Source organism: Rhodospirillaceae bacterium, from assembly GCA_002728255.1.
GTDB lineage: Bacteria > Pseudomonadota > Alphaproteobacteria > UBA7887 > UBA7887.
Map to the genome: position 1 here is coordinate 1 of PBWV01000024.1, position 57,671 is coordinate 57,671.

General features: G+C 46.7%; 48 protein-coding genes and 2 pseudogenes (1 of these 50 running past the window's edge). 30 read left to right on the forward strand and 20 right to left on the reverse strand.

The window, feature by feature from the left end; translation table 11 throughout:
- The 9 genes and pseudogenes from CMM32_06675 to CMM32_06715 form a co-directional block, all read left to right on the forward strand.
- Positions 1–585, forward strand: a 585-nt coding sequence (locus CMM32_06675; GenBank protein MBT06584.1) for a C4-dicarboxylate ABC transporter, incomplete at its 5' end; no start/stop codon positions are given.
- Positions 573–2,693, forward strand: a complete 2,121-nt coding sequence (locus CMM32_06680) for a C4-dicarboxylate ABC transporter (protein MBT06585.1) — start codon at positions 573–575, stop codon at positions 2,691–2,693. The genes CMM32_06675 and CMM32_06680, both read left to right, overlap by 13 nt.
- Positions 2,694–2,715: 22 nt before the next feature.
- Positions 2,716–4,665, forward strand: coding sequence for a hypothetical protein (locus CMM32_06685; GenBank protein ID MBT06586.1), 1,950 nt, complete (start codon positions 2,716–2,718; stop codon positions 4,663–4,665).
- Positions 4,662–5,369, forward strand: a complete 708-nt coding sequence (locus CMM32_06690; GenBank protein MBT06587.1) for a hypothetical protein — start codon at positions 4,662–4,664, stop codon at positions 5,367–5,369. The genes CMM32_06685 and CMM32_06690 overlap by 4 nt, the downstream gene beginning before the upstream one ends.
- 63 nt (positions 5,370–5,432) lie before the next feature.
- A complete protein-coding gene (locus CMM32_06695; protein MBT06588.1) occupies positions 5,433–6,194 on the forward strand; it encodes a hypothetical protein in 762 nt (253 codons plus the stop codon).
- A 63-nt stretch (positions 6,195–6,257) separates the two neighbouring features.
- Entirely contained in the window at positions 6,258–6,752 is a 495-nt protein-coding gene (locus tag CMM32_06700; GenBank protein MBT06589.1) for a phosphonopyruvate decarboxylase, read from the forward strand.
- The gene (locus CMM32_06705; GenBank protein MBT06590.1) at positions 6,753–7,328 is read left to right on the forward strand and encodes an aldehyde dehydrogenase; all 576 of its coding nucleotides are present in this window, start codon (positions 6,753–6,755) and stop codon (positions 7,326–7,328) included.
- Between the two features lie 83 nt (positions 7,329–7,411).
- Positions 7,412–7,855 (forward strand): annotated as a pseudogene (locus CMM32_06710) (glyoxalase/bleomycin resistance/dioxygenase family protein).
- Between the two features lie 89 nt (positions 7,856–7,944).
- Positions 7,945–8,334: pseudogene (locus CMM32_06715) on the forward strand (hypothetical protein).
- Here CMM32_06715 and CMM32_06720 read toward each other — a convergent pair.
- Entirely contained in the window at positions 8,303–9,499 is a 1,197-nt protein-coding gene (locus CMM32_06720) for a hypothetical protein (protein MBT06591.1), read from the reverse strand. The pseudogene CMM32_06715 and the gene CMM32_06720 overlap by 32 nt on opposite strands.
- A gap of 207 nt (positions 9,500–9,706) precedes the next feature.
- Entirely contained in the window at positions 9,707–11,596 is a 1,890-nt protein-coding gene (locus CMM32_06725) for a glycosyl transferase family 1 (protein ID MBT06592.1), read from the reverse strand.
- Positions 11,597–11,926: 330 nt separating this feature from the next.
- Between CMM32_06725 and CMM32_06730 the strand changes: the two genes are divergently transcribed.
- From CMM32_06730 to CMM32_06745, 4 genes are all read left to right on the forward strand, one after another.
- Positions 11,927–12,973 (forward strand): C4-dicarboxylate ABC transporter substrate-binding protein, encoded by a 1,047-nt coding sequence (locus CMM32_06730; protein MBT06593.1) that lies wholly within the window; start codon positions 11,927–11,929, stop codon positions 12,971–12,973.
- Positions 12,974–13,015: 42 nt separating this feature from the next.
- Complete coding sequence (locus CMM32_06735; GenBank protein MBT06594.1) at positions 13,016–13,942, forward strand: hypothetical protein; 927 nt, start codon at positions 13,016–13,018, stop codon at positions 13,940–13,942.
- 5 nt (positions 13,943–13,947) lie between these two features.
- Positions 13,948–14,583, forward strand: coding sequence for a 2-dehydro-3-deoxy-6-phosphogalactonate aldolase (locus tag CMM32_06740; protein ID MBT06595.1), 636 nt, complete (start codon positions 13,948–13,950; stop codon positions 14,581–14,583).
- A gap of 81 nt (positions 14,584–14,664) precedes the next feature.
- Positions 14,665–15,246, forward strand: coding sequence for a carboxymuconolactone decarboxylase (locus tag CMM32_06745; GenBank protein ID MBT06596.1), 582 nt, complete (start codon positions 14,665–14,667; stop codon positions 15,244–15,246).
- Positions 15,247–15,328: 82 nt separating this feature from the next.
- On the opposite strand, the gene CMM32_06750 is transcribed toward CMM32_06745, so the two are convergent.
- Positions 15,329–17,065: a PQQ-dependent dehydrogenase, methanol/ethanol family gene (locus CMM32_06750; protein ID MBT06597.1), complete on the reverse strand. Its 1,737-nt coding sequence runs from the start codon at positions 17,063–17,065 to the stop codon at positions 15,329–15,331.
- 304 nt (positions 17,066–17,369) lie between these two features.
- Between CMM32_06750 and CMM32_06755 the strand changes: the two genes are divergently transcribed.
- Positions 17,370–17,861, forward strand: coding sequence for a hypothetical protein (locus CMM32_06755; protein ID MBT06598.1), 492 nt, complete (start codon positions 17,370–17,372; stop codon positions 17,859–17,861).
- Positions 17,862–17,914: 53 nt separating this feature from the next.
- On the opposite strand, the gene CMM32_06760 is transcribed toward CMM32_06755, so the two are convergent.
- On the reverse strand, positions 17,915–18,490 hold the full coding sequence (locus CMM32_06760; protein MBT06599.1) for a 2Fe-2S ferredoxin: 576 nt from the start codon (positions 18,488–18,490) through the stop codon (positions 17,915–17,917).
- Between the two features lie 193 nt (positions 18,491–18,683).
- Here CMM32_06760 and CMM32_06765 point away from each other — a divergent pair, with 193 nt between their 5' ends.
- The 4 genes from CMM32_06765 to CMM32_06780 all read left to right on the forward strand — a co-directional run bounded on the left by CMM32_06765 (position 18,684) and on the right by CMM32_06780 (position 23,947).
- The gene (locus CMM32_06765; GenBank protein ID MBT06600.1) at positions 18,684–19,742 is read left to right on the forward strand and encodes a hypothetical protein; all 1,059 of its coding nucleotides are present in this window, start codon (positions 18,684–18,686) and stop codon (positions 19,740–19,742) included.
- 210 nt (positions 19,743–19,952) lie between these two features.
- Positions 19,953–21,032, forward strand: coding sequence for a C4-dicarboxylate ABC transporter (locus CMM32_06770; GenBank protein ID MBT06601.1), 1,080 nt, complete (start codon positions 19,953–19,955; stop codon positions 21,030–21,032).
- Positions 21,033–21,116: 84 nt separating this feature from the next.
- The gene (locus CMM32_06775; protein ID MBT06602.1) at positions 21,117–22,226 is read left to right on the forward strand and encodes a C4-dicarboxylate ABC transporter; all 1,110 of its coding nucleotides are present in this window, start codon (positions 21,117–21,119) and stop codon (positions 22,224–22,226) included.
- A 14-nt stretch (positions 22,227–22,240) separates the two neighbouring features.
- Positions 22,241–23,947, forward strand: coding sequence for a succinate dehydrogenase (locus CMM32_06780; protein ID MBT06603.1), 1,707 nt, complete (start codon positions 22,241–22,243; stop codon positions 23,945–23,947).
- A 76-nt stretch (positions 23,948–24,023) separates the two neighbouring features.
- Here the strand turns inward: CMM32_06780 and CMM32_06785 are convergent, their stop codons facing one another.
- Positions 24,024–25,295: an MFS transporter gene (locus CMM32_06785; protein ID MBT06604.1), complete on the reverse strand. Its 1,272-nt coding sequence runs from the start codon at positions 25,293–25,295 to the stop codon at positions 24,024–24,026.
- Positions 25,296–25,391: 96 nt separating this feature from the next.
- Between CMM32_06785 and CMM32_06790 the strand changes: the two genes are divergently transcribed.
- The 3 genes from CMM32_06790 (at position 25,392) to CMM32_06800 (ending at position 29,639) form a co-directional block, all read left to right on the forward strand.
- Positions 25,392–26,321: a hypothetical protein gene (locus CMM32_06790; GenBank protein ID MBT06605.1), complete on the forward strand. Its 930-nt coding sequence runs from the start codon at positions 25,392–25,394 to the stop codon at positions 26,319–26,321.
- Positions 26,322–26,872: 551 nt separating this feature from the next.
- Positions 26,873–28,189 carry a hypothetical protein gene (locus CMM32_06795; GenBank protein ID MBT06606.1) on the forward strand — a complete coding sequence of 439 codons (1,317 nt, stop codon included), beginning with the start codon at positions 26,873–26,875 and terminating at the stop codon, positions 28,187–28,189.
- Between the two features lie 94 nt (positions 28,190–28,283).
- Positions 28,284–29,639 carry a hypothetical protein gene (locus tag CMM32_06800; protein MBT06607.1) on the forward strand — a complete coding sequence of 452 codons (1,356 nt, stop codon included), beginning with the start codon at positions 28,284–28,286 and terminating at the stop codon, positions 29,637–29,639.
- 102 nt (positions 29,640–29,741) lie between these two features.
- Here the strand turns inward: CMM32_06800 and CMM32_06805 are convergent, their stop codons facing one another.
- A complete protein-coding gene (locus tag CMM32_06805) occupies positions 29,742–30,164 on the reverse strand; it encodes a sulfurtransferase (GenBank protein ID MBT06608.1) in 423 nt (140 codons plus the stop codon).
- Positions 30,165–30,334: 170 nt separating this feature from the next.
- Here CMM32_06805 and CMM32_06810 point away from each other — a divergent pair, with 170 nt between their 5' ends.
- The 3 genes from CMM32_06810 to CMM32_06820 all read left to right on the forward strand — a co-directional run bounded on the left by CMM32_06810 (position 30,335) and on the right by CMM32_06820 (position 34,544).
- Positions 30,335–31,135 (forward strand): short-chain dehydrogenase, encoded by an 801-nt coding sequence (locus tag CMM32_06810; protein MBT06609.1) that lies wholly within the window; start codon positions 30,335–30,337, stop codon positions 31,133–31,135.
- A 102-nt stretch (positions 31,136–31,237) separates the two neighbouring features.
- Positions 31,238–32,911: an acetolactate synthase gene (locus tag CMM32_06815; GenBank protein MBT06610.1), complete on the forward strand. Its 1,674-nt coding sequence runs from the start codon at positions 31,238–31,240 to the stop codon at positions 32,909–32,911.
- 22 nt (positions 32,912–32,933) lie between these two features.
- Positions 32,934–34,544 (forward strand): cyclohexanone monooxygenase, encoded by a 1,611-nt coding sequence (locus CMM32_06820; GenBank protein ID MBT06611.1) that lies wholly within the window; start codon positions 32,934–32,936, stop codon positions 34,542–34,544.
- Positions 34,545–34,625: 81 nt separating this feature from the next.
- On the opposite strand, the gene CMM32_06825 is transcribed toward CMM32_06820, so the two are convergent.
- The 3 genes from CMM32_06825 to CMM32_06835 form a co-directional block, all read right to left on the reverse strand.
- Positions 34,626–36,224: a choline dehydrogenase gene (locus CMM32_06825; GenBank protein ID MBT06612.1), complete on the reverse strand. Its 1,599-nt coding sequence runs from the start codon at positions 36,222–36,224 to the stop codon at positions 34,626–34,628.
- Between the two features lie 61 nt (positions 36,225–36,285).
- On the reverse strand, positions 36,286–37,875 hold the full coding sequence (locus tag CMM32_06830) for a choline dehydrogenase (protein ID MBT06613.1): 1,590 nt from the start codon (positions 37,873–37,875) through the stop codon (positions 36,286–36,288).
- 103 nt (positions 37,876–37,978) lie between these two features.
- A complete protein-coding gene (locus CMM32_06835; protein ID MBT06614.1) occupies positions 37,979–39,331 on the reverse strand; it encodes an ABC transporter substrate-binding protein in 1,353 nt (450 codons plus the stop codon).
- A 408-nt stretch (positions 39,332–39,739) separates the two neighbouring features.
- Between CMM32_06835 and CMM32_06840 the strand changes: the two genes are divergently transcribed.
- From CMM32_06840 to CMM32_06850, 3 genes are all read left to right on the forward strand, one after another.
- Positions 39,740–41,638: a hypothetical protein gene (locus CMM32_06840; GenBank protein ID MBT06615.1), complete on the forward strand. Its 1,899-nt coding sequence runs from the start codon at positions 39,740–39,742 to the stop codon at positions 41,636–41,638.
- A 79-nt stretch (positions 41,639–41,717) separates the two neighbouring features.
- Entirely contained in the window at positions 41,718–42,878 is a 1,161-nt protein-coding gene (locus tag CMM32_06845) for a hypothetical protein (protein ID MBT06616.1), read from the forward strand.
- Between the two features lie 15 nt (positions 42,879–42,893).
- Entirely contained in the window at positions 42,894–44,027 is a 1,134-nt protein-coding gene (locus CMM32_06850; protein ID MBT06617.1) for a UDP-N-acetylglucosamine 2-epimerase (non-hydrolyzing), read from the forward strand.
- Here the strand turns inward: CMM32_06850 and CMM32_06855 are convergent.
- The 8 genes from CMM32_06855 to CMM32_06890 all read right to left on the reverse strand — a co-directional run bounded on the left by CMM32_06855 (position 43,989) and on the right by CMM32_06890 (position 53,403).
- Positions 43,989–45,473: a hypothetical protein gene (locus CMM32_06855; GenBank protein ID MBT06618.1), complete on the reverse strand. Its 1,485-nt coding sequence runs from the start codon at positions 45,471–45,473 to the stop codon at positions 43,989–43,991. The genes CMM32_06850 and CMM32_06855 overlap by 39 nt on opposite strands.
- Complete coding sequence (locus CMM32_06860; GenBank protein ID MBT06619.1) at positions 45,448–46,218, reverse strand: hypothetical protein; 771 nt, start codon at positions 46,216–46,218, stop codon at positions 45,448–45,450. Before CMM32_06860 ends, CMM32_06855 begins: the two co-directional genes overlap by 26 nt.
- Positions 46,215–47,285 carry a hypothetical protein gene (locus CMM32_06865; GenBank protein ID MBT06620.1) on the reverse strand — a complete coding sequence of 357 codons (1,071 nt, stop codon included), beginning with the start codon at positions 47,283–47,285 and terminating at the stop codon, positions 46,215–46,217. The genes CMM32_06860 and CMM32_06865 overlap by 4 nt, the downstream gene beginning before the upstream one ends.
- A complete protein-coding gene (locus CMM32_06870) occupies positions 47,278–48,636 on the reverse strand; it encodes a hypothetical protein (GenBank protein MBT06621.1) in 1,359 nt (452 codons plus the stop codon). The genes CMM32_06865 and CMM32_06870 overlap by 8 nt, the downstream gene beginning before the upstream one ends.
- 7 nt (positions 48,637–48,643) lie before the next feature.
- Positions 48,644–49,849, reverse strand: coding sequence for a hypothetical protein (locus CMM32_06875; GenBank protein ID MBT06622.1), 1,206 nt, complete (start codon positions 49,847–49,849; stop codon positions 48,644–48,646).
- A 7-nt stretch (positions 49,850–49,856) separates the two neighbouring features.
- Positions 49,857–50,744 carry a hypothetical protein gene (locus CMM32_06880; protein ID MBT06623.1) on the reverse strand — a complete coding sequence of 296 codons (888 nt, stop codon included), beginning with the start codon at positions 50,742–50,744 and terminating at the stop codon, positions 49,857–49,859.
- 99 nt (positions 50,745–50,843) lie between these two features.
- Positions 50,844–52,244 (reverse strand): hypothetical protein, encoded by a 1,401-nt coding sequence (locus CMM32_06885; GenBank protein ID MBT06624.1) that lies wholly within the window; start codon positions 52,242–52,244, stop codon positions 50,844–50,846.
- A gap of 85 nt (positions 52,245–52,329) precedes the next feature.
- Positions 52,330–53,403, reverse strand: a complete 1,074-nt coding sequence (locus tag CMM32_06890; protein MBT06625.1) for a hypothetical protein — start codon at positions 53,401–53,403, stop codon at positions 52,330–52,332.
- A gap of 157 nt (positions 53,404–53,560) precedes the next feature.
- On the opposite strand from CMM32_06890, the gene CMM32_06895 reads away from it, so the two are divergent.
- A complete protein-coding gene (locus CMM32_06895) occupies positions 53,561–54,340 on the forward strand; it encodes a hypothetical protein (protein ID MBT06626.1) in 780 nt (259 codons plus the stop codon).
- A gap of 41 nt (positions 54,341–54,381) precedes the next feature.
- Here CMM32_06895 and CMM32_06900 read toward each other — a convergent pair whose 3' ends face one another.
- The 3 genes from CMM32_06900 to CMM32_06910 all read right to left on the reverse strand — a co-directional run bounded on the left by CMM32_06900 (position 54,382) and on the right by CMM32_06910 (position 56,459).
- On the reverse strand, positions 54,382–55,050 hold the full coding sequence (locus CMM32_06900) for a nitroreductase (GenBank protein ID MBT06627.1): 669 nt from the start codon (positions 55,048–55,050) through the stop codon (positions 54,382–54,384).
- Between the two features lie 83 nt (positions 55,051–55,133).
- Positions 55,134–55,793 (reverse strand): carboxymethylenebutenolidase, encoded by a 660-nt coding sequence (locus CMM32_06905; GenBank protein ID MBT06628.1) that lies wholly within the window; start codon positions 55,791–55,793, stop codon positions 55,134–55,136.
- Between the two features lie 114 nt (positions 55,794–55,907).
- Positions 55,908–56,459 (reverse strand): phosphohydrolase, encoded by a 552-nt coding sequence (locus CMM32_06910; protein MBT06629.1) that lies wholly within the window; start codon positions 56,457–56,459, stop codon positions 55,908–55,910.
- 376 nt (positions 56,460–56,835) lie between these two features.
- Here CMM32_06910 and CMM32_06915 point away from each other — a divergent pair, with 376 nt between their 5' ends.
- Together CMM32_06915 and CMM32_06920 are read left to right on the forward strand one after the other, a co-directional pair.
- A complete protein-coding gene (locus tag CMM32_06915; GenBank protein ID MBT06630.1) occupies positions 56,836–57,429 on the forward strand; it encodes a C4-dicarboxylate ABC transporter substrate-binding protein in 594 nt (197 codons plus the stop codon).
- A 5-nt stretch (positions 57,430–57,434) separates the two neighbouring features.
- On the forward strand, positions 57,435–57,671 hold the beginning of the coding sequence (locus CMM32_06920; protein MBT06631.1) for a C4-dicarboxylate ABC transporter permease. Its footprint extends 1,119 nt past the window's final position; 237 of the gene's 1,356 nt are visible here — the first part of the coding sequence; its start codon is at positions 57,435–57,437; its stop codon lies beyond the right edge, outside the window.

Sequence of the window (57,671 nt, forward strand, 5' to 3'; positions counted from 1 at the left end):
ACCATTAATGCCGCCATTGCTAGTACGAATACATCAGCTTTGTATCAGTTGGCTGGCTCCCCTAGAGGGTTGTATTTTATTCCGAAGCCGCACGATTATGTTGCAGGCTGGCATCGCATGAATCTTAAGGCCCCGTGGATAAAGCCCGCAATTGGTACTGCAGGAGTGGATCTTTCGGTTGATAATCCTTTGGAAGGGGGAAGTTACGGTTATCCCATCTTAATTACGTACGCCGATAGAGATGGGCAAATGGCTTACGATCTTGCGAGGCTCATCCATATCAATTATGAGGAGTTCAAGGATGCGCACTCTAGTGGTGTGGGTTTTGCAATGGAGCGTCAGGTGTTTGATTGGATCGTACCGTATCATGATGGTGCGGTTCAATATTTTAGGGAAATAGGTGTCTGGACTGAGGAACATCAAGTCCACAACGATGGGTTAGTAGCGAGGCAGGATGCCTTGTCGCTTGCTTGGAATGAATTCTTGAAGAAGGACATTCCTGAGGAAACTTTCTATGAAGAGTGGATGCAGGCTCGCTTTGTTGCCTTGTCGGAAGCTGGAATGGACACGGTATGGGGGGAATAAAAAAGTCCGCCGAAGGCAATGATTATGAGGACACCAAGTCACCTGCTCGTTTCCGGTCTCTGACGAGATACTCGAGGCTAATATTTCTTTCGTCCGCTATTGCTGGCCTGTTATTTTCAGTGTATCAAATTATGGGTCTTCATACTTTGACAGGCCTGGCAGTTTTAGAAAATAGTTATCTGTACTTGCTGCTTGCGTTGTTCCTTTCCAATGTTTTTTTAGTTTTTCCGGCTACAGCTAATTCTCCACGGTCTCATATTCCCCTTTATGACATTTTCTTATTCCTAATTTGCCTAAGTGTCGGTGGTTATTTTTCGGTAACCGGATTGACTAGCCTGCAGGAGGGTTGGGAATTTATTTCGCCAACGGGGCCTGTCGCCATGGCGTTTGTTTTTTGGTTATTGATCATGGAGGCCGCGCGCCGCACCGGCGGTTGGGGGATCGCCATCATATTCGGAACATTTTCCTTGTATCCTATATTTGCAGATATGCAATTTATGCCAGCAGTTCTGTCGGGGTTATCACAAGATATAGTTGCTACAGCAAGTTACCACATGATGAGTGAGGAATCCGTGTTGGGTATTCCTCTCAGGGTCTTCGGAACGTTAATAGTAGGATTTATTTTGTTTGGAGTTGCCTTGCAAAGTACAGGTGGCGGTCGCTTTTTCATAAATCTAGCCTTTGCAGTATTGGGAGGCGTGAGGGGCGGCCCGGCCAAGGTAGCAATATTTGCCAGTGGTTTATTTGGCTCGTTGAGCGGCAGCGTTGTCACTAATATTCTTACCACTGGATCTATGACAATACCCGCTATGAAAAGGACAGGTTATCCACCCCGTTACGCTGGTGGAATTGAAGCTTGCGCCTCTACGGGCGGGGTATTAATGCCTCCGGTTATGGGGGCGACGGCCTTTGTCATGGCTTCTTTCTTGGATATCCCATACGTGGCCGTGGCTTTGGCGGCTGTTGTTCCGTCTTTCCTTTACTTTTTTGGACTTTTTGTACAAATCGACTCGTATGCCGCGCGAAATGATATTCAAGGTTTGCCCAAATCTGAGTTGCCTTCTGTTAGGAAAACCCTTTCTGAGGGCTGGTATTATATTTTTGGGTTCCTACTATTAGTTTACCTACTAATTTATTTGAAACGTGAAGCCCATGCTCCCTTCTATGCAACGGTGGCGCTTCTAGCTTTAAGCCAATTTGGGAAACTGAAGCGGCAGGACGTTTGGTACTACATACTTGGAGGTGCAATCTTAGCTTTTCTGGCCATTATTATAGCTAGCGTAAAATTTTCCGCTGCATTTGTTACAACGGTGCCTTTAGGTGCTGGAGTGATATTGCTGGCTTTGAGCCAGGCACCCAAAGAGATACGTATTTCCTTGGACAAGGTGTCTGGGTTCTTAGAATCTAGTGGGCGATTGCTCACGGAGTTAGTTGCTATTTTGGCCGCTGTCGGACTTATTATCGGTGGGTTGATGATGACCGGCGTGGCCAGTTCTTTTTCGGGAGAGATTACCAGGTTAGCGGGGGGTGAGTTAATGCCGTTGCTGTTTATGGGGGCGGCAACGGCATTTATACTGGGCGTTGGCATGACCGTAACAGCTGCTTATATATTGCTTGCTATTGTTTTAGCTCCAGCTCTCATTGGCTTAGGATTGGATCCAATAGCCGTACATTTATTCATCCTATATTGGGGAATGATTTCGTTTATTACCCCACCGGTGGCATTGGGAGCTTTTGCTGCAGCTAGCTTGGCTGGCGCGACACCTATGCGGACTGGTTTCGAGGCAATGCGGCTGGGAAGCATTGTATATTTTTTACCCTTCTTTTTTGTGTTAAATCCAGCGTTGGTACTTAATGGGGATGCTTTAACTGTTATTGTTGAGGTATGTACTGCAGTGGTGGGGATAGTAATGATAGCAGCGGGGTTACAGGGACATCTTATATTGGTGGGTTCTTTTTACTCAGATCTTCTGTCATGGATTTATAGGGTGATACTTATCATTGGCGGGTTGGCTCTGGCGTATCCGGAGATGGTAAGCAATGGAGTAGGGATCATCGTGTTGATTTTGGTTTTTGGCATGACGCGTTTAATCCCCTTAAAAACTTAGGAATACGAGGCAGGGTGAGATTGTGGATAAAGAAACAGTAGTGCTTTCTTATGACGTAATTGTGGTTGGCTCAGGCGGTGCGGGGAGTGCGGCGGCGCATGCTGCCTCTCGCGATGGCGCTAGAGTACTTGTAGTTACAAAAGATCCAATCGGTTGTTCGGATAGTAAAATTGCCGAGGGCATAGTCACGGTTCGAGGTGTGGCTGAAGAAAGTGATAGTCATGAAGTGTTATCTGACAATCTTCGGCTTGCTGGTGGAGACCTCCCTGTTCCGGAGATCACTGAGGCTTTTGCTGAGGATTCTGAGGAGGCATATGATTGGCTGCGTCGTCAAGGGGTGCGCCCCAGAATTGATTCTAAAAATGGCGGGCCGGTGGTACTGCCGATTGCCCTTGGGGGACACAGCCACCGTAGGTCGGTTAGTCATGATAATGGCGGCCTGGCGGTAGGTCATGCGGCGTGGAATGCTGTCGTGCAGGGAGATGGCGTTGACTATATAGAAGACGCTTGGTTTTTGGACATTGTGACCGAGGACGGGCCAGAGGGTCCCGTGGTGGTGGGCGGCCTCATTTACGATGCCGGGGAAGGGTGCCTAATTACTGTTCAAGCTCCAGCCGTAGTTATTGCGGCGGGTGGTTTGAGCACCTTATATTTTCCGAATACAGATACCATGCGTGGTAATACGGGGGACTCTTATGCAGTGGCAGCCCGGGCAGGCGCAGAGCTAGTTGATATGGAACAGGTGCAATTTTTGCCGTTTTGCTTGACGTCGCCGCCATCATACGAGGGTTTGTTAGCGGGTGAACCGGTAACCGCCGGATATCTGGGGGTTATCCGTGGGGCCGACGGCAAAGTAATATTAGATAGCGTTATGCTCAGGACTCGCGCTGAATGCGCAGCTGCAATGGTTAGGGCGGTGGAAGCTGGAAACGGCACTGAGAATGGAGGCTGTTACCTAGATTTAACGGCAAATGTTAAAGGTGAAAGATCGGCAAAATATTACGTAAAATTTGTCCATACTGCTGTAAGCGGGGTAATGGTAACGGTCCGGCAAGCCTTGGGCCGTGCGGCGGCTGAGTTCAAGGAAATATGGGAAGTTAGACCCGGTGCACATTATTGCATGGGTGGCGTCCGGGTTGATGCGGAAGGTAGCGCTGAGGCACTGGCCAACCGCCAGCCGGTTCGGGGTTTGTTTGCTGCAGGACAGGCAATGGGCGGTGTTTTTGGTGGCAATCGCCTAGGCTCAACATCCTTATCGGAGGGACCTATTTTTGGCGCTAGGGCTGGGCACAAGGCGGCTGAATTACGGGTCAAGAAAACGCCGGAGGAGAAGAAAAGTCTATCTTCGGAGTTTGAGATTGCGCTGAGGAGTTACCTTGAAGTCTTTGGACAGGAGGGCGATAGGTCAGGTTCCGGAATGATAAGGGAGCTGCAGAAAGCAGCCTGGAATGGAATTGGTCCGGCTCGGAGCCGAGTTGGTTTAGAGAGATTTTTGAGGCAGGTGGCGGATTTTAGGAAACAAGCTTCAAGCATAGCTGTGAGTGATGAGTCCATATGGAACCAGGCCTTCATCGATTATGTCGAGTTCCTGAATATGCTGGACACAGCAGAGGCAGTCGCAGTTTCCGCCTTAAATCGACCAAATAGCTTAGGGGCGCATATTAGGATGGACGGAGGTAATACCTCCGTTTTGTTTACGAAACCTTATTCTGTTGGGGTGTTTCACGCTAAGTCTGGGGCCCTTCAAACCTGTAAGCTGGATAGGCCTTCCACGCCATGGTCAACGTTGTTGGTACATGCCTATCATGGACTGAAACGTAGATTAGAGCTGAAGGTCCTTTGGTTTTTGCCTTTGGTATTGCAGGATAGAATTGTGGAGAAGAAATTTCGAGATGTTATGGGTTCGTTGGAGACAGAAAGACCTGAGGCTGAACGTAAAGTCTCTAATGGGGAGGAGTTAGAGGCGGCGTGAAAGTTGAATTAGCCATAATTCGTGGTGGTGAAAAGAGATTAGTCCCTTTCGAGTACGCGCCGCGTGAAGAAGGCGAAAGGCCAATGGCCTTGGATGTTTTACTTCAGGCGCAGGCAACTGACATTCCCGATTTATCGTTTAGGTATGGTTGCCGAAATCGAACCTGTGGGCTGTGCACGATAGATATCAATGGACGGCCAAGGGTAGGTTGCCGAGCGCGAGTTCGTGAGGGTGATCAGCTTAGCGCTCCCTCCACACTCCCGGTCATTAGAGATATGGTCTCCAAGCGGGATGGAATTGCCAGACAGCTTCGGGGAAGGGTGCCAAGTACATTGCGCGGGAATGATTTAGACGTGGAGGCTCCCGAGGATTATCATGCACTAACAGCCTGCATAGAATGCTACGCGTGCCTAGATAACTGCCCAATGCATGCTAGGAATTTCGACCAAGGTATCGAACAGCGAGATGAAAATAAGGCTTATAAAGCAGGCAACCCATTTTCGCTTCTGAAATTACAGCGGATAAGGTTGGATCCTGTTGCTACGAGAGACGACGCGAATAAGGCGTTGGAGGCCGCTATCGAATTAGGAATAGATGCGTGCTATGAGTGCCCTGGCTGTAAATGCGGAGTTGGAATTGACTTAAAAAGGAAAGTTGTCAAGCCGTTGGTAGATGCTAGCAAGGCCTTGTCATCTGAAGATTAATTCGAAAATTGTGGATAACTGAATTCTGGCTGGTACGTTTCTGGATAGCATTTGGGGGGGGTAATGCTTACGAAACAACAAATATCTGACTTTCAGTCTAATGGGATTTTGGTAATAGAACAGTTAATGGCCGAAGGCGCTATCCAGGAGTTACGCCAGCGGGTTGAGACCATAGCGTCTGGTCGGAGTGCCTTTCCCCGAAGCGATATGGAGTTCGAACCTGGTACAGAGAGCCATGGGCTTAGTATAGATTATCTAAGGAAACTCAATAATTGTGCCAAAAACGATGCTGTGTTCATGGAACATGCCAAAAGACCGATGCTTCTTGATGTTATTGAGTCTCTGCTAGGACCTGATATTAAGCTTTTAACGGATCAGTTATTTATGAAGCCTCCTGGTGGAATGGAGAAAACATATCATCAGGATTCCCCATACTTTCCCATAAGGCCCATGGAGTTAGTGTCGGCTTGGACCGCCTTAGACGATGTTACTCTGGAGAATGGTTGTTTGTGGGTGGTGCCTGGGAGCCATCTTGGAGGAGCCTTGCCTCATTCCGAGGTCTGGATGGTTGGAGATCGGGAGGATATGCATGTTCCTGAGGAAATTATTGATAGAGGGGCTGAGCAACCAATTCTACTAAAAGCGGGGGATGTGTCTTTTCACCATGGATTGCTTTTGCATAGATCGGGCCCAAATCAAACCGGTAACAGGCGGAGGGGTTTGGCAACCCATTACATGAGTGCCCGATCGCGTTGGGTCGGTGAGGCATTGCCTAAACCTTTTTATCCGCTCTTGCGAGGAAAGAGCCACGAAGGTTGTGTTTGAAACTGGTTAAATCGGAATGTGGATTTTATGATGAATAGCGAGAAACTTAATTGGCACGAGGACATGTTCACAGTGTTTAGAAGTCAGAATATTACCCTTGTTGGGCATGTTCCAGATGCAGGCCATACTCCATTAATACAGCTTTGCGAGCGTCAGAACGATATAGATGTGGTTACCTTAACAACAGAGGAAGAAGGCGTTGGCCTTTTGTCTGGTGCATGGGCCGGAGGCCGAAAAGGCGTTTTGCTCATGCAGTCAAGCGGGGTAGGGAACTGCATAAATGCCCTTGCACTTCCCCAAATTTGTAGAATTCCGTTCTTTACTATTGTTTCCATGCGGGGGGAGTGGGGCGAATTTATTCCCTGGCAAGTTCCTATGGGGCAGGCGACCCCTTCAGTGTTGGGCGCTATGGATGTAAAGGTCTTCAGAGCCGATCGGAAGGAAGACGTTGGCGCTACCGTGGATGCAGCCGCCAATTTTTCATTCAACACACGCCAATCTTCAGCCGTTCTTTTATCTCAAAAGATGATTGGGGCTAAGCAGTTCAAGGAGGGATGAGTGATGTTGGAGAGACGTCCTTTGCTAAAATCAATTTTGNGCGACAGACCCAAAGATTTNTTGGCTGTTTCAGGNCTGGGCTCCTCNACTTGGGATTTAAGTGCTATTGGTGATCATCACAAAAATTTTTGTTTTATAGGTGCTATGGGACAGGCAGGGGCTTTTGCTNTGGGCTTGGCCATGGCCCAAAAAGAAAAACGAGTTCTCCTTGTTACGGGNGATGGNGAACTGNTNATGAGCCTAGGAATTCTTGCNACCATNGCTAATCAAGGTCCANAAAACCTTGTTNTACTNGTTATGGATAANGAATCTTATGCTGAAACAGGTGGTCANCCNACGGCGACGGCAGGNCNTACAGATCTGGAGCAAGTAGCCAGAGGATGTGGGATTAAGGAGACNGCAACTTTCCAGAACGAAGAAGANAGTGANGAGATCCGCAAGATGGTCTATGGAAGANCNGGNCCAGTTTTTATGAACATCAAGGTNTTTGCAAAGCCTCCNGANTTGGTNTTCCCTCATTCNTTTGATGGNGTTACCGCTATNGATCGGTTTCGAAAGTCCGTCTTATCGAACTAGCCTTGNAATNATTATTGGTATAAATTNTNAANGATTGGTGTGTTAGGGTTATTTCNGTGAGATTAGTTTAANTAGGGAATGCCATGAAACGCATGCATATTCATCTGGGAGTGGAGGATTTGNCCTCTTCCGTTAGGTTTTACACNAGCCTTTTTGGANTGANNCCCACAGTTCTNGAGGNNGACTACGCCAAATGGGCCNTGGAGGATCCGCGGGTAAANTTTGCTATTTCTAATCGATGTGAGAGCCGGGTNGGAGTGGACCATCTCGGNATTCAGTGCGAGGATAANGCCTCGCTCACCGAACAGGCTACGCGTTTGGCAGATGCGGGACAGCCTGTGGTNCACCAGGAAAGNACGGTCTGTTGTTATGCGACGGGCCAGAAGGTNTGGGTTTCTGANCCNCAAGGTATNCCNTGGGAAACNTTTGTTACNGAGGGAAATTCCACNGAGTTTGGNGAAAATTTTGATCGCGNCNTGTTAAATGANAAGAGAANGNGTGNTGGGAAGCAAGAGAAGTGTTGTTAAAANATTTTNGTGAGATANCTGNGNNCCNNCCCCGNANGCNNGCNTTNTGGGGNTTGTAAAGTCTCCTATACTATTAAGTAGACGTGGNTATGCAAACACCAGATGAATTNGTTGAAGAGTGGCTGGAAACACTCGCTTCACATNATGTNGACGCNGTGGTGGAGCTCTATAAAGATGATGCNGTTCTTTTGGGGACAGTGGANAANGGTGTNCGAAAAGGGACGAAAGATATCCGTGAGTATTTTAAAAATTTTCTTAGGCTGGNNCCGATAGGTAAGATNACATATATAANATGTGAGGANTTAAGNGGGGGNTCCATNGCANTNGCNAACGGGCTNTACGACTTCNAATTACATGAGGATNGCCAAGTATCCAGCGTTCCCGCNAGGTTTACTTTTGTTCTGGAGAATGTTGGCCTCAAATGGAAAATTTTGTCTCACCATTCTTCTAGAATTTCTGCCNCNCCTGAATCTTCCTAAACGATTTNTTNTATAGACGCGTGGCCACTAAGGTTANCGCTANGGCAGGTATTAAATACAAAATATAAATCCAACCGATTTTTGTTATGGTAAATTGGAGATCNAGGAAAATNCCAAGCACGGGAGGGCCCAGAGCGGANGCGAATATTGAGAGTGATGCAACAAAGCTTCGTATACTCGCTATGTATCTTGTGCCATAAATCTCTGAAAGTGCAAATGGAATTAGTGTCATCCGGAGACCAGATACTGCCCCAAAGAGCCCAAGATATATAAATGCCCATACGGGATTGTCGCAGTACATAAGAATAATCAGGCCCATAATCGCTGGAGCGAGGGAGTACTTCAGCAATTCTCTAGAGCCAAAACGATCAAGTATGGGACCTGCCCAAACAGATGACATTAAACTCATGACTGCATAAAACGCGTATCCCGAAAGTACTAAGGTTATGGGCCAATGTTTTAGATCTGCGATGAGCAAAACATGAAACGCCAGTGCTGTATCTAGAAAAGAGGGGACTAAAATTCCGGGTATCAACAGATAGAATAACGGCGTGCTGAGGGCACCTTTGACTGTGCTNCTGGGTTTCTCTCNTGGCTGGTGATTTGAGTCATGGTTTTCATGAGGGGCATTTTTGTTCCCATTTGGTTTTGCTCTGAGTAAGAAAAGGGTCGCGGGTAACATGCAAAGCAATACCAGGATGCCACATAGAATATAGGTGATCTGCCATCCTAAACTTGTAATCAAGAAGATAGCGGCAATTGGAAGAATTCCCCTACCCAGAGGAAACCCTAGTCCTGTAATAGCTACTGCCTTGCCTCTATCTTTGCCAAAGCCCTTTAATGTCGCTGTTACGGCTGTGTGGGTGGCAAGGCCTTGCCCGGCTTGCCGAAGAAGAAATACGGAAAGGACTAGAAGAAAGACATTAGTCGATAATCCGGCACATACGCAGGCGATTGCAAGTAAACACGAGACGAAGATTGCATATAACTTTAGGGGAACGTAATCCAGGACGCTTCCTGTTAGTGGTAAGATCAATGCTGAGAGTATAGTCCCGGCCATAAAAATAGACCCCCATTCACTATGGCTTAGGTCAAAGTGGCTCTCAATACTTGGTGTGAAAACTCCTACAAAGAACGTCTGCCCGAAGCTTGAAAAAAATANCATCAAGAATCCAAAGGAAAGCAAATGCCAATGCGATCTTATAAAATTGGTATAGTTGGATATTTGCTTACGTAGNATAACCACTTTTTAGAAGGTTTCTTTTTGAAAGATATAAATAGATGTATGTCAGAACTCTACACTATTAATGTATAATACTGCATTCGGTATCTTCTCACTCTTGGAGTAACATAGATTTTTCTTCCAAATATATTAGGAAAGAAACTTTTGAGATTCTAATTTTTCGACAGCTTCAACCCAGATGTGTTCCTCAGCCGAGAGTTCTTTGCGGGCTTTGTCGAGGCGTTGGGAGAGAGTAGAAAAGTCTTCAACTTCAGAACGGTAGGTTTCTGGATCTGCGAGTTTTTCCTCCAGTTGAGTGATAATGTTCGCGAGATTTTCAATTTTATGTTCTGATCGGCTAATAGAACTTCTCAGTTGAACTGTGTTTTCACGTTGTTCCGCACGTTTTTTTCTTTGAGCCTTTCGATTAAAAGACGGCTGAGGGCTGGTGACCGAGGGCTCCCGCTGGTGAGGGTAGTGCGATTTCCCTAAAGAGCTTTGATAATTTTCTAGAGAGCCATCATAGGGAGTACATGTTCCATCTGCTACCAGCCATAGNCGTTCAGCCACAAGATTGATGGTATGAATGTCGTGGCTAACAAGTACGACAGCGCCCATATACTCATTTAGAGCGGAGACCAGCGTCTCTCGTCCCATAATATCCAAGTGGTTGGTTGGCTCATCAAGCACCAGAAAATTGGGGCGATCATGGCTTATTAGGGCAAATAATAGCCGGGACTTTTCACCACCAGATAACGCAGATACCTTCGTATCAGCTTTCGAGGCGCTAAACCCAAATGTTCCTAAATGCGAACGGACTTGTTCTTCCCTTACTTCAGGTAGATTAGTTTGAAGAGTTTGGAAGGGGGTCAAATCTCCATCCAGTTCATCAGTTTGGTCTTGGGAGAAATAGCCAGATTTTATTTTTTGGGATTTTTGAATTGCCCCGCTTAACGGTTTCATTCTGCCAGCAAGCAGTTTGACTAATGTAGATTTTCCCANACCATTTGCCCCTAGTATTGCTATGCGGTCGTCAGGATCAATCTGCAGATTAAGATCTTGAAGAACAACGTGCTCTCCATAGCCGACGGATACGTTAGTCGTGGTGACTAATGGAGGTGGTAATAGATGTAGTGGCTGTGGGAAGTGCAGAGGACTACTCTGATCTTGCGAAGATTCAAGTACTGGGTCCATTTTTTCCAGTAATTTTATTCTACTCTGAGCCTGCCGGGCCTTTGTAGCCTTGGCTTTGAACCTATCAATGAAACTTTGGATACGTGCCCTCTCTTTAAGTTGTTTGTGGCGGAGACCTTCTCTTCTTGAGCCGATTTCGGTGGCTTTCTTCCTGAATTGGTCATAGCCACCTTGATAGGTATCCAATTTTCCACTTTCTAAGTGGATTATTTTCTGTACGCTTTGATTTAGCAAATCACGATCATGGCTAATAATGATGAGAGTCCCGGGGAAGCGAGATAAGTAACTTTTTAGCCATGAAACAGACTCAATATCGAGGTGGTTGGTTGGCTCATCTAAAAGTAGAAGGTCCGGCTGTGCATAAAGAGTACAGGCAAGGGCCACTCTCATNCGCCATCCACCTGAGAATTCGTTGCATGGGCGAGCTTGTGCGGCTTCATTGAATCCCAAACCGGCTAAAATCGAGGCGGCACGTGAGACCGCCGTATCTGCTTCTATGTCCCTGAGTTCCTCATGAATCTCAGCGAGNCGATCTGGTGTGGGGTTAGACGCGGCTTCNGCTTCGAGTTTTGTNAACAGAGTGTCAGTTGATAAAACAAAATTAATTAAGCTTAAGTCACTAGTGGGTGCGTCTTGGGTAACAATTCCTATCCGAGTAGAGCCCGTAATTCGAACCAAGCCATCGTCAGGGATCAGGGCCCCTGTAATTAGGCGGAATAAGGTAGTTTTTCCCGAACCATTAATGCCTACTAGCCCACAGNGATGGCCATTGGCAATGTGGAGCGATGCACTGTCAATGATGGTGCGGCCACTTATCCGATAGGTAAGGTCTGTAATTTGAAGCATATGGTGCCAAAAAGGGAGTAGGGTAATACAAATAAGTTAATTTTAGACCAATTTAATGCAGCATGATAGCAGNTACTCTTCGTGAAAGTTCATCCTTTTGACTTTTGTGGAAAAACACGCTCTTATTTATTGCTGTTGGTTTGTGCCGTCAGATATTTCCCGNGTGTCTGGCTATAGAATATATACATAAAGGCCTGCACTTGATAACCGCTGCAAGGTCACTGTGTTAATATCGGTATGTTCTGCCAACTAAAGGTTTAGAAGCCATGCTGCCTCAAACGGAAAGGGAACCGGTTTTGNGGCNTAATTTTGGAGCAGAGANTGCNAGGTATGAAAATGCATCGTATAATTGTAGCTATTTTTGTTGTTTCTCTTTTGAGCATCGGTTCGCGGTCCTCAGCGGACGAGATGTGGAATATGGCGACAGCATGGAGTGGCGGTCCGTTTCTTGAGGAAGATGCAAAGGGATTTGCAGAATTAGTGAAAACACTCACAAATGGTCGAATTCAAATAAATGTTTTCCCGGGAGGGATGCTGGGAAGTGCTTTGAAGGTCTCGGAGACAGTACGGTCTGGGGTTGTGCAAGCTGGTCATAGTTGGATGGGTTATGACTGGGGTATAGACAAAGCCACTCTCGCCTTGAGCGGCGGTCCGGGGCACTTAACCCCCGAAGAGTTTTTGATGTGGCTTTTTGAAGCAGGTGGCGCTGAATTGTGGTTTGAATATCGTAAAGAGGTTTTCGGCATAGCGTCCATTCCCTGTCAGATATCGCCAACCGAGATATTTCTGCACTCTACCAAAAAAGTAGAAACGATAGAAGACATGCAAGGTCTTAAGTTACGAACGGCGGGGTCATGGGCGGAAATCGCTGGAAAATTAGGGGCATCCACCGTGATTTTACCGGGTGCCGAGGTATACCCTGCCTTGGAACGGGGGGTGGTGGATGCGATTGAATGGAGTTCTCCTGCCGTTAATCTTCCCTCTGGATTTCACAAAATTGCAAAATATATAATCATGCCGGGTTTGCATGCGACGGGTGGGGCCCAAGAGTGTGCGTTTAATCTTGATGTTTGGAATGGTCTGTCAGAAGAAGACCAAGAGCTTCTAAAATTGGCTGGTAAAATGATGGCGTTCGATAGTTGGTCCCGTTACGCCTATCGAGATATAGCTGCGTTGAAGACCATGAGAGAATACGGGAATGAATTTGTTATTTTGGATGATGAGTTTATACGAGTGGGAGCTGAAGCTGCTAGGGAGTGGGAAGACGAAGAAGCGGCAGAGAATCCTTGGTTTAAGCGGATATTGGATCACAGGCGTGTGTTTGAAGAGGATATGTCCAATTGGCCCCAATTTCGTTTCCAAATTGGCAAACGTTAAAAAACTTGATCCCGTTTTTAGGGTAGTTGTAAAGGGGCCGAGATGACGGCAGCTCCTAATCCTGCCCCAAGTCTCATCGCCATAGATTGGGGCACTACCAATCGCCGGGGCTACTTATTAAACCGCGAGGGGATTATCTTAGATTCATACTTTGATGGTGATGGCTTAACGAATATTAGGGATGGAGCCTACGAGGCTTCACTAAAGATTTTAGCTGCTCCGTGGGTCGCACAATGGGGTTCGTTACCTATTCTAATGTCGGGCATGATTGGTGCTTCAACCGGTTGGGTAGATGCTGGATACTGCCCGGTGCCCGTCAATAGTGAAGGCTTGTCCAAAGAATTGGTTTGTGTAAGTGAAGAAAAAAATATTTGGATTGTGCCGGGTGTTCGGACATTAGATAATTCGGGAAATCCTGATGTTATTCGGGGTGAAGAGGTCCAATCACTTGCGATTGGGGGGTATTCAGATCAGTTAATGGTTGTTGCTCCTGGCACTCACTCTAAATGGATCCACATCCAAGATAAGAGCATTACGGGATTCACTACGTTTTTAACTGGTGACCTATTCGATGCAGTGTTGAATCATACCATCATTTCTGTTCTTAATGACCAAGCTCGTGTGATGAATGACGATGCCTTCTATAGGGGAGTTCGGGCGGGATTTTCCGAGTATCAGAATCTTCTGCATACCTTGTTTTCGGCTCGGACAAATGTCCTTTTTAAGAATTTACTGCCAACTGAAGTGTCGGATTACCTTTCAGGCTTACTCATTGGAGGAGAGATTGGAAGTGGTCGCTCAGAAGTTGGAATGACGGATGCCGTTTTCGTCTTAATTGGCGCAAGCGATCTAACTGAGAGATATAAACGGGCCTTCGGTGCGTGTGAAATTACGGCAGAGATCATGAATACAAATACGGTCGGGAAAGTTTATTCAGGGATAGCAAGATCAGCGGGGCTCATTGGGTAATCAAAATGGATTTTAGGCATTGGAAAACAAAGGTGAGTGTATTACCGCTTGTGCCTATCTTAAGGGGAATAACTGCCGGTCAAGCCCTCTCGGTTGCGCATATACTGCGCAAAAATGGCTTTAATTCTTTGGAAATTCCAATGAACAGCCCGGACGCAGTTGAGACTATCTCCCTTTGTGTCCGAGAGTTGGGGGACGAGATGGTAGTTGGTGCAGGCACCGTCTCGCGAGTTAGTGAGGTCAAAGTATTACAAGAGGTTGGGTGTCACTTTATCGTCAGTCCCCATTCGGACCCTGCGGTGATAACTGCTACAAAATCTGCGAAAATGGTAAGTGTTCCTGGTGTCAGCACACCGACGGAGGCTTTTGCAGCGCTTCAGGCGGGTGCCGATGCGTTAAAGGTTTTTCCGGCAGAGTTGATAACTCCGAAGGTTTTCAAGGCATGGCGTGCTGTATTGCCCCGAGACGTATGGCTATTACCGGTTGGTGGAATTACACCATCTTTGCTTGGGGCTTATTGGGCAGTGGGGGCAAATGGCTTTGGTCTAGGTTCAGCCTTATATAGCGAGGGGTTCTCTCCGGAGGAAATTAAAAACACAAGTTTGACTTTTGCTCAGCAATACCAACTAGATTGCAAATAAATTCCCCTTCTATGTTGAGGTTGTGAGTCTGGGTTTGGATGTTCAGTAGAGATCTCAAATAATTTGGAACGGAGGTTAGTAATGGGAAAACCACGCCTATCTCCACTCCCTAAGGGCGAGTGGGATGCAGAAATACAGGCTCTTTTCGAAAAAATTGGCTACGAAACCGAGGCCGATCTTTATAACGTTCTTAAGACATTGGCCCGTCATCCCAAGTTATTAAAAAGGTGGCTTCCATTTGCAAGTCATGTGCTCTTGAAGTCCACATTAACTCCTCGTATTCGTGAGATAGTCATTCTCCGGACGGGCTGGTTGTGTTGCTCTGAATACGAATGGACCCAGCACGTCCGTATTGCTAAAGAGGAAGCGGCGATGAATATGAGTGATTTTTCTGCCTTGGAAATCGGTTCAAAAGATCCGCATTGGGGAAATGAAGAGAGAATGGCCCTCAAATTATGTGAAGACCTTTTTGCATTCAAAACTGTAAGAGAGAGCACGTGGAAGGAGTTGATCGGGTACTTTGATGATAAGCAAGTGCTGGATATGGTGGCAGCTGTTGGAAACTACACCATGGTATCCATGATGTTAAATACCTTTCAGGTCCCCTTAGATAGTTGGCTAGAAAAGTATGAGGGTTTTGGTGTAGCGAGCGCTCAGAAGTAAAATGCAGCTATTGCTACTAAAAAAGGGTCGGGACACCTTTCGGGCCCCGACCCATCATTAGGTTAAACGTATTTGCAGTGCTCTATGGCAAAGCGAATACGTGAATGGCGCCACCTTGCGGTACCATCACGTCGTAACCAGGAACGATAGTACGGAGTACGCCCTGTTTGCGTTCCGCATCTACGCCCCAGCCAGAGACGACACCAACATACTGTTTGCCGTCAATTGACCAAGTGCTTGGTACAGCGGTAATGCCTGATGACGTTGGGTATTCCCAAAGTACCGAGCCATTGCTTGCGTCAAATGCACGGAACATATGGTCGTTTGTGCCACCAGCGAAGAGCAGTCCGCCGCCAGTTGAAAGAATTGGTCCCCAGTTGTGATGATCGAAATTATGGGTCCAAACTTCTTTTTTGTCGCTTACATTCCAAGCTTGGATTTCACCGATGTGGTCCCATCCTTCCCGCATGAAGAACTCGTTCAAGAGGATCGGAATGTCCACGCCAAGATATAGCTCACCTTGGATGAATTCCTGATCAATACCCAAAAGGGTAGAACAAATGTTCTCATTCGCAGGTATGTAGATCATGTCAGTGTCTGGATTGTATGCTGCAGAAGGCCAGTCCTTGCCCCCCCACAGAGATGGGCAGAACTCAACTTTTTCGTTGAGTACGGGCCAATGTGCTTTGTCGTATGTGAAGCGACCGGTCTTTGGGTCAATGTCTGTTACAACATTACCGTAGACATATGGCCAAGCATCTACAAAGTTAATTGGACCTTCCGGTGTAGGCTCTAGCACGAAAATGTGGCCATTACGGGCAACATTAACAAGGGCCTTGAAAGTACGTCCGCCGTATGTGATTGGTCGAATGATCGGCGGTGATACCTCATCCCAGTCCCAAGAGTCGTTCCAGTGATACTGATGATGTCCGATAATTTTACCGCTATCGAGGTCTAGAGCGACCACGGAAGTCGTGTAAAGATTATCCATGAAACCACGTGTCTCACCAATCCATGGTGCGGCATTTCCTATGCCCCAATATAGGATATTGGTTTCCGAGTCATAGGTCCCTGTATTCCAGGCAGAGCCACCGCCCGTTTTCCAGGAATCATCATTTGGCCATGTGTCATGCCCAGCTTCGCCGGGAGCAGGAATAGTATAGGTGGTCCAAACTTTTTCGCCGGTTTCGGAATCGAAGGCATCTATGTGTCCACGAATACCATATTCGCCACCCGAGGTGCCAACTACTACTTTACCATCCCTTACAAATGGTTGAAGGGACATGTAGTATCCAGCCTGATAATCATCGACGGCTACTTCCCAGACAACTTCGCCTGTTTTCGCGTCAAGAGCGATCAGAAAACAGTCAGTTGCCGCAAAGTAAACTTTATCACCATAAAGCCCCACACCACGACTGGTTGGATGCAATTGGAAAAGGTCTTCAGGAATTTCCCTCTTATAGCGCCAGAGTTGCTTTCCTGATTTTGCATCTAATGCAATAACCTGGTTTTGAGGGGTTGCAACAAACATCACTCCGTCATTGACCTGCGGAGGAGCTTGATGCCCCTCGTCAACTCCAGTAGCAAAGGACCAAACCGGACGCAGGTTACCTACGTTGCCCGAGTTGATTTCGTTCAGATTGCTGTGGAGCCAGCCTTCATCATTGCCGCGAACCTGCAGCCAATTATTGTGTTCTTGGTTTGCTAGCCTGGAATCCGTCACATTACTGTAGTTATCGATGCCTGCGGCCGTGGCCAACGAAGCTCCGATTCCTACAAGTAACGCCGCCCCGAGGCCTGTTAGCGTTCTTGCAGACATGTAGTCCTCCCTTAGTGAATACCTTCGAGCGACATGACTTCGACCCATCACGGTGTGCCAACCCATGCCATCCGCCCTTGCGGCCTTCCATTACAGCGGCATCGGCCACCTTTGTTAAGGAGCAGGATACCACTTGGGGTAGACTAGCACATGTAGCACGTATAACAACGAAATAACGGGCTTGATGAAGGTGCCGGACCTAGCATATACGGGTAGGTGATTATCACAACGTAATCACAGCATATTGTGTGCAATAGTATAACGTGCCCATTATATTGTGGTGGTGACAGGGAGGTTCGAAATTATGGTAGTTTTCAGGAAGTGGGCCCAGTCTATTTTTTTCCTATTCTCGGGGGGTTTTATTATTTTTCTGACAGCTGCTGCTTGGGCCGATGGAGATTCCGAGGTTGAATCGTTTATGCACCATTATCTGAATACCTTTGATACCGGCCACATTTGGGAAATCACCCCCTTATACAGCGACCCCTTTTATATGTTGGCGCCCTCAGGTGGTATAAAAAGTTTTGAGGGTGCTAGAGATATAAAGAAGAGTATTAAGGACTGGAAATTTTATATGAAGAAGGCTGGAGTGGCCACCAGCCGCTACATACAATTGAACGTTAAGGCTTTATCAGAAGACACGGATCTTGCGAGCGCTGAGGTAGAGCGGGCAGACGAACATGGGAAAGTGCGGGCGAATACAGGGGCAACCTACACCCTTATCCGTGTTGACGGGCAGTGGAAGATATACCTGATCCACCTTCACTCGCGGGAAACTGTATTCAACTTTCAGTGATCTTCTCGTCAAGGGCGACAGCATTTCAAATGGCTGCGCAAGTCCTAGATAGATTATTTTTTCTTTGCTCCTACCCTGCCATTGAATTTTTCCCGAACAACCAAAACTCCATCGTCACTACCTAGAGGTAGGCCAGCCAAACGTCGTACAGCCGGTCCGTTTATGGCTTTTCCCTCATTTCTTGCATCAAACCCTGATCCATGACACATGCACATTATCCGCTGCTGTTCATCATTCCACGTGTTGATCACACATCCTTGGTGAGAGCAAACGGATGAATACGCCACGATCCCATTGATGGCATTCGCCTGGGTTTTCTCAGATAACGACGAGGGCTCTACTCGAAGAAGTAAAACTTGATTGAGGCGTGATTTCTTTCGAATAATCCCGGTTGCCGGATCCATTGGAAATGCCATAACTACAGGCCCCCCCATCGGGACGTGCTCTTCCCGAATAATTTCGCCTTTTTTGTCCCCTTTTTGGAAGGCTAAAAAATCTCCTTCCTGGGGGCGCATTTTCTCCGGGGGTTTTTCCTTGGCTGCCAATGCCACTTGCGGGGCAGAAGCAATAACACCTGCTCCTACAACGCCCTTTAAGAAATCTCGTCGTATAGTTTTATTGTTGCTCAAGGTCCCTCTCCGTTACTAGCTTACTTAAAGCGATCGTATAATCGTTGCTGCTGCCAAACAATTTATTTTTGATATAATATGCGAGAAAAATTTCTCACAAAGGGCAGATATAGGGATATCCATGCTAAAAGAATAACTTCTTCTTGCGGGTGAGTGCGAGGAAGGTTTGGGGTTCGCATTTTTTAATTGGGATATGAATGTAGCTATGGGGACACGTATTTTTGGGGCTTGGACGGCATCTCATACCATTAGTGAGTTAAGGAATGGAATTTATCTTTTAGTGTTCCTGATTGTATCGATTGGATTAAATGTAGGGAAGGCAGTTGGTGCCGACGAGATATGTTCCGGGGAACTAACATCAAAGTGTTTGGCGGATCTAGCCCTGCACGACGCAAGTCATGTGGATGATAATCATTGGCGAGGGCTTGCTCACGCGGCTATTGCCTCTGCAGAACTTGAGTTTGGTGATAGTGCGGGCGCTCTTATCGATTTGGATAGGGCATCAGCTAGTATCCAGTTGGAGAGCAATAAGTTCAATCAGGTTGAGGGGCTTATTAGGATTGCAGTCACCCAAGCGGAACTAGGGGAATTTATAGCGGCGGAGCAAAATATAGCTCGTGCGGCTGCAATCGCAGATGTAATAATCTTGCCTGATTGGCGGTATTGGGCTCTTTCCTTTTTACCCAGGGCTAAGGCAAAAACATGCGCTTTTGTGGAGGCAAAGGAAAGTATCGAAGAGAGTGTGATTTCGGTAAAGCTCATCGGAGATATTGTGGCACGGGCATCTGCCAGCACTCACATAGCAGCTGCTCAAATTGAGATTGGTGATCCGAAAGGTGCTATGCGAACAGCAGAGAGAATTTTACAGGTAGTATCCAAGATTGATGATGAGTTTTGGACAACCGAATTGTTGTCTGAGGTGGCCCTTTTGCAAGGTAGGGCAGGGGATATTGAGGGAGCACGTGCCAGTCTTGCCCAAGCCTTGTCCATAGCGAAAGGTATAGACGCCTCTTGGAGGAACTGGAGATTGGCTAAGTTTGCTTTAGTCGAGGCCCAGCTCTATGAAAGTATTCTTTCCAGGGAGCGAATATCGGATTTGGTTGAGATACTCTACGATGATATTTCGGATGAAAGTTTGGCGGGATGGCGCACCTTTGCCTTTGCCTACCTTTCAAAAGCATTAGCGATAGTTGAAGTCAGAGAATCTGGTCGTGTTCCATCTTCTTTGCTATCTGCGCGCCAATGTGCGTGAAGGGCCCAGTAAGTTTTACCGTAATTTAGCTCGATCCTGAGTTTTCTCATGGACCCTGGTTCGCGTGGGGCGTTGCTGTAACACTTGTGGTATCCAAACAAAAGATGTTGTAATCTTTGTACATTAGTCTGTCGGGCATGACGCCAGTCTATTTTGGCTTACCGGGAAATGCATTTGGGGGTGCTTATTTAGATGAATAAATCTACTGTAATGGGAATTGTGGGAGGATTGGTTGTAGGCCTCCTAATCGGGAGCTTCGCGCTTCAGTCTGGCGGAGACCAACAGGAATCTGGTGGCCAGATTGAGGTGGCGTCGAACCAGGAAGTGGTTAACTGGTCCATGCCTAGCAGTTTCCCGGGTACTATGATTCTCGCTGGGACTGGAGGAAAGGATTTCGAAGAGAATGTCCGAGTTCTTTCCGACGGAACTTTAAACATTCGATTTTTTGATCCGGGCGCGTTGGTGCCCCCCCTAGAAATTTTTGATGCTGTGTCTGCGGGAGCTGCAAATTCGGGATGGACCTCACCCGGGTATTGGGCGGGCAAGGTACCTGCAGTTCAGTTTTTTGCTGCTATCCCATTTGGACCCGATGCGGGAGAATACGTCGCTTGGATGTACCATGGTGGGGGCCTAGAGCTCATGCAAGAAATTTACGCGCGATACAACATACATTCTCAACCTTGCATGTTGCAGCCACCAGAAGGTTCCGGGTGGTTCCGCGCCGAGATAAAGTCCCTTGATGAGCTTAAAGGGCTAAAAATGCGATTCTTTGGCCTCGGTGCCAAGGTAATGGAAAAGATAGGCGTTTCAACCCAACTTATAGCGGGGGGCGATATTTTTCCCGCTCTTGAACTTGGAACAATAGATGCCACAGAGTTCTCGATGCCAGTTATGGATCTAGATCTTGGTTTTCATGAGGTGGCAAAGCATTACTATTTCCCAGGCTGGCATCAACCCACCAGTTTGGGCGAGTTTATGGTTAACCTTGACGATTGGAACAGCCTATCTCAGGTCCACAAGGAGATTATAAACACTGTGTGTAAAGCGAATATGTTGCGAACTTTTGCGTTGGGTGATGCAGTTCAGTTTCCTGCCTTAAAGGAAATTCAAGCCAAGGGTGTAACTCTTCATAGATGGCCGCAGGAGACCCTTGATGTGTTGGAGTCTGCCTGGGATGAGGTTGTGGAGGAGATGGCAAGTGGGAACGAAGACTTTGCTCGGGTATGGGCTTCTCTGAAGAGTTTCCGCGAGGAATATAAAGTTTGGGGAGACCTTGGCTATCTTGATTAGGAAACACAAAAACTAGATATTAAAGTCGCGATCGCGGGTTTAATTTAGAACGGTCTCTCGGTGATTAATCTGGAGGGTTAAAGAATGACTAAATCTCCTGCTATTGTGGGAATTGTTGGCGTCTTGGTTGGTTTGTTGGTTGGATCTTTTATTTTTTCTGGAAAAACCGAAACCGATGGACAGGTGACCACTGTTGCCGATAGCGATGCCACTAATGAAACGATAGAAAAAGTCAGATGGAAGATGGCTAGTAGTTTTTCCGCCCAACTTGTTCTTGCGGGAACAATGGGAAAGACTTTGGAGCAGCAGGTGTATAAGCTTTCTGGAGGCGAGATGGAGCTGAAGTTCTTTGATCCTGGTGCCTTGGTGCCAGCTCTAGAAATTTTTGATGCAGTTTCAGCTGGTGCGGTGAACGCGGGTTGGACCAACCCTGGATTTTGGGCTGGAAAAATTCCCGCTCTGCAATTTTTTGCGGCCGTACCGTTTGGCCCAGGTCCAGGGGAAACTGTGGCCTGGGTGTACCATGGTGGGGGCCTAGAGCTCATGCAGGAAATTTACGCGCGATACAACATATATTCTCAACCTTGTATGTTGATACCGCCCGAAGGAGCGGGGTGGTTTAGACAGGAGATCACATCGATTGACGAGCTCAAGGGCTTAAAAATGCGCTTCTTTGGGCTCGGCGCAAAGGTTATGGAAAAGATTGGTGTTTCAACCCAACTTATAGCCGCGGGTGATATTTTTCCTGCCCTCGAGCTGGGCACTATTGACGCAACTGAGTTTTCGCTTCCGGCGATTGACCTTGAACTCGGTTTCCAGGCAGTCGCTAAGCACTATTATTTTCCAGGTTGGCACCAGCCTACCACAATGGGCGAGTTGATGATTAATTTGTCAGATTGGAATACTCTTTCTGAGCAGCAGAAAATAGTGATTAATGAGGCGTGTCGGTCAAATATGTTAAAAAGTTTGGCAGAGGGAGAGGCTATTCAATTTCCCGCACTGCAGGAGCTTGAGGCTCAGGGAGTTACGCTACATAGGTGGCCCGACGAGACTATTGAGGTTTTCAGGGGGGCATGGGAAGAAGTCGCTGCAGAGGAGGCGGCGAATGATGCCGAGTTTGCAAAGGTCTTAGCTTCTTTAACCGAGTTTCGGGAAAACTATAAGGTTTGGGGTGACCTTGGCTATCTTGACTAGGCAGCACATCAAAAATAGTGGCAGCTTCAAACGAGTTTGATGTCGTAGTATTAGGAGCTGGGGCGGGAGGAATGGCCGCTGCAGTTGTTGCAGCGACGGAAGGCCTGAAAGTATGTCTGTTGGAGAAAACAGAGCACGTTGGGGGTACGACAGCTTGGTCGGGAGGCATGGTGTGGGCTCCCTTATCGAGCCCAGCCAAAAAAAATGCAGGGTTCAAGGACACAAAAGGGGATGTCGCGAGGTACTTGGAGGGGGTCGTTCCAGGGTCCCGAGGGGAGCCGCGGATGGCGGCGTTCCTTAACACGATTCCGAACGCTCTTGATTATTTTGAGCGTCATACCCTCGTTAAGTTCAGGCCTCTGTCCGAATATCCAGATTACTACCAAGAACTGGATGGTTGCAGCGTTTCGGGTCGAGTATTAGAGCCCGAACCCTTTAATTCGACAAATTTAGGGGCTCATCTAAGGGACCTCCGGCTGCCACTTCCCGAATTTGCGTTGTTTTCCGACATGATGGTTGCGCGCGAAGACCTTTCCCATTTTCAGAATGTCTTCCGTTCTATCCGCTCGTTCGGAAAGGTTGGAGCGCTCCTGAGTCGTTACGCCTATCAGAAAATTCGATGGGGAAGGGGAGTTGATTTGGTGTTGGGCAACGCGTTGGCAGGCCGCTTATATGCAGCTGTGCTAGAGGCGGGTATTACAGTCAGGATGGGTGAACAAGTCTCTAATCTTCAACGGGGTGGGCTTGGCCGTGTAGACGGAGTTGAACTGCTTGGAGGTGAAACTATTTCGGCAAGGCAAGGAGTAGTTTTGGCGACGGGAGGTTTTACTGGAAATTTAAGGCTAAGAGAAAAGTACTTAGCACAAGGTATGGGGAATTATAGCGCAACGGCTCCAGGAGCATTAGGTGATGGCCTCCATTTGGCGGTATCGGCTGGTGGAACCTTTTCTCAAGTACGGGATGGGAACGCTTTCTTAGCTCCGGTTTCCCGTTATACGCGTCCGGACGGGAGCTTGGCGGTATTTCCTCATACGGTTTCAGATCGTGCTAAACCCGGACTTATAGCAGTAGATAACAGGGGTGAGCGTTTTGTTAATGAGGCGATATCCTATCATGAGTTCGGCCGCGCCCTCTTGTCTCACCAGAATACAAATGGTCCTGAAAAGGCATTTGCGTGGCTTATCGCCGATTCAAGATTCGTTTGGGAGTATGGTCTGGGGGCTCTAAAGCCTAAAAATTTGAATAAAAAATATCTAGTGGCCATTGGATATTTGTTGGAGGGCTCCAACCTGTCTGACCTAACACAGAAGTTAGAATTGCCACCTGGTAGTTTAGAAGACACCGTTTCTTGCTACAATGGTTCGGCTGCGCAAGGCTTGGACCCCCAATTTGGCCGAGGAGGGAATGCATACGAGCGTTTTTTAGGAGATAGTCAGAACAAGCCTAATCCATGCGTGGCGCCCATCCAGCGAGCCCCATATTTTGCTATCCGGGTTGAGGTGGGTGATCTTGCGGCTGCAGGCGGCGTGAACACAGACGCTAGTTCGCGAGTAATGGACGAAAGCGGTAACTTCATACCGGGGTTATACGCTTGTGGGGCTGATGCAAAATCCATTATGGAAGGGAATTATCCCGGTCCTGGAATTACGCTGGGTCCGGCACTAGCTTTTGGGTTTTCGGCGGCCATGAACATTGCTAGCTCAACAAAAAACGCCTGTTGATATAGGAGGTCGGCAAATGCCGTGCCTTCCTTTCCTATATTATGTCAATTTTACCTCTATGGTAGTAAGCTTAATCTTATCTCAGTGGGCGATGTGCTGTTTCTGGAAACCTTATTATCACTACCGCAGTTATGAAGGATGCCGATAATACATAAAATGCTGGCGAGAGAGGAGAATTGGTAATGTCGATCAACCAGGTGGCTATAAATGGCGCAAAACCACCGAATATTGCAACTGCCAAACTGTAGCCCACAGACATACCAGTGGCCCGTTTGGTTGTATCAAATAGCTCGGCTATGGCCGCTGGCCCCGGACCCGAATAGAGGGCAATAAGGATGCCAAAAAATACCTGAACACAGATAAGGGAAAGCAAAGTGGGGCTGGTTAAAAGATAATTAAAGATTGGATAAACGGCCACAGCGACAACAATACATGATCCAATAAGAAATGGCTTTCTCCCATATTTGTCTGAAAAATACCCAGTTACAGGAGCCAGAATAATTAGGGTCAGCAATCCGGCTGCGTTAGACCATAGTGCATCTGCTCTTTCTAAGTTGAGATGCCGAATGGCAAAGGTGGGCATGTATGCTAGAAAGATATAGTAGACAACAGTCCAGTGGATCGTGAATCCGAAAGCACGTAGGGCCGGTATGAGGATTGTTTCATCGCTTTGCGTGACTGCGCTTGGTTCAGAGGTAGTTTGCGTGAAGACTGGGCTTTCATCAACATTGCGCCGAATGTAAATTCCTACTATCCCGATAAAGGCACCTAATAAAAACGGAATTCGCCATCCCCATTCTACAAAACTCGTTTCATCTAGCGCCGTGCTTAGGATAGCGGCAAAACCGGAGCCCAAAAGTAACCCGGCAGCGACACTGACTTGTTGCAGGCTTCCTGTCAGACCGCGTTTATTTTTTCCGGCCCATTCGACTATAAAGGCGGTGCCTCCACCCCATTCACCCCCAGCGGAAAAACCTTGAAGTAGCCGGGCTAATACTAGAATTATGGGAGCTGCCAAACCGATTTGACTATAGGTTGGAAGGATGCCTATCAATAATGTGGCAACGGCCATCAACTGAATAGTTAATACTAGAGTAAATTTACGACCTTTCCGGTCCGCAAGATGACCGAAGATAATTCCACCTATCGGTCGGGCAGCAAACCCAACGCCAAAGGCAGCAAAAGTTCTTAGAAGCGAAGTTACTTCATCGGTGGAGGGGAAAAAGTGATTCGCCAGAATAGTGGCTAAAAAGCCGTAGACGGCGAAATCATACCACTCAAGGGTGTTGCCAATAACTGCGGCCACGAGCGCCCGGCGCGCCTTTTTTTTATCATCCGATATCATCATTGTGTGGTGACGTTCTCACTTTGTCTTGATTTACACCGGTCATATATACCCTATTATAGGTGAGAGGCTTTGTTTTTTCTTAGAAGGGGTGGATAGGTGGTGAAAATAGCAGAGAGGCAAGAGCGAGCAGCGGCTGAGAGTGGAAGTGGTGAGACCACGTATAGTCAGCGAGCGCGGTATTTTGATGCCGGGGCATTTTTTAAGGCAGGTCTTTCCCCTATTCCGGCAGCTGGCTTTGTTGCGGAACGTGACAAAGCGTTTGATCCGGGAACTGGGACAAAACTCATTTTAGTGGATCAAGGTAAAGCTATGAACATTGATTTTCCGGCAACTACTCCCTTGATATTGGCGGCTTATGCGCGGGTTCAGGCTGGGGATGTTTTGACTTACAACCCGTGCGCTTCAACGATTTTTGGTTTCGTGATTAAAGGAGATGGGCAACTTCTCCAGAATAAAGATAAAATAGGCTGGGCTACAGGTGATATATTTTGTCTCCCCGGGGGTGTGCCCATTTCTTTTGCGAGCGGAGATGAAGACAGCATACTTTGGTTAGTTAGTAATGAGCCACAATTTTCCTTTGAGCGTTGTGGTCCACCTGAAATTAGTTCCTCTCTTGTTAAGGCAACGCACTTTCCGGCCAATGATATAGGTAGCGAGCTCGGGAGACTTGCTGGTCGCGAGTACGATGAGGGAGGGTCAGCTGTTATCCTTTCCTCCGAGGGTCTGGAGCAGGGGAGGGCCCTTTCGCCAACGCTTACCCTTTCCATGAATCAATTGCGGGCAGGCGCAAACCAGCCACCTCACCGACACAATTCAGTAGCTGTATCGCTGATTGTTAATGGTGCCAACTGTTATTCAATGGTGGATGGAGTAAAGATGGATTGGTTGCCATGGTCCACTGTAGTTACTCCCCCAGGAAGCGTGCACTCGCATCACAACGAAGACGGACATGGTGCGCATTGGCTCATTGTGCAGGATGGTGGTTTGTACAATCACTGCCGGACTATGGGGTTCAGTCCAGCGTAATACAAAGGAATTGCATCAATTGCGATGTTGACAAGATGTTCGTTGTCTCTTAACTGATTTTGAAATTTTGGATACGTTCGGGATTGTTCATGAAGCTCTTAAGCTAGGCGGGCTAGTTCTGCAGTCTTGTGACTGGTTCTAATGTATCCTGGTAGACTTCCAGTCATCTATTTTGTTAAAATAATTATTATTGTTGCTTGCCGTTTTTTAACCAGAGGATTTTGAAAGTTCAAATTACTCCTCGCCATTGGGTTATCTGTGAGAAATCAGTTTACTAAGGACCTGCTGTTAAGAAACTGTAATCGTGTGCGCGGGCGTTGTGGTTTCAGAAGTGAGAGAGCCTTGCCAAAATACCGAATTCCACGTTAGTACTGGCAGAGATTTAATCGGTTTTCCGTAGACGAATCAGCATAAGTTTCGGGGGGCTATTATTTCTTATATTTAAGCAAGTTTCGAATTTCTGGTGCGATTTTTTTTGTGTTTATTTTCGTGAAAATAGACTGAAATTTGGCTGATTACCAACCAGCAGGATATAATTAGATGGGTGCTGTGTGAAAGATTTGGAACAAGCTACTTCAGGTCGAGAGAAGAGAAACACCACGATGTTTCTGCTCACCGCCGGGTTACTACTTTCGGCTATTTTTGTAATTTCTGGTCAGCGTCCCGACTATTACAAGGATTATCCTGTAGACTTCTCGGGGATGAGCCCGGATGACTACGTTCTTACTGCGGGCATGGACGATACTGGCATTCCGCGAATTAAGCAGGCGTATTTTGAGAACACTCCTCCGCCTCGTATTGGTGTTTACGGTCATCATATTGTGAAATATATGAGTCTGGGAGCATTTCCTTTTGATACTGATGTTTCGTATTTTTTTAATTACTACGTTCAGCACATTTCTTTGCGGGAGATTGCGGATCTTTTGCAGTACCAAGAGGAAAAGGGAAAGCTTCCCACCAACCTAGGCTTGATTCACCTTTCACACCCATATCTTGGGCCGCAGCTACTCACAGAATATCGTTGGAGTATGCCATTTGAGTTCTATCTAAACTCTGCCTTTAAGTGGGATGTTCTTTCAGTACAAAAAGTCAAATTCCTGGGGGAGGGGTACATTTCTCGGTTACAGTTTCGTTTGGATTGGAAACACCTAGCCTATGGTTTGTTCAATATAGCTCTGGGTGATGGGTGTCAGAAATATGGAATGTACAAGACAGGTGAAGCGCCTCACTCCGTTGAAGTCCCAATTTGGATGGATAGGCTTAGAGAGATTGGGCTTGGAGTGCTTGTCGATAAGTTTGAAGCTGTATACTCTCAAGATTGTGGGGTAAGGCGTGTTCAAGGACTCAGAGGTCTGCGACGAGACGGCACATTTTACGGGCCCTACGAAGATTATAGATGGGTGGACAAGGGCCGTCCTCCCAGGTCTCTTGGCATGTGGACCTCAGAGGACGTACAATCTATCCATAAAATTGCGTTGGAAATTCAGGAAATTGGCAAACGAAACGGTTTGGATATGGTATTTTTCATTCCTCCCCGCTTGGGCAGCTACTTTCCAAATGCAGGCCACGAGCATTTTGATCAGGCTGTGTCCCTAATGCAGGCGGGTGGAATGGTTGTTTTGGATACTCGGCGCGCTTTTGGTGATTACAACTCCACTGGTTCAGAGGGCGGAGACAGTGATAATCTGCGAGGGAAGATTACTGAATTTGAGAGGAGTGGGCAATTAGCCTCCGACTATTTGTGGGGTCAGGACCATGTGCGTGATAGTTATTTCCGGCTCATAATTGATGAACTCGAGACAAGAGGGCTTCTTCCTTTACCTAGTCCTGTACAGCTAAGTAGGGATCTGCTCGGAGTGGTTGGGTAAGTCCATATAATGTTTTCTAATTATTCAAGACCCATCTGGTATGCACAAAGTCCCCTAGAAATTTTGTTATGCTGCATATGTGTGGAGACACGCAGTGAACTTTAACTCAATCTCTTTTATTTTTATTTTTATTCCAGCATGTTTGCTGATTTTTTACCTAGCTTCTCCTCGGCTACGACTACCGGTTCTGTTTCTATTTTCTATGGTTTTCTATGGAGCGTCCGGAATCAGCCCAGGTCTTCTATTGTTTATTTCAATAGTTATCGGATATTTTGGTGCGCGACTGTGTCAGCCCAGTAGGAATGTGGGGCGATTATTTTTCGCGATTTCATTTCCTCTCCTCGCATTGTTTGTTTCCAAATACCTTGGATTCTCACTGACTACAGTCGGGGTCGAGCTACAGCCCGGCGCCTTCCTTGACGTCATAGTCAGACTTTCATTGCCCGCGGGGATTAGCTTTTACACGTTTCAGTTGGTTGCTTACATGATTGATATACGTGATGGTAAGATTGAACGAGAGAATAATTTTATCCAGTTTGGAACTTTTATCGCATTGTTTCCACAACTAATCGCTGGACCAATTTTGCGTTATACGGAAATCCGAAGTCAACTCCGCAGGATAGCTAGTGAGCAGGATCTACGGCCAGATTTGATGTCGGGAATAAAATATTGCGCTTTTGGTCTCGCCTATAAGATATTTTTCTCAGACATTCTTGTCACCATGCAGGTCGTCTATACTAATAGTGAGGGAGCGCCGTCCATAGACGCCCTGTACAGCGTTCTAGCTTATTCAGCGATAATATATTTTGATTTCTGGGCATATTCACTAATCGCGATGGGTTTGGCCAAGTTATTTACTCTCGACTTGCCGCGTAACTTCAGGGAGCCGTATAGGTCGCTGTCACCGAGGGAGTTTTGGAAGCGTTGGCATATAACTCTATCGTTTTGGTTGCGCGACTATGTCTATTTTAAGATGGGCGGCAAAGAGAAGTACATCCGCAATATAATTGTTATATTTGGTTTGGTTGGTTTGTGGCATGGCGCAGGTTGGAACTTTATTCTCTGGGGTTTCTACCATGCGTTTTGGGTTCTTCTGTATCACTTTTGCAAACGATGGTGGGACCCACTACCTCTACTCTTTCAGATCATTCTCACTTTCGTAATCGTGTCCTTAGGCTGGCCTCTATTTTACCTTGACATGAATGGCTACGTTCAGCTTTTAATCAATTTGTTCAGCTTCACAGGGGCGGAAGGAGGATCTGTGTATGGGTTGCTGGATTGGGCCTACTTAGGCGTGACACTTGGTTGGATTTTTCTAGTGAAGGAAGATTTCATCTTGTTCAACAATAAAAGAAACTTCTTTGACAACCCTATTTTCTTAGCTTGCCTTCTTGTCGGGGCGATCATCTTTCTGTCTTTCGCGCGTACATTTATCTATTTTCAGTTCTAGTATGCGTTTTTGCACCATTGCTAATATTCCATCCAAAGAATAGTGGCATATCTAGGTTGGCTAAAGATAGCTGTTGGCTTGTGTAGACGGCATCGCACGACCTCAGGATTGTTTCCAGGGCAACTGGGAAAATTTCCAGCCATCCAAGGTGCCCCGGTGGTCTTTATGGTCTGGGTTCCCTTCAAAACCTTCAACGATATTATAGCAGTACGAGTATCCGGCTGCTGTCATAGAGACGGCAGCTGCCATAGACCTATGGCCCGAGCGGCATAGAAAAAAGATAGCAGCGTCAGGGTCAGGAATCTTCTGTTGCGTTTGGTCTACAAAATGTGGATTCTGGGATCCATCAGGGAATCTTGTCCATTCGATAAGGTAAGGCTCCTTGTTTAGCAAGGAAAGATCGGGGATCCCAACGAAAGTCCACTCAGCAGTCGTGCGGCAGTCCACCAAATAGCTATCAGCTTTTGATTGTAAAATTTCCCATGCCTTTTTCGGTGTAACGTCGCCTGCGTATTCTTGGCCCATGCAGTTACTCCTAAAAAGTCACTAATTGCTCCAGGAATTTTGGAATTCCATAGGTTATGTTTACATCAATTTGTCAATAAAATGTAGGACTGTATTCCGTGTGCCTATTCTTAAAGTATCTTGGTATTGGCAAGGAGTTGTTCTAAAGATTGGCTTGAGGAGGCAATCCTGTGGGGAACAAAAGGTTAGAAGGAAAGGTGGCATTGGTGTCTGGCGCTGGGCAGCGGGGCCATATTATTGGAACAGGCAGAGCCAGTGCTATTTTATTTGCTCAGGAGGGGGCTCGAGTATTCCTCGTGGATTGGAACGAGGAGAGCGCTGCTCAAACAAAAGCAATGATAGAGGCGGATGGTGGGACCGCATTTGTGTGCCAAGCAGACGTGACCAAAGACACTGACTGCAAAACTGTCATTGATTCTTGTAAAGAGGAGCTTGGTTCGCTCGATATACTCTTAAACAATGTCGGTGGTCCTGGTGGAGGAGACGTTACAGAGGTTACAGATGCACTATGGAACGAATCTTTGGATCGAAATCTCAAAAGTGCGGCGTTTATGAGTAAATATGCGGTTCCGGCCATGGCGGGGTCGGGCGGAGGTTCTATCATTCACGTGTCTTCCATTGATGGTTACCGGGCGGGAAATAGCAGAAATGTCCCTTACTCAGTTGCAAAGGCTGGAGTTATTCAACTCACCCGGACTATGGCAGTGCATCATGGGCGGGAAAATATTCGGGTAAACTGCATTGCACCGGGTCACCTTCATGGGCCATTTGTGGAGCAAATTCCCAGCGATTGGCGTGATATGCGAAAGCGTGCAGGACCCTTGGGAACCGAGGGCACAGCATGGGATTTTGCTTGGGCAGCGGTGTTTTTGGCTAGCAATGAATCTAGGTGGATTTCAGGGGTAGTTCTACCCGTTGACGCTGGTCTGCAAGCGGCTACGCCACTCTCCGTGTTACACAATTTAATATGACTAGCTGCGTTTGAGGGCACATTCTGAGTGCATTGTGGGAGCTAAGGTCTTATATTTGCATGTGCAAAATTTTAGGTTTTCGTGGAGAGGGATAAGACAGTTATGACGAAGATGACGGGTGGGAGGTTTCTGGCTGAGACTGCGCTAGGCTATGGCATTAACCACATTTTTTGGATGCCGTACATTGGGCCAAGAGTAATCATGGAGTTGGAAGCACTTGGCGGGAAGGGGATTCAGGCTCACAGTGAGAAGGCAGCTGTGTATATGGCAGATGCCTATGCCAGAGTGCGTGGCGGGCCTAGCCTCTGCATGGCGCAGTCGGTAGGGGCTCTAAACTTGGCAGCCGGTCTGCAGGATCCTTATCTCGCTTGCTCTCCAGTTGTTGCTATCACCGGTAGGGAAACACTAATTCACCAACAACGCCATGCGTATCAGGAAGTTAACCACACCAGTCCGTTTTCTGCAGTTACGAAATACAGTGCTTATGTTTCCAAGACAGAAGATTTCCCAGTGTATTTACGACAGGCATTTCGTGCTGCGACAACGGGTACTCCTGCTCCTACCCATATTGATTTGGAGGGGATAGCGGGCCAGGTGGTTATTGACCAAGAGGCAGATATTGAGGTTTGTGTGGAGGAGCCGTTTGGCCAGATCCCTGCCTTCCGCCCCACAGCAGATTTGGGGTTAATCTCCGACGCTCTGGAAGTTTTAAGCCGTTCCGAGCGGCCAATCATTGTAGCAGGAGGTGGCGTAACCTCTTCGGGAGCACGGGCTGAGTTAATCGAGTTTGCTGAAAAAGTGTCGATCCCTGTAGCTACATCTCTCAATGCCAAGGCAATGTTTCCCTGGGATCATCCTCTCGCTGTAGGAACACCCGGTTCCTATTCCCGGGCATGTGCTAATAAGGTGGTCTCCCAAGCAGATTTAGTCTTCTTCATAGGTAGTCAGGCAGGGGGACAGGTTACCAATGGTTATCAGATTCCACCTCAAGGGACTAATGTAATCCAATTAGATCTCAATGGTGAAGAGATTGGCCGTAATTATCATGTAAAAGTTGGCTTGCAGGGAGATGTGCGGGAAACACTCCGAGTTATGACCGCGCAAGCCGATTCAAGCCCAGGAAAAGTGGAGTGGTTGGCGAAGGTTGGACAATTGGTTCAAGGGTATAAGGATGATTCCAGCGAGCATTACAATTCAGATGTATTGCCCATGAGGCCGGAACGGCTTTGCAAAGAATTAAGTAACTCCCTCCCTGATGATGCCATATTGGTTTCGGATACTGGCCACGCCGGTGTTTGGTGTGCACAGATGATCGATTTGAAGAAACCAGAGCAGAGTTTTCTTCGTGCGGCTGGCTCGCTTGGTTGGGCCCTGCCAGCAGCCATGGGCGCTAAATGCGCAGCTCCCGATAGGCCAGTCATTTGTTGGACAGGGGACGGAGGCGTTTGGTATCACATGACGGAATTAGATACGGCGAGGAAAACAGGAATTAATACGGTCACCTTGATAAATAACAATCATTCCTTAAATCAGGAGCAGGGTGGCGTTGAGGGAATCTATGGGCAGCGCTCCTCAGAATCGGATGCTCACTGGGTATTCCCTGACCAGGATTTTGTTCGAATGGCAGAATCCATGGACTGTTTTGGGGTCACCGTACATAAACCTAGCGAGTTGGAAGGTGCTCTGGAACAAGCTTTGAGCGCCGGTAAACCGGCTGTTGTGGATGTGAAGACCCACATCGAGGGGATTGCTGATAGGGCCTGGATGCCAAGTTAATTTCGCGTGTTGGGAGGTTAGGATGCCAGGCTATAGGGATCTAGATTGTGATGTGGTAGTGGTTGGCGCCGGCGTGACTGGCCTCTATCAACTACACTGTCTTCGGAAACTAGGTTTCCGGGTCCGGGTGCTTGAGGCCGGCAGTGACGTTGGGGGGACATGGTATTGGAACCGGTATCCTGGGTGTCGCTTTGATTCGGAAAGTTACTCCTACTCCTATTCATTTTCTCAAGAGTTATTAAATGAGTGGGATTGGACAGAGCATTTTTCTGCCCAACCCCAGACAGAGCGATATCTTCAATTTGTTGCGGACAAGTTTGACCTTCGTAAAGATATTCAATTTTCAAGCCGGGTTGCCTCGACTGTGTTCGATGAGGAACATTCATGCTGGGAAATTACTGTAGAAGGTGGGACACATTTTCGTTGTCGGTTTCTAATCATGAGTATTGGCCATCTGTCGGCTCCAACCCTCCCCAATATTGAAAATATCGAGAAATTTTCGGGCGAATGGTTTCACACAGGCCTTTGGCCAAAGGAGGAAGTGACATTCTCCGGTAAAGATGTTGCAGTTGTAGGTACGGGGGCTTCCGGGGTGCAGATGATTCAGGAGATTTCTAAGACGGCTAAAAGCTTGACGGTGTTTCAGAGAAATCCTAATTGGTGCACGCCCTTGCACAACAAAGAGATTAGCAAATCAGAGATGCAGGAGATTAGGAAAAACTATCCTCATACATTCCAGGCTTGTGGAGCGTCGGATGGCGGGTTCATTCACACAACGGAAGACCGTAATGCTCTAGATGTGACGGAAGAAGAGCGGGAAAAATTTTGGGAGGAGCAATATGCGAAGCCTGGTTTCTCCATGTGGCTCGGTAACTTTAAGGACGTCTATATTGATAGGGAAGCGAATAGGCTTTTGTCGGACTTTGTGGCCAGAAAAATTCGGGACCGTGTAGTTGATGAGAAAACAGCAGAGTTGTTAATTCCCAAAGATCACGGATTCGGCACAAAACGCGTCCCACAGGAGACTTTCTATTATGAAGTATATAATCAGTCGAACGTAAGTTTGGTGAGCCTTTTGGAAACGCCTTTTGAATGCGTCACGAAAAAGGGAATAAAAACCACAGACCGTGAGTATGAATTTGATACAATAGTCTACGCAACTGGCTTTGACGCTATTACTGGTAGTTTCGATCGAATTGATATCCGGGGTGTCAATGGCCGACGTCTTAGAGAGAGTTGGCGTAGCAAAATTGTTACCTTCCTCGGGGTTCAGGTACCGGCTTTTCCGAATTTTTTTATGATCCCAGGGCCGCAGGTCCTCTTCGCTAATCATACTCGGCTGGCTGAATTTAACGTCGAATGGGTGACGGCGCTTATTAAACATGTCGATGGAAAAGGCTTAACACGGGTAGAGCCGCGACTAGACGTTGCGGAGGATTGGAGCAACCACGTCGAAGAGAGTGGTAAGGAACTGCTTATAAACGAAGTTGATTCGTGGATGAGTGGAGTTAATTCCAACGTGGAGGGTAAACAAAGTCGTGTGTTCGTCCGTTATGATGGCATTTGGCCTGCTTATAGGAAACGCTGTAGGGAAATCGCATCCTCAGGATATCAGGAACTTCAATTCTCATAGCAGCTCGGGACGTGGCGATAGATTCGGAGTTGGGCTGAAACATAGCTATCAAAGCTATTTATGCGACCCTTGCTGAATGTATTATCCTTCTTTAATTAAATCAGAGGCCCTTTCTCCTACCATAATGGCGGCAGCGTTTGTGTTTCCCGAAGGCATCGTTTGAAAAATAGATGCATCAGCTACACGCAATCCTTCAAGGCCATAAACTTTTAGTTTGTCGTCGACCACTGCATTGGGGCTAGAACCCATACGGCATGTTCCCATGGGGTGATAAGCGGTTTCCCCTGTGTCGCGCAGCCAGTTCTCTATCGCCGTGTCTCCTGCAATTTCTTTGCCGGGTTTAAATTCTTCCCCTCGGTAGGCGTCCATGGGGGCAGAGTTCACAATATTTCTCATTATATTAACGCCGTCGATCATGGCTCGAAGGTCTATTGGATCATGGAGAAAATTAAAGCGAATAGCGGGCTGCTCGTCCGGTTTATTCGAACGTATGTGGATAGAGCCTAAACTTTCCGGGCGAAGCTGATAGCAGATAAAAGTCATTCCTGGAAACTTATATAATTTCCGCTTTTTTGGGTTTTCCACCGCGTAGGGGAAGAAGCTGAGTTGCAGGTCCGGTGTTTCCATTTCTGGTCTTGTTTTAACAAAGGCAACAACTGGTGTGGAGGGAAGACTGAAAAAACCTCCCCCGGTGGTGGCATATTGGAGCATTTGTCCTATCAGCCCGAGGCCGCGGGCCTTCTCGTTGTAGCTAACCCCTGGCATGGTTACTTTCCAGTTTATTCTGGATGCGATGTGATCGCGAAAATTTTCTCCAACAGAGGGGAGTTCGTGTCGCACTGTGATGCCATATTTTTTTAGAATTTCGGGGTCACCTATGCCAGATAATTCCAGTATTTGGGGCGAAGAGACGGCTCCTGCAGAAAGAATAACTTCTCGGTTGCATTTCCCTGTGTAGTCCTTTCCATTCTTTCTGTACACGACCCCGGTGCATCGTTTCCCTTCAAGAGCCAAATGTTGGGTCATGGCTTCAGTTACGATTTCCAAGTTAGGGCGCCGGCTTGCCGGTTCTAGATAGCAGCGGGCTGCACTCATTCTCCGGCCAGCTTTTATGGTTGCCTGGGTTTTCCCCACTCCTTCTTGGTCTAAACCATTATAATCAGAGGTATGGGGGTATCCTGCGGACTGGGCGGCAGAAATTAATGCGTCATACAGTGGGTTTTGGTCGGGCACTTCGGATATGCCTAAGGGGCCATTTCGCCCGCGTACTTCATCGTCGCCACCGTCAAAGTTTTCCATTCTCTGGAAAACTTTGGAAACTCTTTCCCACGTCCAGCTGCGATTTCCAAGCTGCCCCCAAGTGTCGTAGTCTAGGGTTTGACCGCGAACATAGACCAACCCGTTGATGGCACTCGAACCACCAACCATTTTCCCTCTGGGAACGGGAATGACGCGGTTGGCTGTACCTTCTTCAGGTTCAGATCGATAGCGCCAGTTTACTCCTGGCTTATCTATGAAGAGCCCAAAGCTCACCGGAACACGCGACAGAGGGTGTGTTGGCTTGCCTGCCTCTAGCAGAAGGACGGAGGTTCTTGGATCTTCTGTCAGCCGATAGGCAAGCGCCGAGCCCGCGGATCCGGCACCAATTATGATATAATCTGGTTGGGTGTTCTTATGCACTTAATATCCCTTTTTCTTCATAAAACTTTCAAGGCAACCATTGAGTTGTGTATAGGTCACCTTAGGCTGGATTCATAATCAAATCAGCTGCTTTTTCGCCAACCATGATACTTGGAGCATTGGTATTCCCAGAGGGCATGGTTGGAAAGATCGAGGCGTCGGCCACACGAAGTCCTTCTAGCCCGTGTACCTTTAATTGATCGTCTACCACGGTGTTGGGACCAGACCCCATTCGGCATGTTCCCATAGGATGATAGCCAGTTTCACATTCTTCCCGAAGAAATTTCTCTATCTGATCATCGGTTGATATGGAAGCCCCTGGATGAAATTCGCTTTTCCGGTATCGGTCCATTGGTTTTGCGTCGACAATTGCCCGCATCATTTTAACAGCGTCAATATTAGTTCTAACATCGATGGGGTCTTTCAGAAAATTAAACCGAATTGCCGGATGTTCATAGGGGTTGCTAGATCGAATATGCACTGAGCCAAGGCTCTCCGGTCTAAGTTGAAAGGCAGCTATGGTCATTCCAGGAAAGGAATGTAGTTTGCGTTTTTCAGCACTTTCCACGGAGTATGGCAAAAATTGCATCTGAATGTCAGGAGTTTCTAATTCTGGCCGCGTTTTCAACCATGCTCCTAGGGACGAGGAGGGTAGACTCAGGAATCCAGTTCCCATTGCAAAATATTTGAGCACTTGGCCTACAAGACCTATTCCCTGCGCACGGGTATTATAGGAAACCTCAGGATTGTTTAATTCCCATTTTATTCTCGGCAAGAGATGGTCGCGAAAGTTCTCGCCAACCGCGACCAATTCATGCCGTATTTCAATTCCGTAACGTGAGAGGATCTCAGGGTTCCCAATCCCAGATAATTCCAGAATTTGCGGGGACGCTATGCCGCCGGCGGACAGAACAACTTCTCTGTTACATTCGGCCTCAACTAATTCACCGTTTTTTTTGTATGTAATTCCGATGCATTGTTTCCCTTTCAGCAGTATTTTTTGGGTCATTGCCTTGGTGACAATATTCAAGTTGTTGCGCCGCATGGCCGGTGACAAATAGCAGTGAGCTGTATTCATCCTGCGGCCGCGCTGGATAGTTGCCTGCAGTCTTGCGACCCCCTCCTGGTCAGGGCCATTGTAGTCCGCATTTCTTGGATGGCCTATGGAGACAGCTGCATCAAGGAGCGCCTCGTACAATTGATTTTGTTCCGAGACCTCAGATATGCCGAGAGGTCCTGTTTTACCTCTTGTTTCATGGCCTGGATCTGAGTAATTTTCCATTCTTTTAAAAACTGGAGCGACGTCCTCCCAGCTCCATCCGCGATTGCCAAATTGTGCCCAGGTATCGTAATCAAGAGGTTGCCCACGGACATAAACCATGCCATTGATTGCGCTTGATCCCCCTAGCATTTTTCCTCTTGGTACAGGGATAGCACGGTTAGCTGTTCCTGCTTCAGGTTCTGAGAAGTACTTCCAATTTACGCCAGGTTTATTGATGAATAGCCCGAAACTTATAGGAATTCGGGAAAGAGGATGCGTGTTAGATCCGGCTTCCACAAGTAGAACCGAGGTTCGGGGATTTGCGGAGAGCCGATAGGCCAAAGCAGCGCCAGCTGATCCTGCTCCAACAATTATGTAGTCGTATTTCATCCTGTATCACTCGCTACATCTAAACTAATGAGAAATACTAATAGAACGCTATTAGGTTCTACGACAAGAATTTCATTTCTCAACCAATAAAAAGGTGCGTCGTTTAACTGCGCATGACAGCTTCCAATTCGTTTGCCGCCCATCGAATGCCCTCGTCTATGCTATCACCGCCCGCTGTTACTCTGGAAACTAGGTTTGGGAAGATGGCTTGCGCCATTATTTGTGCTGCCATGGGTGGTGGGGCAGGATAGCCGGGTACTATTCCGATTTCATCTCCTCGGATCGGGTAATTATAAATCGCGCCGGGCGGTGGGCCGGCCTTCGCCCAGACATCATTGCCTTCTGCGTGGGACCTCAGGAGTGGTACATCGTATCCGGTGGTGACCTGGCTCATCTGGTAGGTAATGTCCCGGGTCCCCACATGGCGCAATAGGTCCTTTGCAGCTACTATATTTTCTGAAAAGTCCCAAATTCCCCAGAACTGGGGAATGAAATTGCGATATCTTCCATGTGGACCTCTTGGTAAATCATGACACCACATCTGTTCGGCGAATTGTGGTGCGTCTCGTTTTGCAACATTCCACGGGCTGGGTGGGTTGAAGACAGAGGATCCTTGTCCCGAAATCATCCAGCGATTGTTCCCTGCATCGTCCCAGGCGTATACGCTTTCCGGCATGGTGCGAACTAATTTAGAAAGATATTCTAAGACTGTCCGCACCTCTTCTGAGTCCACGACAATATCTCCATTCTTGTCTACTAGCTCGGCACCGTGGGCGGCGAAGACTGGGGCCACCCAGAAACTTGCATCGCCCGTCGCCGCAAGAGGTCCACCAATACCATGGCCTGCCGCATGCAATTTCTGCCCAGCTTCTAAGAGTGCATCGTAGTCCCAGGCATCAACCAGTTCCGAGTTGCGTTCTTGCTTGGGGCCAGGGAAAATTTCCTGTAGATTTATGTCAGCGTATTTCTTGTAGAGATCAAGGCGGGAAATCATGCCGTGGGTCTGTGAGCCGACAGGTGAAGGGCTTGCTCGCCAGACGCCATCGACTTTGGCGAGGTATTCGGCCAGAGGAACCATGGGGCCTTCCGAGGAAATAATATCCTCTATAACATCGTCTACTGGCTCCAGGCGGTGTGCAAACATAGTCGGCATCCAGATAGCATGAACATAGATATCATGACCAATCCCGGCTCGTGATTCCGCTTGGGCGGTAAGCAATAGTTTATTTCCCGCACTGGGGATGAAGTCGACTTCGATTTCTACGCCATTTGCTTCACCCCATTTCTGCAACAGGACTTCCAGCGCTCCATTGGTGCCGGGGATCCAATGATCCCACACACCCATTTTGAGTTTTCCGGCAGAGTGGGAGGTTTTGATATAAGGGGAGGCAAAAGTGCTAAGACCTATTGCAGTGGTTCCCTGCAGAACTTTCCTTCGAGTGTGTCCTTTTCGCATTTGCCGCTCCTTTTCCCCATTAACGATGTTTGTTACCCAATCTAATTCCTGGTTAGGAATTATCCCTCCAAATCTGCTCTATACAAAGAACAAAATAGTCCTGGAGGAAGTTTTTCTGCGGTCATATTAGTTCTTCAGAGTCTATCAGGATAAGTAAAGCTGCGGTTGCTATAAATCGACTACCAACTTTAGCCACTAAAATATTATTTTCAGGCGAGTTTTGAGACTAAAAGCCTATAGAATACTGTATTTCCCAAATGGAGAAACTGAATTAGAAGTATAGTACATATTTTCAAAGTGAGAGATCTGTGATGCTTTTGGGTTGTTATTTTTAATTCCATTCGCGGACTGTATTCTCTCTGGTATCTTGAAATGCTGTTCTGAATAACAGATGGCGGATAGTTTCTTATGATTTCAATTGCGGGACAGATCCAAATATGGTTGCCATCTGCCATTACCTTAATTGCGGTTGGAATGTTTCTTCCACAAGTTCATGGCTTCAATTTTAAGTGTTTATCATCAAGATTTATTACCCTGCCAGGTTTGATGATTGTTTCATGTTTACTTATGGTTTTAAGTATTCTTAGTTATTGGGTAACAGGAAGATCTCATCCTAACTCAATTGGAGGCCTAATTCCTTGGAATGATGCTGCCGGTTATTACAGTTGCGCTATTTCTCTTCTTGAAGGTGGAGGGGGCTCTGATTTTTGTGCAAGGCGCCCAATATATTCTCTCTATGTTTCAGCTCTAAGTTGGCTCTCCGGGGCAAACCTGCAGATTACTCTGATTCTTCAGTCATTCGTGACTGCGGGGGCCATTGCATTAGTGTTGCGCCAAGTGCTGCACTTTTGGGGACTTGGTGCCTCGATAATTGCAGGGGCAACTATGGTTGCGTTTTGTGGCCCTTTTTCATCAACGATACTGACCGAGAATATTGGGTTCGTGCTGGGTTCGTCGGGGCTCCTATTGCTACTAAAAGGCGTTGCTTCCCGCAATAGCCTTTATCTCTTTCTCGGTGCTTTTATTCTTAGCTTGGCCATGAATGCGCGGGCGGGGGCCTTTCTAATTTTTCCAGTAATTTGTTGTTGGCCGTTTTTCTCCAAGGGATGTATGGGCGCGATGCGAGCTAAATTTTCTTTTATACTCGTGCTGGGCGTCGTATGCGGCTTTATTCCTTCCGTAGGATTTGCGCATCTTTTTGGCCCGGGGTCAGCAGAATTTCATTCAAATTTTGCACATACCCTTTATGGCTTGGCTGCTGGGGGTGAGCGATGGACATATGTGCTTTCGGTTATTCCTGGCGCGACTACCGGGCAAATCTATGGAGCAGCGTTCAAGCTAATCGTTGATACTCCACTACTATTTGCGGCAGGTCTTTTTCAGGGATTTTTAGAATACCTGCAGCGTATTTTTTCTTACCTGGAATGGGGGCCTGCTCGCAGTCTTATCACATTGTTTTGGGTTTGGGGTGCAGCATCCTTAGTGTTTGGGAAAAAAACTGACATCTCCCTTTGCCTCCTGCTCTTGTGGATTGGGGTGCTTGCATCGGCGCCTATATTGTCGATAGATGGGGATACGCGCGTTTTCGCCACGACTATTAGTCTAGATGCTATGATCGTCGGTTATGGCTTTAGTTTGCTATCTAAGTTGCTAGTTCAGAACAGAAAAATGTGGTTTCTCGTGTTGTTGCTTGGATGCATCTTCTTCTCCCCAAATATAATATTTTATAGTGATCCGAGAATGTGGGGAGCGGTAATTGCACTTGGTTTTCTGTTAGCATTTGCATCACAGTTTCTAATGGGTTTCGGGAGTCGAGAGATGCCTGAAATGAGCGTTGTGCTGGGGTCCGCCCCATTAGTATTTTCTGTTTTTGTAATTAGTTTGGTATGTATTCCAGCTATTGTATCAAGTATTTACGCGGTGCATCCGGAGATAGAGGCGGAAGCCGTGAGATGCCAAGATGGTCAAGTGGGTATCAAAGCTTATTTGGGAAAGACCAGCCCTGTGTTAAGTTTCGTCTCAGGAAGCAAGATAAGCCTGTGGCCTCTAGCGGCAGAGATGAGATCTTTCAGAGCATATCTTTCTCCTCTTGTGGCCCATTATAAGGAACTAGAGAAAGTACCTGAGGAGTATTCCCTGTCGCTTATTATTGATTACTCGTCTCCGGGGAATGGGTCCAGGTTTGTCTACTGGGATCACGCACGATACGGGATTTTGCAAGGGCGGCAGGCATTGTGCCTAGACTACGAGACGTCGAACTTAAAGGCGGATATTTCCCGACTGGCCAACGCAAGGGTGATAGAATAATGGCTGAAGTTCGTTGACATACAATATGGCGGAACTTGAGATGGAAATAACGTTGCGCATCCAAAATACGAGGTGATTTATGCACGTGATTGTTGTGCTTGAAGATCGTATATCTGAGTGGGTGGCTAAGGGAGAGTTACTGGAAGGTTATTTTAATCCCGGTGGAGTCTTTGATAAAATCACAGTGGTGGCCCTTCTCTCTGATGAGGTGGATGCGAAGACTGTCTCCAATCTTTGTAAACCGGCTTCTTCTGTATACTTGAATGCAAATTTGAGTCGGAAACGCTTATCCGTAGCCGCGGGCAAGCCTTTGAGAATTCGTATGATTAAAGCTCTTGGCACATTAGTGGATGAACTAGAGCTCGGTCCAGCTAATTTGGTGAGGGGTTATGGAGAAGGTCTTGCCGCCGTCGTTTCTGAGGTTATTGGCTCTCGTCTTAGTGTTCCGTTTGTAATTAGTTTACATCAAACTGCTGATCCAAAGATTCTGAAAAAATATTCTAGCCTTAAAGATCAGATCTGGCGACGACTGATCAAGATGCCTGTGGAGCAAGCTTTGAGAGCCTCAGACGGCTTAATAGCTGTTTATTCTCCAATAATCGACTATTTGCCGCGGAGTCTGGCTACCCGTGCAGAGGTTATTCCCAACGTGGTTGGAGTTAGGATTAGACCCTCTATAAAGGCTAACAATCGAGATCACATCAACATTATTTGTGTGGGCCGTCAGATTCCTGGCAGAGACCCAAGGCCAATAGTTAGGGCTGTGGCAAACGAGCCGCACCTGAATCTTACACTGGTGGGTGGTGGGCCCCTGCATGCCGATGTAAGAAAAGAGGTAATGAAGTGGGACCTGGGTGATCGAGTTCAGTTGGTCGAGTCCATGCCGAATTCAAGTCTGTGTGATGTTTTTCGGAAATTTGATGTGATGGCCATAAACAGCGGATTCCGGGAGGTCTCTAAAAGCTTAATGGAGGCTGCGCTCTCGGGTGTTCCAATAATTGTTAATGAGGGGCCAGCATCCACTATACGGGAGTTAAGCGCCTTCCCGTTAGTGTACGCGCAGGGAGACCCAACCTCCTACCGAGAAGTCCTGGAAGAGTTTGCAAAAAACCCCAATAAACGCTATGAATTAGCTCGTAGTACCGCTGAAGTAGCGTGGTCTGTCTGGAACCCCCAGGAAGTTGGATTGAGGGCTGGAAAATATTTAGCAAAAATCGTGGAGCGCAAAAGTAGGCTTTAGTTTGAGGATGTTTAAATGAGCGGTTTAGTCATATTTGGTACACGACCGGAAGCTATAAAGCTAGCCCCAGTTGTCAATACTCTGCGAAGAAGGCTGGGACCCTGTCGACTTCAGGTGGTAACAAGTGGCCAACACTCAGAAATTCTTGAGCAAACTTTAGGCGCTCTGAATCTTTCTGTGGATCATAACTTGAACATAATGCAGCCAAATCAGAGCCCTTCACAAGTCTTGGAACGCGCGGTAGCGGGCCTCAATAAAACTTTTGAGCAAGCAAGTGTTGATTGGGTTATGGTGCAGGGGGATACGGCTACAGCATTTGCGGGTGCTCTGTTTGGTTATTTTCTGAAGGTTCCGGTAATACATCTTGAGGCAGGCTTACGTACCCACGATCTTCAGGAGCCTTGGCCCGAGGAAGGTCTTAGGCAGAACATAGCTCGATTAGCTACCCTCCACTTGGCTCCGTATCCGCGTGCTCTGCAAAACCTTTTAGATGAAGGGATTGACTCGGCTAATATTGAAGTCGTTGGCAACCCCGGGTTAGACGCTCAAGATGCGGCATTCCAGGCGGTTGCGGCTTCGAAGGAAACGGCTAGATTACTGGCAGAAAAGTTTTTTTTGGTGAGCCTTCACAGGCGAGAAAATTCTGGACCTAGGTTGAGGGAAACCTGCTACCGAATTCAAGAGTTAGCTAGGCTTCACCCTGATCATAAGGTTATTTGGCCGGTCCATCCAAGCCCCCGAATTCGGAGGACCGCTATAGAGATTTTTGGTGACCAAATTGGACAGGTTGAACTTTGTCTGCCATTTGATTATCCGGATTTTTTAAGTGCGCAGAAAGCGGCCGAACTGATTATTTCGGATTCTGGGGGAGTTCAGGAAGAGGCTCCTACCTATGGAACTGGCGTCGCGGTGGTCCGTGAAAAGACCGAGAGGACCGAGGTTGTTGAGTTTGGCCTTGCTAAGGTAGTTGGTGGGGATGCCCGCAACCTTATCGAGGTAGCAGATGAATTCTTGTCTCACCCTATCAGTCCAAATCAAGTTAGAGATTGGCGGAGGCTTCAGGGGAATGGCCATGCAGCGGAGGCGGCGAGTGAGGCAATCCTTGCCCATTTAGCCTCGCCCTATGCGTCCTCGGCTAGGTTGGCCTGATAATTTCTTAATCCCTATTACTGTCGCTGTGTAGCAAGCACTGAAGAGGAGTGCTGATACGATTGGGTGCAATGGTTCTTTGTTTAAAATTAAGATGGTGGCTAGGGATATAAGTACACCAATAAGTGCCCTTTTTAAGGTTTTGGTGGGCATCAACAGCAAACGGGAGCCAGCACTGGTGCCATATCCTAAAATGGTGCTAGCAAAGCCCAATCTCGACAGTGCGACTACACAGCAAGCACCCAATAGACCAAAGTCTGGGAGAAACATAAACATCCCCAGCACTGCGGCTAGGCCCCAAAAAAGTGTAGCCCACATGAGAATTATAGTTCTACCCTGAACATAAAGGGCATATTCCCATGGGGTCGAAATTTGATTGAAGGCTACCCCAAATAAAAGAATGATAAGTATTTTTGTGTTAACTAAATACTCTTGGCCTACCATGGTTACAGTTAGGAGAGGACCTAATATGATAATCATTGCCGCAACGAGTGTCCCCCACTCTATGAACCCTCCCAATAGTCGGTGCACTAAATTGATTATTGTAGTTGGCTGACTGGCGTCTAATGCTTTTGCTAGTCTGGGGTACAACAACCACCAATAAGGGGCGCCCCAGGAGGCCAAGATCCCTACTAAGGTTTGAGCGATTACATATTGACCTAACGCGTCTGCTCCTAATTCTCTACCTATTAGGAGTCTATCACTCAACCCCATTAGTACTTCCCCAAACCCTGCAAGCATGAGGGGGACTCCAACCCCAAGGGCAATTCTAACCTCAGAGAAGGGTAATATTTTGAGATTGGCTTTTGCAAGATTTTCGCTCTTGGTAAAACTCGAGACGCCAGCCAGAAAAATAAATAATTTCACTAATGTGAAACACAACACTAGGTTCAAGGGGGTAAGTTGGTCTGCGAGCGCAATTCCCAAAATTAGCGCCATAGATGAAAAAGATTCTGAAACTTGCAATTTCAGAGCAGCAGAGGTCCGTTGGCGGGCCCTGATTGCTTCTAATATTAGTGTTTGCCATGCTGTGCAGACGAGTAATAGAGAGGCGCCCTGAATGGCGGGTTCAGCAGCCAAGTCCATTGATAAATATTTGGAAATCTCGTCTGCGTTAAACCACAAGTATGCTGCTGGTAAGCTGACAGCGCTTGTGACCAAGAGAAAACAGGTTAAAACCGAAGAGGCAGTGTCATGAGTGGACTTGAGCGTTGAAATTTGTCGAATAATCGCAAAGTTCAAACCCATTAGTGTAAGAGGAACTAGTAGTACTATCCCAGCTTGAATTTGAGAAAGTTGTCCAAACTCTGTGATTCCTATCAGACGAGCAACTATGATAGTTGAGGCTAGTGTGGTTGATTTAGCCACGCCTTCAGCAAGAAAACGTTGTGCTAGTGCTGCGTCAAAGTCAGGGAACCGATTAAGGAGTATGTGCCACATTCGCATCTATGTTTCTAGGGAAACGAGCCACTATATACCAGCGCTCCGCTAAAAATGGAATGATTGAGGAGGCGGCGGCATCCCAACCTTTTTTCTTGCTGTTTCCTCTTAGCGCATGTCCTAAAATATGTGAGCGATCTAATCCGGGCAATAATAATAATTGGGTGAGTAGTCCATGTGACTCCATAAGTTCGATTTGTAATCCCAATTCCGAAAATATTCGGCATAGCTCCCGCTTTTTATAACCAAAAATTCCTGAGAAGCCCTTCTTTCTGTAATATTTATTCCAATAGTGTATTCCCAAAGACCATGAATTTGCGACGTCCACTATTAGGGTTCCTTCATTCTTAAGTAACTTTGCCATATTGACCAAAGATTCCCTCTGTTTTGCTTTGGGCAAAAGAAGTAACGTGGAAAAGCAGTAGATTGTATCAAATGCTCTCTGAGTAAACGGAAGGTGTGGGAGAGCTGCAGCACATGGAATCACAGATTCTCTTATCATTTGGCCTTGAGTTTTTTGCATTAGTTTTCTAGTCATTTCATAGCTTGGATCAATCGCTAGTACAGTGATTTGGTTGGAAGTTATTTTCAATGCATGCCGACCGCTGGCCGATCCCACGTCCATAACCAAACCTTTCTTTGGTAGATTTTCTTTTACAAGTTGCCATTTTCGTGCCTGAGTGTAGGTGCTCCCCACCTCAAGTGGGTAACTCTCAGCTTCTCCATCAAAATAGTTATGTCGGGTAGTCATCGTTTTACATGTTGGAGATTTTTTCGGAGTACACGCATGCAGTCGTAGGTGGCTGCTACGAAGGGTCGACACCTTAAGGTGCCTCTGTGGTATGGCACTAGTGCTCCTCCGAAACTTTTCTTGAAATCGCTAATTCTCCGAACTTTCCCATTCTGTTCATTTGGGAATGCTTCTCCGGATTCGTACCAACATAACCCATTGTCGGCGAGGTCACAAATAGCCGACCACTGTAGAAGATTATTTGCTCCAACTGAAAGAGCGTAATGATCGCTAGCAACCACCCAATATATGGCGCCACCTTTGTAAACACCAAAGATATGTATTGAGTGGATATTATTAGTATCGGTATATGCGCAATATCCCTTTGCTAAACCGGCTGGGAGAAAGTTTCTAAAAATTTGTTCATAATATGTAGCGGGTTTAGCGGAGATGCCCGTTCTTTTAGTGTTCTCAGTGAGAAGTCGCAAAAAAATTTTCTCATCTTGCAATTGGATTGGCCTGGTTGAAACTCCTGCGCGTAGCGCTTTGTTTACTGATTTGCGAGACCTATATTCCATTCCTTTCCACAATTCCTCTTTGGTTTTCCCATGTAGTTGTAGGAGCCAGCTTTGTGTCGAAACGTCGGAAAACCCAAGTCCTCGGAAAGAGGTGGAGTAATTTTGATTGCTAGATAGATTGGATGGGCTAAGAGGTGGTGAAGAGAGGTCTACACGGTAGGCCCCTTGATTAGCTGCCAACTTTTGGATCTTTCTAGCAATGTGCGCTTCTACTCTTTTGCGTTGATCAACACCCAAAGTCTTTACAAAGGCGGGGCCCCCAGTTCCTTCTATTCGCACTTGTGGATAGGGTATTTTCGAGCCTCGAGTATGCCTAATTAATGGGACTAGAGCGGCTACCCGACCAGATGTTTTCTCCAAGACGGCAAAGCTTATATCCTTTGAGTGAGCCCATGATGCATAAGCATCAATAGATTCCCACCTATGCCACAGCCAAGCATCAGGTGAATTATCTGCTTCTTTATTCCACATACTTGTAGTCAGGTCGGAGCGCTTGGCTATTTCATACACTAGTGATTTGCTCCTTGATTTTTATTTGAGAAGTGACTGTTTTCTCTATACTAAGAGCTATCCCTATGAGAGCTGCAAAAACAAAATTTAACCAATGATAGCGCATAATAGAACTATCAAATAATTGATGTACAAATAATGCGATTAGCAGAGAAGCAATTCCCACTGTTGTTGAATTGATGTCACGGGAATGACCTAGGATTTTCAACACCGGCCGAAGCCAAGTTATAATAAATAAGATTAAGCCTATTATTCCTGTTTCGAGGAGGAGGGTAAGGGGAAGAGAGTGCGCAGCCGAACTATACCCCGGTCTGCTCAACAGTTTTTCTTCGATAAGGCCGAACCCCATTCCGGTCTTCCAGGATTCTTCGACCCCCTGAAGCGACCTGGCCCATATTGAGCTCCTTTCTCCCAAGGAGATGAAATCGCCCCCAAAAGTGCTATAGGTTCCATGTGAAAGGATACTAGTTCCATATAAATATACTGGTGATAAAAGAACCAAACATAATATTCCTGAGCTAAGCCTGAGCCAATTATAACGCAGGAGCAAGACCATTATGACTCCAACCATGGTCATCAGATATGCCGCTCTCGAACCACTTAAAATAAGACTAAAAAGGACCAATAGAAACATTATTGAAGGGCCCAGATTCTTTAATCTCCAGCCAACTTCACTTTTCGCAACTAAACCAATCAAGGCCAGAGAGGCAATCAGGCCAACGCTATTGGGGTTGGAGGTTATGCCCGAATAGCGGGGCAAATAGAGATCCAAAGCGGTAAAATACCTACCCCCTTGAAGTAGGCTAAGTTCAAAGTTACCTATGGCCAAAGAATGGAAAACACCTGGTCCTGGGTGACATCCGTTTATACCATCCAGGCCACATCCCAACAGTAGTACGGGTATCATTTCTCCAAATGTGACGATAAGCAGGTTGTAAATAAGCGAAGCTATAGCGATGCCGGAGAACAGGTAAACAAGGAAAATAAATTTTTGGCCTGGTTTCTGATCAGTACCTAGAGCATACAGCATTAAGATCCCTGGTGCGAAAACTATCGACCACCTCTTAAACGACATTAAAAATTGGTCGGCCCATAGCACACTCAAACCTGACCATAAGGCGAGACATAGGAATGGCATTAAACCCCATATATGGGTCTTTAGGTATTTTCGAGAAAGGGTTGCTGCTGCTATTAGGGCTATGAGCTGAGTAGCAAATACTATGATTGGTGGAGTGGTTATGAACTCGCGGTGACTATAAAACCCTAAAAATCCAATTATGCTTATCGATATAGATACGTATACAAAACCCGAGGCTAGAAAACCTATTTGAGGGCGCGCTTGGAATACCAAGATCGCCCTATTTGCTCACAAGAGATTCAAGAATTTGACTAAAACGGGCCCCGATTTCCCTGCTAGAGTAGTGGCTAATTATCTCTTCATTCGCCTTGAAATTTCCTCTTTTCACTTTTTTTAGAGATTCCGAGAATCTTAAAGCCACTTCGGCTGGATTTTCTGGGTTGGCAGTCCATCCGCCAATCTCGCGAACCAAATCAGAGCTGGCCCCTTCCGGAGTGATCGCAAAAATAGGTCGTTTAGCGCCTAGGTAGTCAATTAACTTGGATGGCAAATAAATAGAGGGTGGTGCCATAGGTGCATCGAAGAGCAGCAACATATCCAAGGTCTCCATTTTTGCTAAAGCCGTTGAATATTGAAGTTCGCCAGCATGCACAACATGCCTTTTAACTGCTGGAAAATCTTCTAGTGCATCATTCAATATGCTTCTTCCTTTGCCAAATACTTTTACCACAAAATGTGGCATCTCAAATTTACTTAGAGCTAAATTTATGGCCTCTAATAACAAAATTGGTGAGCGCGGGCCATAAAAAGACCCAAATATACCAACATCAAGCACGTCTGAAGGTTTACGGGGAGACGCGTTTTTGTATAGGATTGGATCAAAGCAATGTGGAAGCACATGGCTCTTTTCGGCTAAATACATAGTGGGGTGTTGGCGACCGACAAACTTGGCCATTTCCCTTGTGGGGAATACTAGGGCATTTGCGGAAGAGAACACTTGTTTTTCCAGTCGATGGCTCCATGAGGATGCTAGTGGAATGGAGCGTTCGTATATGTCTCCGGACCATGGGTCTGAAAAACTAGCAACCCAAGGGATATCCGGATAGCGTTTCTTTAATGAATGTCCTACTCCGTGCACGGAATGGTATTGAGAGCGAGTAACGATGACATCAAAGGTTGTGGGTCTGAGGGTCTCAGCCTGGTTTCTTACAATGCGATTTAATAGCAGGTAACGATCAGGACGAAATGGAAGGCGCGGAATTTTTCCAAGATAGGAGGACCAACTCCCACCCACATACAAAATTTCGTGGAATCGTTCTTTTATATATCCTTCTAGGCTGTGATCTGGCCGGCCTGGATGTGCCTGAGGGGCTAAAGTAAGAACTGTTATGTCAGCCTTTGGAATGGCACCCATTATTTTAGCACTTACGTAGGCTTCTGGAATGGCGGCGGGTGAAAAGCAATAGCAGATGCAGAGAATTCTCATTTTAGTTTCACCTGCCGCGGTTGTGGTGAGTTATTTCAGAGAAATTCCTTACAGAAAAGGGGGCAAAGCTTTCCAACATTTTGAGAATTTCTGCTTTATCCACAATATCGCCCGGGTCCATATAAATATTGAGCAGTAGAGGGTGATTGCTTCGCATCAGAGACAAGTAATTTTGAAGTTCTGTTAATAAGCGGCCTTGGCCACTTGGCGTGTGGTTAAGGAGCCCCCAGCTATCCAAGATCTGTTCTGGTTGAGATAGACATCCACTTAGTGGGAATTCCATGATCCCGGCTCTCTTAAAAACCGGGCCATACCTTAGGCCAAATAACGGGCGTGTAGAGCTAGAAAACCTATAATTATTTTTTGCGAGGAACTCCCAGAGAGTCCGCAGATTGCCTGGACTATCAAAGCTGCCAAAGTGTGGCGTACGAAAGGAAGTTGGGGGTTCACCGATTATATCGGCAATGGCTTCATGACCGAGCTTTATATCTTTCTGCCATTCTGCTGGTAAGAGCTCATCATAAAAATAACTGCCAATTCTTGAGGGAGATTCTGCGTTCGGCGAGGCGTGGCGCTTAAAGCCATGGTTAATGAAAGTTGCGCCCTCGCGGGCAAGGTCCTGATATACTGATGCTGAGCTAATCAATATTTCTCCAGGAACTGCATAGAGGGGGCATATACCCTTCGAAGCAAATTGTGCATGGAGCTCAGTTACGACCGCGCTGTCGGAATCCAAGTCACAGTCAAAAGAAAGCAAAAAACATGGCTTTCTTATTCCTGCTGTTTTGCAATTGTTGATTAGTTTGTTTTTGCATAGAGAAGAGGCAAATTTAGCCATAAGCCAGGTCTGAAAAAGCCCAGGATCTTTGATAGCCTTTGCAATCTGTTTTAGCACTGTACATCTTCCAATTTTAGGTGGAGCGTAGGCAAGATCGGGCCATGGCTGCAACGTATAATTGTGTGCACGTTATAGATCTTGTTGGTGACTATTTTTCTATAGGCCATCGTTTGGACCCTTATAAGGTTCTCCAGGATCGATAAGGCTTTGGGCTAAAATAACAGTTGTGCATAGGGCTCCCATGAGCCAGCCCTGCCAAATTCCGAAACTCAGTTGGGTTAGAGTGAAAGCTATAACAAACGTAGCCATAATAGCTGCGGCGGCCATTACATTGGGGATTTTAGAAATTCCCGAAATCATAATATAGAGTACTCCTATCGTCAGAATAACCCCCAGGCTGCCCAACTCTAACCAGATTTGAAGGAAGGCACTGTGGGGGTGGAGTGGCATAAACGGGGCGCTTATTATTGTGTTAGTTGACTCGTTATACCAAGTTGTTTGTGAGTTAGCTCCAGGAAAAATCCGTGAGGTGTTGAGTCCATATCCGCGAAAGGGTTGCTCAGCAATTCTTTCTGAGGTGAATTTCCAGATGGACAATCTATGGAGCGCATGATCTGGAAGGCTTAATCCACCAATAAATGCTCTTGTTAACCAATCTTCAATATTATGCAGAAAAATAATAAATATCAGATAGGCAGACACACTGAGTTTGACGAGAAGGGTGGCGTAGTAGAGGGAATGTTGGCAAACTACAAAAACAATTGCTCCTGCGAGGAACGCCAAAATAGTAGCCAGAGGTCCCAGAAAAACTAGGAGTAGTGATATGGGCACAATATAAATTATAGAGCTACGCCTACCATAAGTCTCTGTAATGCAGGAGATGGTTGGAAAACAAAGCAGTGTCATAATAACAGTTGTTTCATTAAGGCCAGTGACTAAGGCAGAGTTTTGAAACAAATAGTTGAGTGAGCTGTAGTCATGGTGTGTTAGAGATGCTGCATCCTGCAAGGTAAGCAGTATTGAAACTGTACCTTTAGCCAAGGCTAAATAAGTGCCAATCAGGAAACCCCTAACTAGCCATAGTCTCACGATTTCACGGCTTTGTTTAGTAAGGTTTTGCGCTACTTGTAATAAGATGACCAAAAACAGAAAGATTGTTCCAAGGCGGGCAGTAGCAAAGAGTGAGGTGTAAACGTCTAGTGACCATAGGCTAGCTATGAACGACCAGATGATTATCAGGCCAAAAATATAAGTAACAATCCGTGGAGACGGAATGAGAGACATTAAATTTTTTCGACGTAGATAAAGGAGTGCTACGACTGATAAAATTGGCGGCATCCAAGCCTGTAGGGGGGCGACTGCCCCTATCGGAAAGGCTGTAAAAGCAAGCCCGGATAGCACCAAAACATCCGGGTCTTTAGATATTTTCTTCTGGGATCGAAGTGCGTTCACTTTTAGTTGCTGCAGGTGAGTACCTAAAGATTGTTCTAAAAAGCCTATCGTCTGAACCTCAAGTTTTGGGTCTTGAAGATTAAGCAGCTCGCCATAGGGAGCCATTGTGAGGCCAGATTTTCACTAAATCGCTCACTTTTTTTATAAGGTGCTGGACGCGTTAGCTGCCGCTTCATTATATAAAAGGGTGTCAACTGGAAATTCTTTCACTAGGTCCAGCCCTTGGGAGCGGAATGTTGTTGTTTGAAGTGTCATCCAGATCGACCAAAAGTGACTTGGCTTTTTTTATCTTTTCCGGATCTTTGTCCCGCTGGACAATACGCAGTAAAGTATCTCTGCACTCGATCTCCCCATTTTCTGCCATCTTGAATGCCATTTGATCTCGGGCTTCATAAACAGAGCGATCCAAAGGAACTGTCTTAAGGTCGAATTTCTTCCAGTAGTATTGCTGATGTTCAGAATCCCAACTCCCGTAAACTTCGTCCCAGGAGCCACACCCCGGGTAGGGCTCTAGTTGATTCTCACATATGGTGTGACTAGCGGGTTGATATCGGGCATCAAAAGACTGCCTAATTTCTGATGTGCGGTTTGGCATGGCTTGATGAACAGCTTCGTCACAAAATATTAAAGCATCTCCTGTAAGGAACGAACCTGTCACCCATGCTCCTGGGATTGGAACAGCTATCTCCATACCGCCAGCGCCTGAACTGACTTTAATGTCCAGTGCCCCAAATTTATGAGATCCGGCTGCAATTGCCAAAGCCCCTTTGTTGACCGGACAATCTCCTAGCGGAGCCCAGAGAGCGTAGTTAGTATCTCCACCTATGTTTGGCTTGTCTTGATGGGGCCGGGTGGTGAAATCAAAATCAGGGCCTTGAGGGAAGATGTTTCGCTGTACAAAAGAGGGATGCGCTAAGGTTGGTTCACCAAAGATAGAGTCAAAAAACTCTAATACTTGTGGATGTGTCCTTAGTCTATGTAATTCTTCATCACTCCAGATACCTGGAAATACCTGCATATAGGTTTCTTCAGGGTCTTTGCATGCAGCTTGTCGGTTGGCAATGCCAGCTTCAATAGGGGTCTTTGGATCAAGCCAACCCCCTTTTGATGCCTTTTCTAGAAGACGGCGACGTACGCGCAAAACATCGTTTTTTGGCAGGAGTTCCCTTATAAAAAGGTATCCATCGCGGTCCAGCCGTTCCTTTAGCGCGGTGCTATCTCCCTGAAGATCGGTGGAGTCGAGAAATGGTGCCATTTCTTCCATTTAGTTTCCCTTGGCAATGGTCCGTCACTGGCCAGCTTCTTAGTAAATTGCCTAAAGGTCAAGGAGCTAAATCTAATTTAGAAATTTTGTTTGAATGCAGCTTCACAGGAGCTAATGTGAGCCAAAACATTTCACATATAGATGGATATTACTAGTTATGGAACTTGGATTAAGAGGAAAAAAGGCTATTGTTTGCGCGTCCAGCAGAGGCCTTGGTCGGGGTTGTGCGGAGGCATTAGCGGAAGAGGGTGTTTCCCTGGTTATAAACGGAATTAATAAGGAGACGGTGACCAGGACAGCCGAAGAAATTGCCAAGTCCTTCAATGTTAATGTGCAGGCTGTAGTGGCAAACTTGGATTTACCCGAAGGCCGGGCTGCGTTGCTGGAAGCTTGTCCAGACCCGGACATCCTAGTTAATAACAACGGGGGGCCACCGCCCGGAAATTTCAGGGATTGGGGAAGAAACGAATGGGATGCGGGTTTAACTGCGAACTTGATTGCTCCCGTTGAATTGATCAAAGAAACAGTCGATGGAATGGTTGAGCGCGGTTTTGGACGTATTGTGAACATTACTTCAATAGCGGTTAAAATGCCCTTTCCGGGTTTAGCGATGTCCAGTGCTGCGCGTTCTGGTCTTACCGCTTTTGTGGCTTCTGTCTGTAGGGAAGTGGCATCCAATAATGTTACGATCAATAATTTACAGCCAGGGATTTTTGATACGGATCGGGCCCAGACCGGATTCAAAGGTGCAGCAAAGGCCACAGGGCGTACTGTTGACGAGGCTCGTGCCAGTCTAATAGGAAATATCCCCGTTGGGCGTCTGGGTACCACTGGGGAGTTTGGTCACGCTTGCGCGTTTTTGTGCAGTGTGCACAGTGGCTTTATCACTGGACAGTCACTTCTCTTGGATGGTGGTCATTTTTCTGCAAACTTCTAGCAGAACTGACTGGGAGCAAAGCATAGTTTGGATTGTTGAAACTAAGGTTTTGAGAACTTTGGGCCTTGGAAGGTATCGTACGTTGTGATTTCTTCAACAGGTCGACGTTTTAGCTTTGTTAGTTGCTTCACTGGTTTTCCCAGTGGAATTATTGCAGCAATTGCAACGTAATTGGGAAGCTCAAGAAGCATTTGGACCGTAGGCTCTTCGGCGGCGGCCAATGTAGTAATCGTCCCTCCGAAACCTGCTTGGCGGGCGGCCATGAGGATATTCCATACGAATGGATAAATGGATGCTCCACTTATTATTCCAACGCGATCCAGGTATTGGTCCATTGAAGCAACCACTCTGAGGTCGAGAGCTATCGCTAGGAGACAAGACGCCTTTTTATATGGCTCCATAAGTCTAGTTGGTGGAGGTGTTCGAGCAATTTCAGCAGCACTTACATTTGTTTGCGATACACTGTTCCAGGGATTCTCGCCCGCTTTCACTTGGGCGTGATACTTCTTCGCTGGAGGCTCCAGAATTTCTACTAATTTTTCTCGTGTTTCCTGGTCGCGTATGATTATAACGTGGTTCCCTTGGCGGTTTCCCCCGCTAGGTGCGAAACGGGCATTATCCAATATTTCATAAAGTACTTCTTCGGGTATACCTTCGCCCGTATATTCGCGAGCGGCGAAGGTAGTACGCATTACATCATATAATTCCATTGTTCCCTCAGGCTCCCCTCCATTCCTTAGAAAAATCCATGGTAGTTTTAGCAGCTCTTATAATGATTCGGCAGAGCCAGAGTTTAGAGAGTTTCTTCTAGGAAATTAGTTGCTCGGGCCCAAGAATCGCGTTGTGCTGCCACATTATAGGCATCACTTTGTTCATTAAAAAAGGCGTGCGCTGCATCGTACCGAAAAATGCTATGCCCTACTTTGGCCTGCTGGAGTGTATTTTCTAATTCATCAACAGCGGCAGGAGTGCACCAATCATCTTGGTTGGCAAAATGACCTTGAAACGGGACCCTAATATCTTTCGGAGAAGCAAATTCATCGGGGGGAATGCCATAAAAACAAATTCCTGCAGAACATTCCGGTACATGGACAGCGCTGGCGAGCGTCAGGGCTCCTCCCATGCAAAACCCCATAACGGCTACCTTCGAGCTGGTGTCCAAAAGGTGTCGGGCAGCCCCGCGAATGTCCTGGTGGGTTGCTCCTGGGAAGTCAAGCCCGTTCATCATGTGGCCGGCTTCATCGGGGTCCTGTGTTACCCGACCTTTATATAAATCTGGGGCTAGAGCGTTGTAACCTGCTCTAGCAAAACGGTCGGCTACCCCGCAAATTTGGTCGTTGAGGCCCCACCATTCCTGAATGATAACAACACCACCTTTGTTGCCTGTTGAAGTGGACAAATAACCATTCGTTTGGCCTCCATCCGGTCGATTAAACTTAGTCATATTGCCCATTACGCGTAATCCTCATAGAGCTCGGTATTCTTTTTCAGTGTGTAAAATACTATCCGATAACGGGAGTATAGCTAACCTCGTTTTTTTGTCGAAAAAAAATGAAACGAATTCCCCTTAAACTGAGTTTCGCGCCTTCTCAACTGCGGTGTCAAAGTGACCCTTCAACTCTCTTGGGACATCGCCAAGGCCAGCAACAACTCGCATTGCCCAATCAATATATTCGGCCTTCCGCAACGAGTCCCAATTTTTTGGAGGGCTTTTAGTTATGGAACGCAAATTAGATGTTTTGTCGGCTACTTTAAGGATTTTTGCACGCTGAGTTTTCTTGGAAGCATTGGTGATCTGTAACTTCTTTCTCTCTTCTTTGCGAAGGGTTTTGTCATCAGTGACTTCGTTTACCAGGTTTGCTATATCGTCATTAAAGCAGATAGCTAATTCTTCACATGTGGTGTCTGTATCTTCTATCGTATCGTGGAGTAGGGCTGCGGCAACCAAATTAGGGTCTTTGCCTTTTGTTGCCTCTGTCACCAGCAGGGCTACTTCAGCTAAGTGGTTAATGTAGGGTTCTTGGGCCTCACCTTTTCTTCTCTGTTTGGAGTGCCGTTGAGAAGCAAAATTGAAAGCGCGGGCGACTACAAGTAGGTCATTCAACGAATTTCTCCATATTTTGTTGCCACGAGTTAGTCTACCAAAATGGGTCAATACCTGCCAATTGTCAGAGTATTATCTGGGCATTATCCGCAAACTTTTCAATCAAAAACACTCTGTTCTTTTGAAGAGCTAGATTCATCTCTCCCAATTGTGCAAAACAACTTATTTTTGCAGATCTTGAATACTGGGTTGCACCCAAGTAGTTTGTACATATGGCTGTTCCAGTTGAACACTTTGCAGGGGATCTTCATTGGATTTTTTTGGGAACTTTTTTTCGTTTATTGGACGCGTTTCCATATATTTCGTGGAGACCTATCTATATTCCACTGCCGAAATTTTTTCGAGGGCAGGGGAGGGGCCAGTTGCAGGATTCTTTGAGTTCCTAATCTCCATGTTTCTCTTCAGTTGCGGATTGGTTTTACTAATTGGAACCCTGCAGTCGTTAAGAAAATGGAGTGTTAACCCACTTATCACGATAGTAGAAAATTATAATAGGATTTTCGCCCTCGTAGGTGCATGGGCAATTAGTCTGTTGATAGCTGCTATGGTCATAGAGGTAGTATCACGGTATTTTCTGGGCTCTCCTACTCAATGGGCCTACGAAATGTCCTACATGCTAATGGGAACATCCTTTATGTTGGGCATAGCCTATTGCATGCAAATGAGGCGACATGTCAGGGTAGATTTTTTTTACGATAGGGCATCACCGAAAAAGAAAGCAGTTATTGATATTGCTGGGTACTGCGTATTTATCCCAATGGTTTTGTGGCTTTCCGCTGGGCTCTGGGACTATTTTTATCAAGCCTATCGGGTTAATGAATTGTCTGGGGAATCGGCCTGGAATCCTATTATTTGGCCCTTCAAATTCACTTTTGTGGTGGGTTTTTTGCTGCTCTTACTGCAAACAACAGTTGAAATACTTAAGTGCCTTTTGGTTCTCACACAGGCGAGTAGTCCTGAGCCCAAATCTATGGACGCGAGGTAGTTGTTATGGGTGTCAGTCTAGCGTTATGGATGTTTCCTGCTCTGATGGTCATGATTTTTTTTGGCTTTCCTGTAGCGTTCTCTCTGTTTTCAGTGGCATTCGTTTTTGGTGCAATAGCCTTTAATTTTTCCCTCCCGGCCGTCAATCTTTTCACTCAAGTCATCGATTCGGTGGCCTCGAACTCTATTCTTGCCGCGGTTCCACTTTTTATATTGATGGGGTCATTATTTGAACGCTCAGGC

What these genes read in the sequence shown, in the direction of transcription:
- CMM32_06680 (MBT06585.1), top strand. Translation starts at nt 573, where the DNA reads ATGGGGGGAATAAAAAAGTCCGCCGAAGGCAATGATTATGAGGACACC.
- CMM32_06695 (MBT06588.1), top strand. Translation starts at nt 5,433, where the DNA reads ATGCTTACGAAACAACAAATATCTGACTTTCAGTCTAATGGGATTTTG.
- CMM32_06700 (MBT06589.1), top strand. Translation starts at nt 6,258, where the DNA reads ATGTTCACAGTGTTTAGAAGTCAGAATATTACCCTTGTTGGGCATGTT.
- CMM32_06730 (MBT06593.1), top strand. Translation starts at nt 11,927, where the DNA reads ATGAAAATGCATCGTATAATTGTAGCTATTTTTGTTGTTTCTCTTTTG.
- CMM32_06735 (MBT06594.1), top strand. Translation starts at nt 13,016, where the DNA reads ATGACGGCAGCTCCTAATCCTGCCCCAAGTCTCATCGCCATAGATTGG.
- CMM32_06740 (MBT06595.1), top strand. Translation starts at nt 13,948, where the DNA reads ATGGATTTTAGGCATTGGAAAACAAAGGTGAGTGTATTACCGCTTGTG.
- CMM32_06745 (MBT06596.1), top strand. Translation starts at nt 14,665, where the DNA reads ATGGGAAAACCACGCCTATCTCCACTCCCTAAGGGCGAGTGGGATGCA.
- CMM32_06750 (MBT06597.1), bottom strand. Translation starts at nt 17,065, where the DNA reads ATGTCTGCAAGAACGCTAACAGGCCTCGGGGCGGCGTTACTTGTAGGA.
- CMM32_06755 (MBT06598.1), top strand. Translation starts at nt 17,370, where the DNA reads ATGGTAGTTTTCAGGAAGTGGGCCCAGTCTATTTTTTTCCTATTCTCG.
- CMM32_06765 (MBT06600.1), top strand. Translation starts at nt 18,684, where the DNA reads ATGAATGTAGCTATGGGGACACGTATTTTTGGGGCTTGGACGGCATCT.
- CMM32_06770 (MBT06601.1), top strand. Translation starts at nt 19,953, where the DNA reads ATGGGAATTGTGGGAGGATTGGTTGTAGGCCTCCTAATCGGGAGCTTC.
- CMM32_06775 (MBT06602.1), top strand. Translation starts at nt 21,117, where the DNA reads ATGACTAAATCTCCTGCTATTGTGGGAATTGTTGGCGTCTTGGTTGGT.
- CMM32_06785 (MBT06604.1), bottom strand. Translation starts at nt 25,295, where the DNA reads ATGATGATATCGGATGATAAAAAAAAGGCGCGCCGGGCGCTCGTGGCC.
- CMM32_06805 (MBT06608.1), bottom strand. Translation starts at nt 30,164, where the DNA reads ATGGGCCAAGAATACGCAGGCGACGTTACACCGAAAAAGGCATGGGAA.
- CMM32_06815 (MBT06610.1), top strand. Translation starts at nt 31,238, where the DNA reads ATGACGAAGATGACGGGTGGGAGGTTTCTGGCTGAGACTGCGCTAGGC.
- CMM32_06820 (MBT06611.1), top strand. Translation starts at nt 32,934, where the DNA reads ATGCCAGGCTATAGGGATCTAGATTGTGATGTGGTAGTGGTTGGCGCC.
- CMM32_06830 (MBT06613.1), bottom strand. Translation starts at nt 37,875, where the DNA reads ATGAAATACGACTACATAATTGTTGGAGCAGGATCAGCTGGCGCTGCT.
- CMM32_06835 (MBT06614.1), bottom strand. Translation starts at nt 39,331, where the DNA reads ATGCGAAAAGGACACACTCGAAGGAAAGTTCTGCAGGGAACCACTGCA.
- CMM32_06840 (MBT06615.1), top strand. Translation starts at nt 39,740, where the DNA reads ATGATTTCAATTGCGGGACAGATCCAAATATGGTTGCCATCTGCCATT.
- CMM32_06845 (MBT06616.1), top strand. Translation starts at nt 41,718, where the DNA reads ATGCACGTGATTGTTGTGCTTGAAGATCGTATATCTGAGTGGGTGGCT.
- CMM32_06850 (MBT06617.1), top strand. Translation starts at nt 42,894, where the DNA reads ATGAGCGGTTTAGTCATATTTGGTACACGACCGGAAGCTATAAAGCTA.
- CMM32_06855 (MBT06618.1), bottom strand. Translation starts at nt 45,473, where the DNA reads ATGCGAATGTGGCACATACTCCTTAATCGGTTCCCTGACTTTGACGCA.
- CMM32_06860 (MBT06619.1), bottom strand. Translation starts at nt 46,218, where the DNA reads ATGACTACCCGACATAACTATTTTGATGGAGAAGCTGAGAGTTACCCA.
- CMM32_06875 (MBT06622.1), bottom strand. Translation starts at nt 49,849, where the DNA reads ATGAGAATTCTCTGCATCTGCTATTGCTTTTCACCCGCCGCCATTCCA.
- CMM32_06885 (MBT06624.1), bottom strand. Translation starts at nt 52,244, where the DNA reads ATGGCTCCCTATGGCGAGCTGCTTAATCTTCAAGACCCAAAACTTGAG.
- CMM32_06890 (MBT06625.1), bottom strand. Translation starts at nt 53,403, where the DNA reads ATGGAAGAAATGGCACCATTTCTCGACTCCACCGATCTTCAGGGAGAT.
- CMM32_06895 (MBT06626.1), top strand. Translation starts at nt 53,561, where the DNA reads ATGGAACTTGGATTAAGAGGAAAAAAGGCTATTGTTTGCGCGTCCAGC.
- CMM32_06900 (MBT06627.1), bottom strand. Translation starts at nt 55,050, where the DNA reads ATGGAATTATATGATGTAATGCGTACTACCTTCGCCGCTCGCGAATAT.
- CMM32_06905 (MBT06628.1), bottom strand. Translation starts at nt 55,793, where the DNA reads ATGGGCAATATGACTAAGTTTAATCGACCGGATGGAGGCCAAACGAAT.
- CMM32_06915 (MBT06630.1), top strand. Translation starts at nt 56,836, where the DNA reads ATGTTTCTCTTCAGTTGCGGATTGGTTTTACTAATTGGAACCCTGCAG.